This is a genomic window from Cryobacterium gelidum, from assembly GCF_004403985.1.
In the GTDB taxonomy this organism is placed as follows: Bacteria; Actinomycetota; Actinomycetes; order Actinomycetales; family Microbacteriaceae; genus Cryobacterium; species Cryobacterium gelidum.
Genome location: NZ_SOHL01000015.1, coordinates 284,077 through 341,747 on the forward strand (window position 1 = coordinate 284,077; position 57,671 = coordinate 341,747).

The window sequence follows — 57,671 nt, forward strand, 5'->3', positions numbered from 1 at the left end:
CGATCCGACCTTGTTGAAGACGATGAATGCACCAACCAGGGCGAGCGCGCCGAGCAGCAGCAGGTGGCCAGCATCCGCTCGCCGACGTTGGGCCAGGAGCATGAGCACGACGATCACCGCGATGGCGCCGAACATGACCGGCGTCATCAGGGCGGCGACCAGATCGGTGCCGGGGCCGCTCACCTCGCGAGTGGCTATCAAATAGTTTTCGTAGATGACCGTGCCGCGATGGCCGAGCGAGGCCAACCACACCCACGGGGTTGTGATGGGTGCCTCGAGCTGCAGTGCTCGGTCGGACTGTTCGGTGACGAATCCGGTGAGATAGCGAACACCGCCCAGCAGCCAAACGGATGCCGCCACCCCGGCCGAGACGACCGCTCCGGTGAGCACCACCGTACGTCGGCGGGGCGACGCGGTGACCACCGCGAGGAACACGGCGGCCGGCCAGACCTTGATCCAGGTGGCGAGGGTCAGCACGATCGCGGCGACGACTGGTCGGCGTGTTAGCAGTACGAGCCCGACGATGACGAGTGGTGCCGTGAGTCCTTCCAGCCGGAGCAGCCCGACCGGGCTCAGCAGGAATGACGCGAGCAGCCAGTACCAGGCTGACTTGTAGCCGCTGCGGCGACGTCCCCAATCGGTGAGTGCCCCCACAGCAACCGCGTTCAGCGCGGTCGTCATGAGCAACCAGAGCAGTTGGTAGAGCAGCGGGCCAGCGATCCCCGCGAGCACGATCGGAAGCAGGGCCCCGATCGGGTAGACCCAGACGGTGTCGATGCCCTGCCAGACGCCGTGCTCCAGTCCAAGCTCGGCCCAGGTGCGGTAGAGCGGAAGGTCGCCGAGCGCCCTGCCCGTGAGGATGGTCGGGAGCAGGGCGAACAGGAACAGTGCGTGCAGACCGAGAAAACCGAGCGCGAGGGTGCGTGGGCGTTGCAGCGTGAGGCGCCGAGCCGGGGTGAGCGCCCGCGCCAGGCGGCCATCGACCCGATCGAGAATGGTGGACATAGGACCGTTTCTGCAGCGTGCACGGAGGCGCCGGTGCGTGCAGTCTAGGGGTGTTACATGAAATGTCGGTGTCGCCTCAAGCAAGGAGCTCTCGGATGTCGGCGGCGGTCAGGGCGGTGCCCTGCGGTGCACCGTCGGTCATGACGCTTTCGAACAGGCGGGCCTTGGTGGCTTTGAGGGCCATGACCTTCTGTTCGATCGTGTCCTTGGACACCAGACGGTACACCATGACGTTCTTGGTTTGGCCGATCCGGTGCACGCGGTCCACGGCCTGCGCCTCGGTCGCCGGGTTCCACCAGGGGTCGAGCAGAATGACATAGTCAGCTTCGGTGAGGTTCAGGCCGAATCCGCCGGCCTTGAGGCTGATCAGAAAGACGGAACTCGAGCCCTCTTTGAAGTCGCTGATGGCCTTGGCGCGGTTGCGGGTCTTGCCGTCGAGGTAGGAATAGCTGATTCCGGCCGCATCGAGCCGGTCGCGTGCCTTGCCGAGGTACTGGGTGAACTGGCTGAAGATGAGGGTGCGGTGGCCCTCGGCGACGGTGTCTTCGAGCAGCTCCAGCAGCGCGTCGAGCTTGGTCGAGGGGATGGCGTCATACTTCTTGTCGTAGAGGCTCGCGTCCAGGCTGAGCTGGCGCAGCATGGTGAGTGAGCGAAAGATCTCGAACCGGTTTGCGTTCATGTCGTCGATCAGGCCGAGAACTTTTTGGCGTTCGCGGGCGAGGTGCATGTCGTAGACCTTGCGGTGCCGGGGGTGCAGGTCGAGTTCGAGCACCTGCTCCTGCTTCTCGGGCAGGTCGCTGGCCACCTCGGCCTTGGTACGCCGCAGCATGAAGGGACGGATGCGGCGGCGCAGCTGCGCGAGCCGGTCGGCGTCGGCATCCGTTTCAATGGGTTTTTGGTAGTAGTCCGCGAAGCGGCTGGGGCTCGGGAACAGGCCGGGCGCCGTGATGGAGAGCAGTGACCACAGTTCCATCAGGTTGTTTTCCATCGGAGTGCCGGTGATGGCGAGCTTGAACGGGGTACGCAGGCGGCGGGCGCAGACGTGCGCCTTGCTCTGGTGGTTCTTCACGAACTGGGCCTCGTCGAGCAGGAGCCCGGCCCAGGCGTGAGCGTTGTACTCCTCGAAGTCGAGGCGGAAGAGCGTGTACGAGGTGATCACGACATCCGCTTCACCCATCACGTCAGGCAGGCTGGAGCCGCGCTTGCCGGCGGTCTGGGTGATGGCGACCGTCGCCAGGGCCGGTGCGAACCGGGCACACTCCGTGGCCCAGTTGGAGACGACGCTCGTCGGGGCGACGACGAGGAACGGCTTGCGGGCCGTGCCGGGCTCGGCGCGCTGGCTGTCGCGGGCGTGGGCGATCAGGGCGATCGCCTGGAGCGTCTTACCGAGGCCCATATCGTCGGCGAGCACGCCGCCGAGCTGGTGGTCGTAGAGAAAGCTGAGCCAGTCGAATCCGGTCTGCTGGTAGGGGCGCAGGGTGGCGTGCACGGCCGGCGGGAGCGGGCGTTCGGCGAGGGGAGCGGCCTCCGCCAGACCCTGAAGGGCGGCGAGGCCCTCGACGGCGCTGCGCCAGGTGGCGGCCTGTTCGGCGACAACACCGAGCAGCTGAAGTTCGTCCCAGAGGTCGGCCTGAAAACGGCTGAGGCCGAGCGTACCGGCGTTGCTCTCCTGCAGACCGCGCGCCTCTTCGATCAGGCGTCGAAGCTGCTGCAGCTCGGGCCGGTCGAGGCTGAAATAGGTGCCGCTGTCCAGGATCATCAGGTCCTGGTCGGTGGCCAGCGCGCGGAAGAGGTCGTCGAAGGGAATGTCTTCGCCCTCGATCGTGACGGTGACGGCGAGGTCGAACCAATCGCGGGTATCGGTACTTTCGGAGGTGGCGAGACTGATCACGGGCGCTTCGTCGGCTTCGCGGTAGCTCGGGGCGTCGGCCGAGACCTGCACGACGATGCCGGCAGCTTCGAGCAGCGGCAGGGCCTGGCCGAGGAAGTTGATCATGACGGCGCCCTGCAGCTCGGAGTGCTCCAGTAGCCGGGCCTCGCTGAGCGGGGTGGCGGACTGCCAGAGCCCAGCGAACGACGCGACCTCGCGTTCGACGGTACGCAGGGTGGCGCTTTCGCGAGTCGGATCGCGAAAGCGCGTGTCGCCCGGGGCCGAACGCAGGGGGTGACGGTCGAGCACGGCGGTGGACTCGGTCTGGTCCGTGTCGGCGGGTGCGACGTACTGCCACTCCCAGGCCAGGGTGATGCGCGCATCCGTTTGGTGGGTGATCGTAAGGGCCAGCTGCGGCCGGGCCGTCTGCGGCAGCTCGAACGACGCGTCGTGGCTGGTCAGGACTAGTTTCTGCTGGAGAAAGGGGTAGAAGTCAGCGAGGAATGCGGCTTCGTCGTCGGCCGGGATATCAAAGCCGCCGGTCACGGCCAGGGCGCGGATCTCGGAGTTCACCGGTGCCTTCAACGGAGCGAGGGTGAGCTGCCGGCCGGTTGCGAGCGGGTCGGCGGGGCGGGCGAAAGTGTACCCGCCGTGCGCCGGATCGCCGATGAAACCAAATTCGGCACCGCGGTGCCGCTGCTCGTTCAGCACGAGCAGCGGGGTCAGCTGCAAGCCGTCGGCGTCGCGTCGGATGTCGACCTCGAGCGAGGCCGGCGTGGGCGAGAGGAGAACGGGATTCTGGGCATCCGTTACACAGACCAGCGGCAGACCGCTCAGCTGGGCCTCGTGCAGGAGGTCCCAGAGGGCCTTGTTCTCGAAGTTGTCGAGGTAGAGCCAGTGGTCGGTGTAGCTGTAGTAGCGCTGCCCGGTCGCCGAGAGGGCGTAGAGGGCGTTGAGAATTTTGCGGTGGCCGCGATTGTAGGTGCCCGGGGTCCAGGACAGGTTGTCCCAGGTGAGGGAACCGCGGATCCACTTGCCTTTCTTGCCCATGACCATGGGGCGGGCGCCGAGACGGCGGGGTCCCGTGCGTCGGTTGGGGCTGTAAGCGGGGTCGAGCAGGTCGAACTGCAGCGCGAGCGCCGTGCTGGTGGTCGCCTCGCCGGCGCTGGGTTTGGCGATCGGGGCCAGGGCCGCGCGCCAGGCGGGTACCGGCGGGCGGATGGGGATGACGGGCGCCGGCGTGGACGGTTGGTAGGCGGCCGGCACGAAGGTCGACTCGAACACGGGGGTGCGGCGATCGCCGATAGCGCGCACGTGGGAGGTGCCGCGCGCAGCGTCCAACTCTGCCGGGGTGCTCCGGCTGGCCAGCAGCAGCGCGGCGACGTGCTTGCAGTTGCTGCCCATGGGGCAGGTGCAGGTTCCACTGGCCCGGACCGCTTGGCCGGCGGCATTCAGTGTGAACGAGACGAGCACCGTGTACGGCTGCGGGCTACTGCCGCTGACGCGACCGGTGAGATGTGTTCCCGACGGGGCCCAGGACTGTTCGGTGACGTGCCCGTTGCGAGCGTACCGTTCACCGCGCGAGAATGACTGGCTGCCAACGATGCGGGCGATCTCATGAGTGCTGAGGGAATGGGCCATAGGTGTGGGAGCTCCGTAAGAAAATAGGACCAACCTCCATTGTCTCACGGGAGGCTGCCCGACCCCGCTCTGATCCCGGCACTCTGGGGCACGTGTCGGAGACGGTGGCACTCCTAGGCAGGGGTGCCCCGACCTCTGACGAGTGCCGCGACAACGGTGGATGAGTAGTCTCCGCTGCATGTGGCAGACGAGGTGTTCAGCCCTCGAATATTCGACGCCGAGGAGATGGCCGGGGTACTAAACTTGAGTCCACAAGGCTCAGGTTTAGAGGAGATAGCGATGCAAGCCGGTCAGCGACCACCGCAACAAAACGCTCAGACGGCCCTCGAACTGTATGGGGTGAACCTCACCGATATCGCCCGCAGCGGCAAGCTCGACCCGGTGATCGGTCGGGATGCCGAAATTCGCCGGATCAGCCAGGTGCTCACCCGACGCACCAAGAATAACCCCGTGCTCATCGGCGAACCCGGGGTGGGCAAGACCGCCGTGGTGGAGGGTTTAGCCCAGCGGATCGTGGCCGGAGACGTGGCCGACTCGCTCAAAGACAAGCAGCTGGTCTCGCTCGACCTGGCCGCACTCGTGGCCGGTGCCAAGTATCGCGGCGAGTTCGAGGAGCGGCTCAAGGCCGTGCTCAAGCAGATCAACGACGCCGATGGACAGATCATCACCTTCGTCGACGAGCTCCACACCCTGATGGGGGCGGGCGGCGGCGAAGGCTCCGTTGCAGCCAGCAACATGCTCAAGCCCATGCTCGCCCGCGGCGAACTGCGCCTGATCGGTGCCACGACCCTCAATGAGTACCGCGAATTCATCGAAAAGGATGCCGCGCTCGAGCGCCGCTTTCAGCCGGTACTCGTGGACGAACCGTCGGTGGAAGACACCGTCGCTATTTTGCGCGGGCTCAAGGAACGGTACGAGGCCCACCACAAGGTGACGATTGCCGATTCTGCCCTCGTGGCCGCAGCATCCCTCTCGAACCGCTATATCACCGCCCGCCAGCTGCCCGACAAGGCGATCGACCTCATCGACGAGGCCGCCAGCCGGCTGCGCATGGAGATCGACTCCTCACCGGTCGAGATCGACGAGTTGCGGCGCAGTGTCGACCGCCTCAAGCTCGAAGAGCTCGCGTTGAAGAAGGAGAAAGACGACGCCTCGAAGGCACGATTGGTGAGACTGCGCAGCGACCTCACGGAGCGCCAGGCCACCCTCCAGGAGTTGCAGGCGCGGTGGAACAGCGAGCGAGCCTCGCTCAACCGGGTCGGCGAGCTGCGCGAGCGGCTCGACACCGCCCGGATCGAATCCGACCGGGCACAGCGTGAGGGCAACCTGGAGAAGGCGTCGCGGCTGCTCTACGGCGACATTCCGGTGATGGAACGGGCGCTCGCCGACGCGGAAAAAGAAGAATCCGTCGGCCCGCGCATGGTCAACGACCAGGTGACGAGTGAGGACATCGCCGCTGTGGTCGCCGCTTGGACAGGCATTCCGGTCGGTCGCCTGTTGCAGGGCGAAACGGATAAATTGTTGAACCTTGAAAATGAGCTCGGCCACCGCCTGATCGGCCAGAAGCGCGCCGTGCGCGCGGTCGCTGACGCCGTGCGGCGCAGCCGGGCCGGCATCTCCGACCCCGATCGGCCGACCGGATCGTTTCTGTTCCTCGGCCCGACCGGAGTGGGTAAGACCGAGCTGGCCAAGGCGCTCGCCGAGTTTCTGTTCGACGACGAAAAAGCCATGGTGCGTATCGACATGAGCGAGTACGGCGAGAAGTTCTCGGTGTCACGCCTGGTGGGAGCGCCTCCGGGCTACGTCGGCTACGAGCAGGGCGGGCAGCTGACCGAGGCCGTGCGGCGTCGGCCCTACTCGGTGATTCTGTTCGATGAGGTGGAGAAGGCGCACCCCGAGGTATTCGACGTGCTGCTGCAGGTGCTCGACGATGGCCGGCTCACCGACGGCCAGGGCCGCACGGTGGACTTTCGCAACACCATCCTCGTGCTCACGTCGAACCTCGGGTCGCAGTTTCTGGTCGATCCGACCCTGTCAGTCGACCAGAAGGAGTCGGCCGTGCAACAGCTCGTGCGGCAAGCGTTCAAACCCGAATTCGTCAACCGGCTCGACGATATCGTCGTGTTCTCCTCGCTCACCACGGAGGAGCTCGGCGAGATCGTCGAGCTCGATGTCGACCGAATGCAGAGGCGTCTCACCGAGCGTCGGCTCGAGCTCGCCGTAACGCCGGATGCCCGCCGCTGGCTGGCCGAGCGCGGATACGACCCGATCTACGGTGCACGTCCGTTGCGGCGCCTGATGCAGCGCGAGATCGACGACCGCCTGGCGCGGGCACTGCTGGCCGGCGACATCCGGGACGGCGACACGGTGCTCGTCTCGCTCGCCGCCGACAGAGACTCGCTCACCGTCGCATCCGCTCCCGCGCTCGTGGCCGACCCCGCGGGGGACGATCTGTTGTAGGACATCAAGCGAGGGATATAAACACGGAGGGAGGATTCAGGGTTTCCGGGCTACGCTGCTCCAATGCGTGCAACTGTGATTTACGGCGAACGGGATGTCCGCCTCGAAGAAGTGCCCGACCCTGTGCTGTCGACCGGTGGCGATGCCATTGTGCGAGTGGTCGCGGCCTGCGTTTGCGGGTCGGACCTTTGGCCGTACCGCGGTGTGTCGCCAACGACGGAGCCACACCGCATTGGTCATGAGTTCGTCGGCATCGTCGAAGAAATCGGCTCTGACGTGTCCACCATCAAGGTGGGTGACTTCGTTATCGCACCCTTTTACGATTGCGACAGCACCTGCATCAACTGCCGCAACGGTGTGAGCTTCTCCTGCCTCCATGGCGGTCCGTGGGGTGAGAATGACGAAATGGGTGCTTTCGCCGACGGGGCCCAGGGTGAGCGAGTGCGTGTTCCCCACGCTGACGGTTCGCTCGTAGCGACGCCCGAAGTGCCCGATGACGCTCTGATTCCGGGACTCTTGTCCCTCTCCGATGTCATGGGAACCGGACACCACGCGGCCGTCTCTGCTGGCGTCACCCCCGGCAGTACCGTCGTCGTCGTCGGGGACGGAGCCGTCGGGCTCTGCGCCATTCTCGCGAGCAAGCGACTCGGCGCAAGCCGCATCGTTGCCATGTCCCGTCACGCGGACCGCCAAGCTGTGGCCCGTGAATTCGGTGCAACAGACATCATTGAAGAACGTGGCGATGAGGGTGTTGCCGCCGTGCAGGCCCTGTTCGACGGAATCGGCGCCGACTTCGTGCTCGAATGCGTCGGCACGAAGGAATCCATGGACCAGGCCATCCGGTCGACACGGCCCGGGGGAATGGTCGGCTATGTCGGCGTGCCCAACGGCGGTGCCGAGCTGCCGATTCGCTCGCTGTTCGCACGCAACGTCGGCGTGAACGGCGGTGTCGCATCCGTTCGGAACTATGTCGACGAGCTTCTGCCCGAAGTTCTCTCCGGTCAGATCAACCCCGGCCGGGTCTTCGACCTGGAGCTTCCTCTGTCCGAGGTAGCCGAAGCCTACGCCGCGATGGACGAACGCCGAGCGATCAAGGTCTTGCTGCGCCCCTAAACCTGCCGTGAGAGCGCCGATAGTGCCCGTTTGGCTTGTGCAAACGGGCACTTCGTGCGCTCGCGGGCGAGCAGGGTGGCACGAAACCTCGGGGAGTTGATTTTTGTGCAATCTCGCGCAACGGGCGTTCCTTGTTCGGTCAGGGGGCGCTGTGCACGGCGCCGTTTGGTTATGGCCGTTCCGATTCTGCTGGTGGTATTGACCGGCTGCAGTGCCTTCTTTCCAGAGAATGTGACCCCAACGGCATCCGTGTCGAGCCCGGAACCGGTTGCCTGCAGCCAACAGGATGCGCAACTGACCTGGCATCCAATGCAGGATGCGGAGCCGGCCGCGCTCGGCCACCGGGAACTCACCGTCACCGCTGACGCCAGTGAGTCTGCGGTGGACACCGAGCTCCCGTACAACTCCAGCCTGGTCAGCGACACTTTGCGATCACGCGACTATTTCACGCCCGACTGGATCGACTTCCTGCTGTCGGAGTTCGCACGAACCGGACAGACCGAGATGACCGACCTTGGCCATCCGCGGGCAGACTTTGAGGCGGCCAAACCGTCCGTTCCGCTGGTCGGCGTCACCATCATCGGCTTTCAAACGGGCCAGATTCAGGTCGCGTTCGATCTGCGCTGCGCTGGGGATGACGCCGGCTCTGGCCTGCTGACCACGGGTGGAAACGGATTGTACGCAACCGTGCTGTTTTGCGGCGTTCCGATCACACCGATGCCAGCCGGCGAGGGGGAGAGTCTGTACCAGACGCAGCTACGGTCCTACTGTCCCAACCACAATTAGCGGCCCTGCAACCGATTGCGCACCTCGCGGCGCAGCACCTTGCCGAGCAGGCTGCGCGGCAGGTCGTCCACCTCGACGATGCGCCGCGGCACCTTGTAGGCCGACAGCCGGGTGCGGCAGTACTCACGCACCGCGGTCACGTCGAGTTCGGCGCCGGACCGAAGCACCACGACCGCCACGACGTCTTCGCCGCCGTTCGGGCTCGGCAGCCCGACCGTGGCCGCGTCGTTGATGTCGGGGTGCGACAACAGAGTTTCTTCGACCTCGGACGGCGACACGTTGAAGCCGCCGGTGATGATGAGTTCCTTCAGGCGGTCGACGATGGTGATGAAGCCGTCGGCCGAGACCCGCACGATGTCGCCGGTGCGCAGCCAGCCACCGGGGAGCAGCACCTCGGCGCTCTCGCTCGGGCGGTCCCAGTAACCGGAGAAGACCTGCGGACCGGCTACGAGTAGCTCGCCCTCCTCGTCGAAGCCGCGCTCGATCGTGGGGTCTTCCGGGTCGACCACACGAATGTCGGTGCTTGGAAACGGCACACCGACCGTTCCGGGGCGACGGCTCGGGCCGATCGGGTTGCCGGCGACGATCGGTGACGCCTCGGTCATGCCGTAGCCCTCGACCAGCAGCCCGCCGGTGGCCTTCTCCCACCGTTCCACGATGGAAACTGGCAGGTTCATGGCGCCTGAAATAGCAAAGCGGATGCCCGCGAGGTTCACCTTTTTCTTCGTTGCGGCCGAGACCAGGCGGTCGTAGATCGGCGGTACCGCCGGCAAAAAGGTGGGCGGTGCATGCTTGGCCGCGTCAAGTACGAGCTTCTCGTCGAACTTGGGAAACAGCACGAGACGGGCGCCGATGCTCATCGCGAAGGTGAGGCAGAGGGTGAGGCCGTAGGCGTGGAACATCGGCAGCACGCCGTAGACGGTTTCATCACCGGGGCGAAGACCCGCGACCCAGGCGGAGCCCTGCGCGGCGTTGGCGCGCAGGTTGTAATGGCTCAAAATGGCGCCCTTGGGGGTGCCGGTCGTGCCGCTCGTGTACTGCAGCACTGCGGTGTCGCTGAGCAGCGGTCGTTGGTGTGAGGGGTGCAGCTTGCGGGCACCAACGATCGTCTCCCAGGTGATCGCGCCCTGTCCGGGGCCCGCGGTAAGGGAGGTGCGAGCGTCCTTGGCCTTCTTGATCGGCAGCTTGAGCGCCAGCCGTTTCGAGAACGGCATTGCGCGGGTGAGGTCGACCGTGACAACATCCGCTACCCCCATGTCTTTGGGAAAAGCGCGGACCGTCTCGTAGACCTTGTCCCAGACTATCGCGACGCGGGCGCCGTGGTCTTCGAACTGGTGGCGCAGCTCCCGGTCGGTGTAGAGCGGATTGTGCTCGACCACGATGGCGCCGAGGCGCAGCACCGCGTAGAACGCCACCACGTGCTGTGGGCAGTTCGGCAGTACGAGAGCCACCCGGTCGCCCGGGGTCACGCCGAGTTTGCGCAAGCCGTTCGCGGCCCGGGAGATCTGTTCTCCGAGCTCGGCGTAGGTAGTGCTGGAGCCGAAGAAGTCCAGTGCGACGGCCGGCGCAAACCGTTCGGCCGAGGTCTCCATCATGTCGGTGAGGGTCTCGGTGGTCTCGGCGATCGTGCCGGGAACGCCGGGGGCGTACGAGGCGAGCCACGGCCGGTTCGTGAAGGTCACGACAGCTCCCGGGTGATCGCTGCCACGAACTGATCGATGTCGTCCTCGGTGGTGTCGAAGCCGCACATCCAGCGCACCTCGTTCTTGGTGGCATCCCAGTCGTAGAACCGAAAGGAGTCGCGCAACCGGTCGGCCACGCCAGCGGGCAGGGTGGCGAAGATGGCGTTGGCCTGCGTGGCCTGGCTGAAAGCCAACCCGGTGATGGTGCCCTGGGCGATTGCACTTTCGAGCGCGTCGCGCAGCCGGGCAGCCATCGCATTGGAGTGGGAGGCGTTCCGTAACCACAGGTCCCCGTCGAGCAGCGCGATGAGCTGCGCCGAGACGAAACGCATCTTGCTGGAGAGCTGCATGTTCGACTTGCGCAGAAATTTCAGGCCGGTGGATGCTGCGGGGTTGAGTACCACGATGCACTCACCGAGCATCATGCCGTTCTTGGTGCCGCCGAAGCTGAGCACATCGACGCCGGCATCGCGGGTGAAGGCACGCAACGGAAGCCCGAGGCTGGCCGCGGCGTTGGAAATGCGGGCGCCGTCCATGTGTAGCGTCATTCCCTTGGAGTGCGCGTGATCGGCGATCGCGCGCACCTCGTCCACCGTGTAGGCGGTGCCGAGCTCGGTGGTCTGGGTAATGGCCACGACGAGCGGCTGCGCGCGGTGCTCATCGCCCCAGCCCCAGGCCTCCTGGTCGATGAGTTCGGGGGTGAGCTTGCCGTCGGGGGTGACCACCGGCAGCAGCTTGAAGCCGCCGACGTGCTCGGGGGCGCCGCCCTCGTCGTTGTGAATGTGTGCGGTGGCTGTACAGATCACGGCGCCCCAGCGCGGCAGCATCGACTGCAGGCCGGTGACGTTGGCGCCGGTGCCATTGAACACCGGAAAAGCTTCGACGCCCTCGCCGAACTGTCGGGCGAAGACCTCCTGCAGCCGGGTCGTGTAGACGTCTTCGCCGTAGGCGATCTGGTGAGCGCCGTTGGCCTGGACAATCGCCTCCAGAATTTCCGGATGAATTCCGGAGTAGTTGTCGGAGGCGAAACCGCGGTCGCGTAGATCATGGAGTGGGGTCACCCCTCCATCCTCCCGCATCCGGCTGGGCGATTCGGGCTCCAGACATTCTTTCGCGATTCGTTGCGCATCGACACCTCGAGTACGAGCAACCTCTCCGGTCCATGGCCGGTTCATCATTCGTTTGCCGGACGGACACAGAGTGCCGATAAACCGTAAAGCGATACGCCTTCGCGTAGCTTCCTCCGCTTGGAAAGAGACCCATGTTTTTCAGAGTTGCCGCTTCGGCCCTCATCGCTCTTGTCGCCGTCACCACCGTCACCGGTGCCTCCCCACGTGTGGCGGACGCACCGTCGCGGGTCGTCCTTGGCACCCCGCAGGATGCCGCCCATGCTCACAATGACTACGAGCATGACCACCCTCTCTTCGATGCCCTCGAACAAGGCTTCACCAGCGTGGAAGCGGATGTCTGGCTTGTGGACGGTGAACTACTCGTCGCCCACGATCTCGAGAATGTTCAACCGGGGGTCACCCTGGAAAGCCTCTACCTTGATCCACTGTCCGAACTCCTGCGCGGGCACGGCCGCAGCGTCTACCCCGGATGGGATGGCAGCTTCCAACTGCTGATCGATATCAAGAGCGACGGTGAGAGCAGCTACGCCGCGATCGAGAAAGAGCTGGCGGAGCACCGTTCCATCATGACCCGGTACGGCAACGGCAAGACAAAAACCGGACCGGTCATCGCCGTCGTCAGCGGCAACCGGCCCCTGAAAACCATGCAAAATCTGAACTCGCGGTTCGCCTTCTACGATGGACGCTCCACCGACCTGGCATCCGGGCTGCCGGCTGATCTTATGCCGCTGGTCAGCGAGAACTGGAACAAGCTCTTCGCCTGGCAGGGTACGGGTCCCATGCCCGAGAGCGAGAAGGTCAAGCTGCGCGACTATGTGGAGCTGGCGCACGCCGACGGTTACCGCGTGCGCTTCTGGGGAACCCTGGACGTGCCCGGCGCAGCCCGCGAGGCGATCTGGACCCAGCTGCACTCGGCCGGGGTTGACCACATCAACACCGATGATCTGGCCGCACTGGCGGGGTTCCTCGGAAGTCGAAGCTAGCGAGCCGGTACGACTCGGCCTCCCGCTAACCTTTCAGGGCCTCGCGCAGCGACACGCGGGCGCCCATGCGCAGCAGCGCGTTGGAGTAGATGCGCGACCCGATCAAAATCACCACCATTGTCGACAGTGCCAGCACGACCAGGGACAGCATGGGTTCCCACCATTCGGCCTGGCCGAGGAAAATGCGCACCGGCATCCCGACCGGCGCCGAGAACGGCACGTACGACATGATCGCCAGCACGAGTGGATTGTCGTTGAAGAAAACGACCATGAAGTAGGGGATCATGACGAGGAACAGCACCGGTGAGGTCGCTGAGCCCACGTCTTCTTGCCGGGACACCATCGACGCCGTTGCCGCGTAGAGCGCGGCGAGCAGCACGAATCCGAAGGCGAAGAACACGGCGAACCAGACGATGGCCGGGCCGACATCGGCCAGGAGCACTCGTTGCCCGGTCACCGCCAGGCCGATCGATACCAGCAGGCCGATCGATACGATCTGTCCGAACGCCATCAGGCTGTTGCCGAGCACCTTGCCGGCCAGCAGTGCCCGCACCGAGATGGTCGACATGAGAATCTCGACGATGCGGGTCTGCTTCTCTTCGACCACACTCTGGGCGATGGTGGCGCCGAAGGTGGTCGCCGACATGAGAAAGATGATGCCAAAGCCGATAGCAACGAGGTAGGCGAGAAAACCGTCTTGCGAGGCCGGCTCGAGAATTTTCACATCGGGGCTGACGCTGAGCGTGCCGAGAACATCGCGCGGCGCCGAATCCAGGGCGATCACCGTGATGCCGAGCAGGGAATCGGCACTGTCCGAGGGCACGACGGCCGCGTCGACGGTGCCGTCACGCACGAGTGCTTCGGCGCCTTTGACAGTGTCGGATTCGACGATGTCAAAGGCTTTGGTCTGTTCAACGACGCCGAGGGCCGTGCCGACTACGGCAACCTTGGTCAGGCTCGTGTTCTGGCTGACAATGCTGCCGACGATAACCGATGCCATCGAGATGAGGAGCAGAATTCCGGTGGCGATGAGGAAAGACTTGCTGCGCAGGCGTGCCGTGATCTCGCGGTTGGAAACCAACCAGACGCTCTGGGCGAAGGTGGGCGCGGTGTGGGTCTCGTTGTTCACGCGATGACCTCCCTGAAGATGGTTGCGAGGCTGGGTCTTTGCTGGCTGAAGCTGTGCACGGCGCCGAGCGCGACCGCACGGTGCAGAACGGCCTGGCTGGCAGCATCCGTTTCGGCTTCGAACACGGCGTGATCACCGTCGAAATCGATGACGGTGATGCCGGGCTGCGAGCGGATCCAGCCGGTGTCGCCCGCGGTACGTATCTCGAAGCGGGGGCTGCCGTGCTGCTCACGCAGAGCGTCGCGGGAGCCGTTCGCACGAATCTCGCCGTCGGCGATGATGACGAGGTCGTCGCAAAGCCGTTCGACGATGTCGAGTTGGTGCGAGGAGAACAGCACGGGCACGCCCTGGGCGGCATGGCCGGCGAGCACGCTCATCACGACCTCCACGGCGAGGGGGTCGAGGCCGGAGAACGGCTCGTCGAGCACGAGGAACTCGGGGTCGTGCACGAGGGCGGCGGCGATCTGGGCGCGCTGCTGGTTGCCGAGTGAGAGCGACTCGACGGTGTCGCCGGCGCGTGCGCCGAGACCGAGACGCTCGAGCAGATCGCCGGTATTGCGGCGCGCGGATGCCGGCGACAACCCATGCAGGCGCGCCAGGTAGACGAGCTGCTCGGCGACCTTCATTTTGGGGTACAGGCCGCGCTCCTCCGGCATGTAGCCGAATCGACGTCGATCGCCTGCGGTGACCGGAATGCCGCCGATGAGCACGGTGCCGGAATCGGGCGACAGTACACCGAGAATGATGCGCATCGTCGTGGTTTTACCGGCGCCGTTCGCGCCGACGAAGCCGGTGAGGCGACCGTCGCCGACGGTGAAGCTCACGTCGGTGAGTACCTTTGTGGTGCCGTAGCTCTTGGTGACTCCCCGGATGTCGAGCATGCCCGCCCTTTCGTTGTGCGTGTCCTCACGGTAGCGCGGACCAGCGGAAGTCGGGGGCTGCCGACGAGGGGCGAGCCAAGAGGTGCGACGGTGCCGGCGGGCGAGTAAGTCAGGTTTCGGGAGACTCCGGTGCCAGCACAGCCCGGCTGTTATTGACGGATGCCGCCGCCTCATCCCACAGACGCGTCACGCGGATAGCCAGCTCGGTCTCCAGCCCGCCCAACGACCGCACGACGAAAATCACCGCCGCGGCGGTGTCGCCAGCCTTCGCAAAGCCTTGACCGACCGCGCGCACCCACGTTTCGGCCGCAGATTTCGCGGCCGCATAATTCGCGCCGCCCGCCAGGGGCCGGTCGACCGACACGCTCGACACAATCGCGAGCCGCCCGGCCGAAGAAGCCAGCAGGTCGGCGTTGAATGCTCGGGTGGTGTTGCGCAGCGTGGTGACCACGTGCGCGTGCAGAAAAGCCCAGTCTTCGTCGGTCTGGCCGGCCAGACCCCCGCCGCCGCGCCAGCCGCCCACCAGATGAATCAGTCCGTCGATCGGTCCCTGCGATAAAGAAACCTGCGCTGCCAGCGCGGTCACCGCCTCAAAGCTGGTGAGATCGCACTCGTAGAGCACAGCCTCCGGTGCCACGGTCAGCACCGACTGGAGGCGTGCAAGATTGGAGCCGACGGCCACGACGCGCGCCCCGGCATCCGCTAGTGACGACGCGACGGCCAGACCGGCCGCGCTGGTCGCGCCAGCGATGAGCACGGTGCGACCAGCGACGGCCGGTCTGACAACCATTACTCGCCCGCGCTGCCGGTGATGCCGGCCGTCGACTCGATGACCGTGCGCATCTTCTTCTCGAGCGCTTCGAAGAACATCGACAGCGGGAATTCGTCGTCGAGAACCTGGTCGGTGTAGCCCTTGGGGGCTCCGGCGAGCACGTCGAGCGTCAGCCCGCGGGCCCAGGTCGACGCCGGGTTCGGCGTGAGGGTCTTCGAGATCATCTCGTAGGCCGCGAGCCAGTGAGCCTTCTTCGGCCGGTCGATCGACGCCCAGTACAGATCGTCGATCTGCGCTCCGAGCGCTATGACCACCTCGGGCACGGCGTCCCAATCAAAGGTGAGCCGGGTATCGGTCCAGTGCAGCACGCCGTGCTGGTGCATCCAGGCGAACAACAGCTGACCGCCGAGGCCGTCATAGTTGCGCACCCGGTTGCCGGTGATCGCGAACCGGAAGATACGGTCGAAGATGACCGCGTACTGCACCAGTTTTGCGTGCCGACGGGCCTCCGGGCTCACCAATCCGCTGCGCTCGATCGTGACCGACTCACGAAAAGCGGTCAGGTCGCAGCGCAGCTCCTCAAGAGAGTAGAGAAAGAATGGCATTCTCTGCTTGATCATGAAGGGGTCAAACGGTAGATCCCCGCGCATGTGCGTGCGGTCGTGGATGAGATCCCACATCACGAAGGTTTCTTCGGTGAGGTGCTGGTCATCGAGCAGCGCGGCGGCTTCGGCAGGCAGTTCGAGTCGCGTGATCTCGGCGGCCGCGCGCACCACCCGGCGAAAACGGGCGGCTTCGCGGTCGGCGAAGATCGCCCCCCAGGTGAACGTCGGAATCTCGCGCATCGCGACGGTCTCGGGAAATAGAACGGCCGAGTTGGTGTCGTAGCCCGCGGTGAAGTCGAGAAAACGAATCGGCACGAACAGTTTGTTCGTGTATTCGGCCTCGAGCTCGTCGATGAATTCCGGCCAGATGACCTCGATCAGCACGGCTTCGACCAGCCGATTGGCGCTGCCGTTCTGCGTGTACATCGGAAAAACAACGAGGTGGCGCAGGCCGTTGACGCGGTGCTGCTGCGGCTGGAAAGCCACGAGGGAATCGTAGAAGTCGGGCACGCCGAATCCACCTGACGCCCAGCGGTCGAAGTCCACGACCAGGGCCGCCAGATACGCGACATCGTGCGCAAAGTGCGGTACGAGGTCTTCGAGTGCCGCGGTGATGCGTGAAACGGATGCCGCCGCGTCCGTGTGCCGCTCGGCGTCAGCAATCGACCCGTCCTGCGACTGCACGCCCTGGAGCGCCGATGCCGCGGCCTTCAGGCTGAGCCAGGACGGATGCTGCGAGAGAGTCGAGCCGCCGTCTTCGAGAACCTCGGGCTCTCCGACCAGAGCGTTAGCTACGTGTGTTTTTTCAACAGATATCGACATGGGAACCTCCGATTCGAATGAGTGCCGCGGTTGCGACGGGCGTTCCTCTTCAGAGTATCGGGCGATGCACGGCGTTTTCTTGCGACTTTTCGCAATGAATCGTCGTTTTCCAAGCATCGCGACGCTCGAATTCACCGTGTTCTGGCGAACGGCGAGCTGAGACGCGACGGTGAGCCCTACTCGCCGATTAGGCGCAGCCCGTTGAACCAGCAGACCGCGCGCAGCCAGTCGTCGTCGAGCCGCGGCTCCCGGTCACGCAGACGTTCGAGGGACTCCAGCTGGTGCGCGTACGGATACGGAATGTTGGGAAAGTCGCTGCCCAATACCACCCGGTCTGGCAGGTCGGCCAGCCGAGGCAGCAGCGCGGGGTTGAACGGCGCGAGCTGCTCGAAGAAATCGGTGAACACCATCGTGGTGTCGAGGTGCACCCAGGGATAGCGCTCGGCGAGATCGAGGAATTCGTCGTATTCCGGGGCGCCGAGATGGGCGACCACGGCCGTCAGCAGCGGATGCCGCGCCAGCACTCCTGCAAGCTTGTCCGGCCCGGTGATTCCCGGGCTCGCCACCGGTCCGCTGCCGACATGGATGACCACCGGGATCGCCGCGTCTGCGAGCAGCCCCCAGACCGGGTCGAGCAGGGGGTCACGCAGGTCGAATGCCCCGATTTGCGCGTGAATCTTGAACACCCGCGCGCCACGATCGAGGGCGGACTGCACCTGCCCCAGCACGCCCTCTTCCGGGTAAAACGTGGCGCTGGGCACGCAGTCATCGTGTTCTGCGGCCAGAGAGAGCGAGAAATCGGTCAGAGAAGCCGCCATCCCCGGGCGATGCGCATACGACAGCGCGGTGAAACGGCGCACACCGAGCCGCCGAATCGTCGCCAGCCGCGCGGGCTCGTCGTCGCGGTAGTGAATCGGCCACTCCTGACCAATCAGCGGCTCGATCTCGTCGAAGTGCGCCCAGACGCGCCGCAGCATGCGGTCGGGCAGAAAATGGGTGTGCAGGTCGACGAGTCCGGGGAGGCCGAGTCCCCGCCACCAGGCCGGCACGTCGTTGTCGGTGAGCATCATTTGACCCAGTGTGTCAGACCGGTGTCTTGACAGGAGGTGCACCCTGGCCTATTTTCATCCGCGAGAAGAGGTAACGACATGAGCACTCTGCAGGTCACCGTTGTTCCCAATTTGCCGTTCATCGAATTTTCACGGGACTTCGACGCCCCCGTGTCTGCGGTCTACCGGGCCCACGCGGATCTCGACCTCGTGCAGCAGTGGCTCGGCCCGACGGGCTACAGCACAGAGATCGACCACTGGCATCTACGCACCGGCGGCAGTTACCGCTTCACTCATATCGACCCCGAGGGCGAGAGGTTTGAGTTTCACGGCGTTTTCCACGAGGTCCGGCCCAACGACTTCATTATTCAAACCTTTGAATATGGCGGCCACCCGGATGTTGTGAGTATCGAGACCGTGCGCTTCGTTGACCTCGGAGGGGGGTGCATGCGCCTCATCGGTCACTCCACCTATCCCAGCCAGGAGGCTCGCGACGGCATGGCCGACAACGGAATGGAGGACGGCATGGCAGAGGGGTATAACCGGCTGGACAACGTGCTCGCCGAGTTCAGGGCCGGCATAACCTCGCGCTCGAACAATTAACTGCCCGACCGGTCATAGGGGGCCTCTGGAAAGTAGTGGATCGCGTAACCGAGGCCACGCTTCTTCATCGCGGCCAAGCGTTCGACGTTCTGCTACGGCGTGCGCGGCCAGACCGCTCATCGTCGCCCACTGCGCGGCCGGTGCGATTCCGACCAGATCGTGTCGCCAGCCTTGGGGTACAAAGAGTCCAAATCGTGTGGATTCAGCCTGGACGCACGTCGGTGCGGCCCTGAACGATACGCTTTAGCCATCGGGGTAAGCGCCGCGAGCAGACGACAGACAACGGACGGCGGTGCCAGTGAACGCGCTCGACTTCATCGGCATCATCAGCGAAATTCTCACTCTCGTCGGCCTCATCATTGGAACGACCCTCTACATAGTCGGCCTCTCGGTTCGCGGTATCAGCGGTCGTTGGACGCGCACGAGCGCGGTGATTGCCGCGTCGGGGGCGGCCACGGTCATCCGCTGGTTTGATGATCTGGGCGATGTGCACGAATGCCCCGCCGACACGCACGAGACGCATCACCTGGTGCCGGGCGATGACGTGCGCGTCTGGTTCCGCAATCGCCACCCCGAGCGGTGCCGAACGCACGATCCCGACCTGGACGGCAAGGGGTTGCGCCTGATCGGCCTGGTCCTGCTCGGAATCGGAGTCGTGGCCGGTGTCGCCGGCATCGTGCTGATGTTTCTCTAACGCCGTCTACCCAGAAGCGGATGTCGCGCGCCGCTGCGCCCATCCGCTTGCCACCGCGGTCACCGCGATGGTCACGAGCGCGCCGAGCAGCAGCGCCGCAGCCTCGCCGGGGACGAGCACGTGCAGCTGGGTGCCGATCGTCGCGGCCGCGATTGGAATGCCGAGCTGGGCGGCCGACAGCAGCCCGAAGGACAGGGGGAGTCCCAGCAGGCGGGTAGTCGCGTGGGTGAGCAGGGTGGCCAGTCCGAGCACCAGGCCGAGCGCGATCATTTGCGGGTGCTCGGCGAGGTCACGCAGCGCGAGCGAGGCACCGAGCCAGACGAAGAAGAGCGGTCCGAAGAATCCGTCGGCGAGGGCGAACAGCTGGCGGGCGAGACGGCGCGGTTCGCCGACCGCAGCAACGGCGAGGCCGAACGCAAAGCCGGCGAGCATGACCGACACATGGCTGAACACGGCGACCGCCGACAGGGCGAACAGAATGGCCAGCTGGATGCGCAGCTCGAGCGCAAACTTGCGGTTTGCGGAAAGCTTGTGCAGCCGGACGCGCAAGCCGTTTCGTTCCAGCCAGGCCAGCACACCGTAGAGCGCCACTGCCAGCACCGCGACCAGGGCAGCCCCGAGGGCGGCACGGCCCGCATTCGGCGGGTCGATGGCGAGCGGCAGGGCCACGATGGCCGCGATATCGGCGATCGCCACCTGCGCGGTGAGCTCCAGCATAGATCGGCCGCGCAGCCCCAGCGGGCGGATGAGGGGCAGCACGAGCGCGGCCGACGAGGAGGCGAGCAAGACTATATATAGGAGTGCATGATTCGAGCCGAAGATCAACGCGATCGCCACGCCGAGGGCGATCGCCGAGACGGTCACCAGAATTGTCCGCACCAGGCCGGCCGACAGCGCCGCACGAATCGCGCCGGAACGTACGGGCACGTGCGTGCCGGCCACGAACATGATCAACGCGAATCCGACATCCGCCAAGAGGGTGAGCGTAGGGTCAGCGGCGTCGATAAGGCCGAAGCCGGTGCGGCCGACGATCACGCCAGCGGCGAGCTGTCCTATGACGACGGGAATATTCCAGCGACGCGGTGTTGCCAGCACGGGGCCGAGCAAAGCGATCACGGAGATGATCGCGAGGGCCTGAAAGTCCATGTGCGCCTCCCCGATTCTGCGGCTAGCTCGAGCGTAGACCCGCAAGAGAACGCTCAGGCGGCATGATGGGGGTATGAGTCGAACCGTCGCCGGAGCCCGCGTGCTGATTACCGGAGCCGCCAGGGGAATGGGCCGCTTGTATGCCGAACGCTGTGTCGCCGAGGGGGCGAAAACCGTCATCCTGTGGGACCGCGACGGTGCCGCGCTCGCCGCGACCACCGCCATCCTGACTGAACGTTCCCACGGGCGCACGCAGGTTGCCCCCTACGTTGTCGATATCGCCGACCTGGGCGCCATCGCGCAGACCGCGCAACGGGTACGTACCGAAATCGGCGACCCCGATGTGGTCATCAACAACGCTGGAATCGTGCGTGGCAAGTATTTCTGGGAGCACGACAACGGCGCCGACACCCGCCCGACCATGCAGATCAACGCGCTTGCCCCGATGTACATCACCCGCGAGTTTCTGCCGGCGATGATCGCGAGCGGATACCGGGAGTCACGCATCGTCAATATCGCGTCGGCTGCCGGTACCCTCAGCAACCCGCGCATGAGCGTCTATGCCGCCTCGAAAGCGGCGCTGATCGGCTGGAGCGATTCGCTGCGGCTCGAACTCGTGCAGCAGGGGTACGGCCAGGTCAAGGTGACCACGGTGTGCCCGAGCTACATCGACACCGGCATGTTCGCCGGGGCCCGCGGGCCGCTGCTCACCCCACTGATGACCCCGGAATACGTGGTGGACCGGGTCTGGCGGGCGATGCTCGCCGGCAAACCGCAACTGCTGTTGCCCTGGACGGTGAACCTGTCGAAGGTGCTTCGGGGCGTGCTGCCGTTGGCGGCCTGGGACGCCGTGGCCGGTCGCGTTTTCGGTGTCTACCGGTCAATGGACCGCTGGGTCGGTCGCGGGTAACTGCCCGGTGCGAGTCGGCCTGCGGTTGCCTCCGCCGACGGTCGGGCCCGTCGGTGCCCCGTCAACCAGTGCGAACATGTGCGGCGGGTGCTCGACTAGCTCGACTCCGTGCCCCAGCCAGCCCGGGCCGAGCTGGAGTCGGTGTTACTGCCGTACGCCCGCGAGCTCACTCCGGCGCAGTTCGACGGGAAGGCCCGTAAACTGCGTGAACGATTCCACCCCGACAGCATCACCGTCCGCCGCACGAAGTGCCTGGCCGACCGCAAGGTCATGTTCTTTCCGGTCAAAGACGGCATGGCCACGCTCTGGCTGCGCGCCGCCGGTGAAGACCTCCACGGCATCTACACCCGCGTCACCGACGACGCCATCAGCCTGCAGGGCCCCGACGAGCCCCGCACGCTCAGCCAACTCCGCGCCGATGTCGCCGTCGACCTGCTCGCCCAAGGGGTCACCAGCACCGGGCTCGGCGCTGGCCTGACGGCCAACGTCAATATCACTGTGCCGATCCTCGCCCTGATGGGGAAGAGCGAGGAGCCGGGCGAACTCGAAGGGTACGGACCGATCGACCCGGAGGTCGGCCGTCGGTTGGCGGGAACCGCGATGAGTTTTCTGCGCATCCTCACGCACCCGCACCCGCACCCGCACCCGCACCCGCACCCGCACCCGCACACCGGCATCGTGCTCGACGTCAGCGCAGAACCAGTCCGGCTGGCAGGCACTACGCCACCGATCCCGCCACCCGCATCAGCCCACCGCGACAACAGGCCGACACGTCACCCCCGCGGCGTTCGCCCGCGGCCGAACTGACCCCTCCGGACCCGTGGGCCTCGGCTTGGGATATCGTGGACCCCGACCCGCAGCAGTTCTACGTGCAGGGCCCGTAGACCCGCGCCCGTTTGGAAGACCGGTCCGGTCGTGACCCACGCGCTGTGCGCAACCGTTCGGCACCGTGCAGCATCGCATCGCACGGCACGGCACCGCACCGCGCAGCAACGCCCGGCTACCGCAGCGCACTGATGCGCAGGGCAACCGACTTGAGGTTCGCGATGCGCTGTTCGTAGCGTGCAGCGAGAACGATGAGCAGGATGCCGCCGCCACCGAGCCAGAGGAACCACGGAACCACGCTGTAGGCGAGAGCGATCCACGGCCAGAGCTGGGCGACACCGTGGATGAGCAGCACGGCAGCACCGATGACGAACGGCGCTTGCTGTCGCCGCGTGCTGCCGATCGCGATAACAATAATCGCCACAACACCGAGGCTGACGATGCGCCACAGGTCGTTGTAGGTGAGATCGAGGAGCAGCGACGGCACCAGGAGCAACACCAGTCCGGGACCAAACCAGGGCCAGCTCCGCGCTCGTGGATCGCCCTGCAGGCGCAGCCAACCCGACCCGATCAGCGCGAGGGCCACCGGAACGGTGACGAGTTCGAACGGGTCGACCACGCTAGAGCTGGCCACCGTGATAGCGGCTAGGGCAGCCAGAGCGAGCACGCTCCAGGCGGTGATTCCCCCGAGGGGCGCTCTTGGTCGACAGAGGGCGATCACGTGCACCGCCGAGAGCACGAGCACGAGCAGGACGGCTCGGGGTGCCGACAGCCCACCATCGGCGGGCGAAGTGACCACGGCAAGTTCAATCCAGGTCAGAACGCATGCCCACACCAGCACGAGCAGGATGCCGGCGCCGTTTCGGAGCGCCGTGGTTTCGGCATCCGCTTGGCGAACCAGCAAAACCGCGGTCGTGACCGCCGCCACGGCAGGAAGTAACAGCCAGAGCTCGAGTCGCCCGTCGGGGGCGCCGGGCGCGCCGAGTACACGCTGCGTCTGTTCGAAGGCTGTGACGACGAGGGCGATCGCGCCGGCCAAACCGGCCGCAGCCAGATAGGTTGACGACGGCGGAGCCCATCGCAGCAGTGCCGCGCCGATCATGAGGGCCACAGACACGAGGGCCAGCACGATGGGGCGCACCAGCGACCCCGACTCTGCTGACACGGCGAGCGGCACCAGGGCAATGAGCAGCCCGGCGAAAGTCAGCAGGCCGGCTACCGGACTTGCTTCGCTCAATCGATCGGTTGTGCCATAGCGGCGAATCAGTGAGGCCGTGGTGAACATGATGCCGGCGACCGGTAGCACATACGGTTCGAGCGCCACCGTACCTGCCCGGTCCAGGCCGAGCCAGAGGCCGGCTGTGCTGAACAACAGGGCAAGCCAGCCGAAGTGGCGGCGATTCGACCGGGTGCCGAAGAGCCCGTCGGGCGCGATCGCCAGGATGAGCGTCACGATACCGGCGAACACGAGCACGAGCCAGCCGAGGGAGCGCAACGTGACCACCGCGGTGAACACAGCGGGCACGAGAACAATCGCGGCGCCGATTTCCAGCGCAGCACGGTCGCGGCGGGCGAACAGGCCGGGGCTGAGCGTGCCGCACAGCAGCCCGAGCGAGCAGACCACGAGGGCCACGGCCGGTGCGGCGAGTGTGAAAACGGATGTCACGGCATCCGTTGCGAACAGCACCTCGCGCACCAGCAAAAACATTGCCGGGGCCAGCGCGACGGCGGCGATGGCACGTTCCCACCGCAGGACGCCGCGGTTGGCGTGCACGAACACCCACACCGCGCAGGCGGCGACGAGCACGCATGCCCGCAGGATCGAGCCGAGCGGTTCGGGCTGTAGGAGCGATTCTTCATCGGCTAGCGACCAATATCGCACGGGCAGGGCGAAGGCGAACAGGGTTGGAACGAGGAGGGTGAAGAATGCCCAGCGCCGTTCGAGAAGAGACAGCGCCGTCGGCCGAAGCGCTGCCGCAGCGACGAGCATATGCAAGAGGGCCGTTGCGAGGGCGATCGCTGCCGTGATGTTGGCCAGGTTGATCGCATCAGACCAGCGCTGTTCCGGCGCGAGGGCCAGCGGAACGTGACCAACCCCGACCAGCACGATCACGATCGCGGCGGCCAACAGCGCTCCACGAGTGTGAGCGCGGGAATCGCCGGCGAGCACGGGGTCGGCGAGCACGGGGCTGGCGACCCTGTGCGTGACCAACAGTCGGGCAAACCAAAGCGCGACTACGAGCGATACCGTGCCGAACCACCAGGTCGTGGGGTGCGCCCAGCTGATGAGATAACTCAGCGTCTCCGCGGCGATCAGAAGCACGATGACGGCCGGCGCCAGAAAGCCGAGCGAGAACCGACCGGTGTCATTGACTTTGGCCGGCACCGAAGTTGGCTCCGACGACCGAGCGAGGAGCAGGCTGATGAGTGCCCCGGCGCCCAGCAGCAGGTAGAACGCGACGATAATCCCGATGGACGGGGCGAAGGGCACGGCGAGAATGACGACGGCCAGGGCGAGCGCGGTCACAATCTGGCGCCGGGCGCGGAGCAGACCGCCCAGGGTCCATCCGATAACCAGTAGTGCGCCGACCCCGACCAGTGCGAGCAAAGCCCAGACGTTGTCGGCGTTGGAAAGGTCCGGGACGACCTCACGGCCGCGTAGTCCGTTTGCTGTGGCTTGCATGAGTGGCCAGGCGGCATACCCGGCAGTGAGGAGCAACGGAATGGCCGCGACCGTGATGGCCGAACCAGCCGCCACCAGAGCGGCCGTGCGTCCGGCTGAGGACGCGGCGAACTGACGACCGAACAGTTCAAGTGCCACGGCCAAGGCGGCAGCGACCAGCAGGGGCACGGTTAGGGAGAACGGCAGGCTGTCGTAGCGACTAGCAACGACCGGCGCGATGCCGGCCGCCGCGAACGCGGCCAGAGACGCCGATAGATAGGCGAAAGTTCGGTATTCACCCAGCAACCGTGCGGGCCGGGGTGCGCGCAGCACGAGCACGACGTGTGCCGCGGCGACGACCGCGACCGCGCCGAGGCACCAGGCCGGGGCGACGATGCTGTCGGGTTCGACGAAGATCGCGATGATGGCCGCCATGACGAGGGACAGCGCACCCAGTGTGAGCAGCAGCATCCGCTCGGGGAGGCGGTCGATGGCCGGCCACCGTCGCACGATCAGTGCGGGCCGCGGTAACGTCAGGCGGTGCAGCAGGGCGCCGACAGCGACACCGAGAAAACCGACGAAAATACGGGTGAGGGTGTCCTGGTCCTGAAAAACACCGGCTGCGAGAAGTCCCAGTCCGAGAACCGCAACGACGAAACCGGCGACGCTGCCCACCCGCAGGTTCGACCATGCGTGCCAGCCGAGGAACAGTGCCGCACAGACCACGAGGGCGAGGCCCCAGTACAAGGCGCCGTCGCCGGCGGCCAACCCGAACAGGTTGTTTTGGCGCATGCCCCAGACATCGAGCAGTACGAGCACGATGGCAAAGCTCCCGATGCCCTCGGCGGTAGACGTGAGCCGCGAGCGACGCAGGCGGGCTGCGACCACGAGGGCCGCCACGGTCAGCAGTGCGACGACAACCGACCGAAATCCCAGTCCGGCGACGATCCAGGCGACGGTGAGAAAGAAGATTGCGGCAACCGAGACCAACAGCACGCCGACGAAGAGCAGCACGACCTGCACACTCGAACGCTGGGGCCGGCTGGGCAGGGCCGGTGCAGCATCGGCTTCCGGGCGGGATATCGATGGTGCGTGCCTGGGTACGACTGCCGGCCGAACCGGCGGCATCACGGACTGGGCCGGTGCTGCCTTCGTTGCACTGGGCGAAGCAGCACCGGTGGAAGCAGCGCTGGTCGAATCAGCACCGGTCGAATTCGCGCGAACGGATATGACAACGGGGAGCTCGGGCACGGTGATTCGGCCCGGTTCTGTCTCGTACCGGATGCGCCCGATCAGCTCGGCCCGTCTCTCCATGGCCGCCGCGGCCGCCGCTGAACTGGCCAGCAATTCGGTTGCGGCTGCATGCCGCAGGTTGAGCTGACACTCGGAACACACCGGAGACTTCAGTGGAGTGTGGCAGGCCGGGCAGAGCGCCCGGTCGGTGAGGTCCTGGGCATTGCGTGGCCAGACGATGCGACCGGCCTGCCGGAGATAGAAGTCCCCGGTCTGAACCGACTCATGCTCTGACATCGATCTCCCCGCGGTCGGTCACGCTCCTCACAGGCTACCGGGACGAAAAAACTCCGGGCACACCGCACTGCCGCGTGTGGATAACTGCTGGTGGGGGGAGGAGGCGGCTCGTTCAGAGGTTGTTGGTCGCAAGCCAGCTGATCAGCACGCGCTGAAACTCCAGCGGATGCTCCACGCTCGGCAAGTGGGCTGTGTCACGAAAGGTGCAGCCGCTCGCCTGCGGCAGCATCTCCAACAAGAACTCGTAGTGGGCCAGCGACGACGTCACATCGAGTTCGCCCACGGTGATCAGCGCCGGAACATCGATGTCACTGACCCGGTCGAGCGCTGGCGGCTCGAGCGGAAGCGAGATCGGGTTTTCCGTGGCGTGAATTACGTTCCGCAGGTTGAGCTCCTGTGCGAGGTTGAGGAATGCTGGGTCGACGTCGGCCGCCTTGCGGGTCGGTCCGACCGCCCAGAGTGTGACCTCGAGCCGGGCCAGCCGCGGCCACTGGCGGGCGGTGAAGGCCTCATCCAGCTTGTCGAACAGGGCGTCTTCACGCTCGGTGAGCTCCATCTCGGGAAATCCACTGGGCCCGGACCCGATCGCGACCAGTCCGGCGACCCGCTCCGGGCTCTCCACGGCGAGGTCGATCGCGATCGTACCGCCGCGGGAGCACCCGATGAGGGTGGCGCGAGCGACGCCGAGATGATCGAGCAGCGCCGTGGCATCTGCACGGTTGGAAAATTCAACGTTCTCGGTTGTCGTCTGGCCGAAACCGCGAGTGTCGAAGCGGATGACGTAGTGATGCGAGGCGAGGGCGGCGACCTGCGGATCCCACATGCGCAGGGTCGCGATACCAGCATGGATCAGCAGCAGGGCAGGCGAGTCGGGGTCCCCCTCAGTCTCGTAGTAGAGGGAAGCGCCAGGAACGTCGAGTCGGGGCATGCGTTGAGCGTAGCAACGCGGGCCGTGCGGCCGGAAGAGCCGTGCAGGCCATCGGTCGGGCAAGCCCTAGGCTCAACTAAATGGGCGGTGTTCTGGTCGGGTTTTCGATTATCGGATTTGTGATCCTGATCGGGTACTTTGTTGAGCGGTTCGGCATTGCCGGGGCGGGTGCAGGCCGGGTGCTCAACCGCATGGCCTTCTTCGTCGCAACTCCCGCGCTGCTGTTCACCGTGCTCTCCCACGCGGATGTGTCGGTGCTGTTTTCCGAGTCCCTGGTCGCCATCGTCTGCACCATCGTGGTCGGCGTGCTCATCTACATCGTCGCTTCGCGGCTGTTCTTTCGCGCGCCGTTGGCCGAGACGGTGCTCGGTGCGTCGAGCGCGACGTACGTCAACGCCAACAACATCGGGCTGCCTGTGGCCATCTACGTGCTCGGCAGCGCCCAATATGTGGCTCCCGTACTGCTGCTGCAGCTGGTGATTCTGGCACCGACCATCCTGGCCGTTCTCGACGTGGCCACCCGAGGCCGGGCTTCGTTCGTGTCGATCGTGACGCAGCCGTTTCGAAACCCGATGATTCTCGGTTCGCTCGCCGGCGTGCTCGTGGCGACCTTCGGGATCACGGTGCCGACCCCGGTGCTCGCACCGTTCGAACTGATCGGTGGAGCCGCCATTCCCCTGGTGCTGCTGTCATTTGGCATGTCGCTGCACGGCCAACAGCTGCTCAAAGCCGGGTCCGGGCGCAAGCAGGTCCTGGCCGCCACCATGATCAAGGTGGGGCTGATGCCGATCGTCGCCTACCTGTTCGGACGCTTCGTATTCGACCTCGACGGCGCCGAGCTATTCGCCGTAGTCGCCGTGTCGGCGTTGCCGACCGCGCAGAACATCTTCAATTTCGCCTCGCGTTACGATCGAGCTGTGGTCGTCACCCGGGACACCGTTTTTCTCACCACAATTCTGTCCATGCCCGCTTTACTCGTCATCGCGGCCTTGCTGGCCTGAGTCCCGAAAGGACCGCATGTCTACTTCTGGCCCGTTCACCGCACCCGAGCCCACGAGCTTGCCGATCGTCGGCTCGGCTGAGCGCTTCTACGTGCACCGGGTCTACTGCGTCGGCCGCAACTACGCCGAGCATGCCCGGGAGATGGGCAACGACCCCGACCGGGAGGCGCCGTTCTTCTTCGCGAAGCCGGCCGACGCCGTGTTCGCGGTCAACGAGGGTGTTCCAACGCACGGCATTGCCCCCCACACTGTTCCGTACCCACCGGCGACCGACAACCTGCACTTCGAGATGGAACTCGTGGTCGCGATCGGCGGCGGTGGCGCTGACATTGTCCCAGCGGATGCGCTCACCCACGTCGTCGGCTACGGCGCCGGCGTCGACCTCACCCGGCGCGACCTGCAGGATGCCGCCAAGGCCCTGCGCCGCCCGTGGGATCTCTCCAAGGGCTTCGATTTCTCCGGACCCTGCACGCCGCTCGTTTCCGCGAGCACGATCGGTCATCCCGCTTCGGCACGAATCTGGCTCAACGTCGGCGGCGAGACGCAACAGGACGCCGACCTCGCCGACCAGATCTGGCCCGTGCCCGACGTGATCGCCGCTCTGTCGCGTTTTGTCACATTGCGGCCCGGTGACCTCATCTTCACCGGCACTCCTGCCGGCGTCGGCCGGATCGAGCCCGGCAGCGCCGTCACCGCGGGTATCGACGGAGTCGGTGACCTCGCCTTTCTCGTGGTCTGAGCGCAATCTCAGCGCGCCAACAGCGCTTTGAGGGCAGTCGTGGCCTGTCCACGAGGCTCGTTGGGCAAGCGCACGCTCAGCGGAAGGCCGCGATGCCGGTGATGTGCTGACCGAGAATGAGGGTGTGCACCTCATCGGTACCCTCGTAGGTGCGCACACTCTCAAGGTTGTTGGCGTGCCGCATCGGGGAATAGTCGAGCGTAATGCCGTTGCCGCCGAGCATCGCGCGTGCCTCGCGGCAGATGGCAATGGCTTCGCGGCAGTTGTTGAGCTTGCCCAGCGAGATCTGGTGTGGGGCGAGCGTGCCGGCGTCCTTGAGCCGGCCGAGCTGCAACGCAAGCAGGGTGCCCTTATTGATTTCGAGGGCCATGTTCACCAGCTTCTGCTGGGTGAGTTGGTAGCCGGCGAGCGGCTTGCCGAACTGCATCCGCTTTTTCGAAAAGGCCAGCGCGGTGAGGTAGCTGTCGCGGGCCGCGCCCATGACGCCCCAGACGATGCCGTACCGGGCCTCGCCGAGGCACTCGAACGGTGCGCGTAGGCCGTGCGCCGCGGGCAGCATCGCCGCCTCCGGCAGACGCACCTCGGTCAGCTCAATCTCGCACTGAATGGAGGCACGCATTGACAGCTTCTGCTCGATCGGTGTGGCGACGAAGCCGGGGGTGTCGGTGGGCACGACAAAGCCGCGGATCCCGTCATCCGTCATCGCCCAAATGATCGCGACCTGCGCGACCGAGGCGAGACCGATCCAGCGCTTGGTGCCGTTGATCACCCAGTCAGTGCCGTCATGGCGCGCGAAGGTGGTCATGCTCGCCGGGTCAGAGCCAGCATCAGGCTCGGTGAGCCCGAAGCAGCCGATGACTTCCCCGGCGGCCATGCGCGGCAGCCACTCGTTCTTCTGCTCCGGTGAGCCGTGCTTGTGGATGGCGCTCATCGCGAGCGAACCCTGCACGCTCACGAAGGTGCGCAGTCCGGAGTCTCCGGCCTCCAACTCGAGGGCGGCGAGTCCATATTCGACGGCGCTGCGTCCGGGGCAGCCGTAGCCCGTCAGGTGCATGCCGAGCAGGCCGAGCTTGGCCAGCTGCGGGATGACGTCGAGCGGAAAGATTGCCTTCTCATACCACCCGGCGATATTCGGCTTGATGGTCGTGTTGACGAAGGCGCGCACCTCGTTGCGCAGGGCGATCTCGGCCGCAGTCAGCAGGGAATCAATGCCCACCAAATCGGCGGCGTCGGTCGGGTCGGTGTCGATCAAGGCTGCAGCACGCATGAGTCGGCTTTCGGTCGGTGAAGTCCGCCCTCATGCCGGTCTGGGTGGACAAATGGAGAGAAGGAAATGGTAAAAAGCCCGGATTTCTGCGAGACTGACCCCTTTAGCTTGCCCGTACTCCGGGCATTGACGTCCTGTAAGCCGGGCATCCCAACAAAGGAATCCCATTGACGGATCAAACTTTTCAGATCATCGCGATCGTCATATACCTCGCTGGCATGGTCGCCATCGGGTACTTTGCCTTTCGTCAGACCAAAGATCTTGACGATTATATGCTCGCCGGCCGTGGTCTCACACCCGGCACCGCCGCGCTGAGTGCCGGCGCTTCCGATATGTCGGGCTGGCTGCTGCTGGGTCTGCCCGGGGCCATCTACGTATCGGGTCTGGTCGAAGCCTGGATCGCTATCGGCCTCACGATCGGCGCCTGGCTGAACTGGAAATTCGTGGCCCCTCGGCTGCGCTCGTACACCGAGGTGTCGAACAACTCGATCACCATTCCGAGCTTCTTCGAGAACCGGCTCAAGGACACGACGCGCCTGTTGCGCGTCGTCTCCGGTGTCATCATCCTGGTGTTCTTCACGTTCTATGTTTCGTCCGGCATGGTGGCTGGCGGCGTGTTCTTCGAGGAGTCCTTCGGTTCCACCTTCCTCACCGGCATGCTGATCGTTGCCGGCGTCACCCTGCTCTACACGCTGTTTGGCGGTTTCCTTGGAGCCACTCTCACCGACGTCGCCCAGGGCCTGCTCATGCTCGTCGCGCTGGTTGCTGTTCCCCTGGTTGCGCTGGGCGCCACCGGCGGAATCGCCGCAACCCTCGACTCCATTCGTGCGGTCAATCCTGACCTGCTCTCCCTCACAGCGGGCGGCTCCGTGCTGGGCGTTATCTCGGCCGCAGCCTGGGGGCTCGGCTACGTCGGCCAGCCGCACATCATCGTGCGGTTCATGGCCATGCGCACCCCGCAGGACGCCAAGGCCGGTCGCCGCATCGGCGTCGGCTGGATGATTCTCACCGCTCTCGGCGCTATCGCCACGGCGCTCATCGGCATCGCGTACTTCCAGCAGAACCCCGACCTGTCGCTCGCGAACCCGGAAACGGTCTTTCTGCTGCTGTCGCAGACGCTGTTCCACCCGTTCATCGCCGGCCTCGTGCTGGCCGCGGTGCTGGCCGCCATCATGAGCACTATCTCTTCACAGCTGATCGTGTCCTCCTCGGCACTGGTCGAGGACCTGTATCGAATCGTCGGCAAGGACGCCTCCCCGAAACAGTTGGTTATGTTCGGACGCCTCGGTGTGTTGCTCGTAGCAGTCGTTGCCGGACTCATCGCGCTGCAGCAGAATTCGACCATTCTCGATCTGGTCGGCTTTGCCTGGGCCGGCTTCGGCGCTGCCTTCGGACCTGTGGTGCTGCTTTCCCTGTACTGGAAGAAGCTGTCCACAGCGGGCGCGCTGGCCTCCATGATCACCGGCGCCGTCGTCGTCTTCATCTGGGGCAACTCCGCCCTTGGCGAGATTCTGTACGAGATCGTGCCCGGCTTTGCGGCCAGCCTGATCGTTGCCGTCGTGGTTTCCCTCGCGACCTACAAGCCCAACGCTGACATCGATGCCGAATTCGCCGCCGCTGCCGGGCAGGCCCACCCGAAGTACAGCGCACCCGAAAAGGTTTCCGTCTAGACGAACTCGCACCGCGACGGCACCCGTCCTCGGCCTCTCGGCTGGGGGCGGGTGAGGCCACCATGGGCTAGTTTTCTGGCGGGCCCCCTGCGGCGATCGTGAAGTCATCCGTGAACGAGCCCGTCGCTGGCAGGAACTGGGCAGTGAGCGAGCCCGGTGTCACCGAAACGCTGAGGTTTCCGAAGCTGGGGTCGAGATTGAGTCCGGAGTAGGCGGCAAAATACGGCGACTCCGGGTCGGCGCGGAACACGTTCCGAAGCGGAGTGCCGCCGGTGCCGACGGTGGCGAACACCGTTCCGCCCCCGTGGACCAGGGCATTGCCGCCATCGGCGACGCACCCGGCTGAATATTTAGCCGGCACGATCTTTGTACACGACGCGTCCAGGGCGAGTTGCTTGCTGCGGGCATACAGGTGCTCGTGACCGCTCAAAACGAGGTCCACCCGCTTGTCGACCAACAGATTCATCAGTCCGGCCCCGTCGTCGCACTCGTACTGGCCGACCGACAGACACGGCTTGTGCATTCCCACCACCACCCAGGGAACACCATCCGACCTGGCGTCGTCGATGGCGTCGGCGGTCCATCGATAGCGTGGGCTGCCCGCGGCGTACGACCAGACTCCATCGGGGTAGGTGAGCGCGGGCGAGATCATGATGAAGCGCACGAGCGGATTGACCTGAGGAACGTCCACGTAGTACTGCCGCGCATACGTCCCGATCAGGCCTGGAAGCTGATTGGGCAGACAGGCAGCAAAATCATTGACGTTGCCGTTTTGTCCGTTGTCTTCGTGGTTTCCAGAGACGAGTTCGAACGGGAAGGCGGCTCCCACCCTCGAGGTGACGAAGTCGCACCAGGCCTGCTCGGCACCGGCCTGGCCATAGGAAAGGTCACCGAGCGAGAGGTGGAGATCCGGCTCGATGCCGGCCACCTGGTTGAGCGTCGCCGCAGCCCCCTTACTGGAAGAAATATCGCCCGAGGCGGTGAAGCGCACCGACGAGGCGGCAGCCTCGTCCCCCCGGGATGACGAGGCCAAACCCGCGAAGACAATCACAATGAGGGTTGCACCGCCAACGCCTGCAACAAATGCATTGAATGCCCGCATGAGCCTGCTCCTCGCCCACTGGGTTATGAATCGAGTCAGGGCGGTGGCGGGTTCACCTCAGACGGAGCGCGCGTCAGGCGTCTTCCGGAGCAGGCTAGACCATGTCCGTGGCCGGGACAACCCCTCGTGGCGGACGGGGAACGGTCGGTGGCCCTAGAAAATCATCGGGCGGTCGTCGTCATCGCCGCCACCGTCGAGTTCTACGACGACCGGAACGTGGTCGCTCGGGGCGTCGCCCTTGCGTTCGTTGCGGTGGATGCTGGCATCCGTCACGAGGTCGGCGAAAGCGGGCGAGCCGAGGATGAAATCGATGCGCATGCCCTCATTGCGGGGAAACCGCAGCTGCTTGTAGTCCCAGAAGGTGAAACCCTCCGGAACGATCGGGCGCACGACGTCGGTCAGCCCGGCTTGTTCGAACGCATCGAAGGCCTCACGCTCCTCCGGCGAGATGTGGGTCGACAGGCCGGGTACGAAGCTTGGGTCGCCCATGTCCTCGTCGCGGGGCGCGACGTTCCAGTCGCCCATCATGGCCAAAGCCAGCGCGGGGTGGGCGGCGAGTTCCTCGGCCGCGTGAACCCGGAGAGCGTTCAGCCAGGCCAGTTTGTAGGCGTAATGCGGGTCGTCGAGCGAGCGCCCGTTCGGTACGTAGAGGCTCCAGAGCCGCAGGTCGTTGATCGTCACGCCCAGCGCGCGTGCCTCGAGCGGCTGATCGGAGCCGACGGCACCCTTTTGGAAGCCAGGCATGTTGGTAACGGCGGTGACGACATCCGTCATGGGCTCACGACTGGCAAACGCCACACCATTCCACTGGCTCAGGCCGTGAATGGCGAGATCGTAGCCGGCGTCCTCGAACACCTGCGAGGGAAACTGCTCGGGCTTGCACTTGATCTCCTGCATGGCGAGAACGTCGATGTCTTCGCGTTCCATCCAATCGACGACTCGCCCGGATCGAGCACGAATGGAGTTCACGTTCCAGGTGGCAATGCGCATGCCTCCAGCCTATAAGGGGCCAGGCGGATGCCGCGTTCGCGGGATCGAATGCGCGCCCCCGCTCTGTTGCGATTGAATGGGTGCGGCACTGAAGAGGTGTAGCTCACCGACAGGCAGGAAGATCACAATGACGGAGTTGCAGATTGGCTACGCGGCCATGTTGGAGCAGTTCGCACCGGCCGAGGCGGTGGCGCTCTCGGCCTACGCCGAGGAGCATGGCTTCACCGGCGTGATGGCGGCCGATCACTTTCAGCCGTGGGTTCCGGCCCAAGGCCAGTCGAGCTTCGTCTGGAGCGTGCTGGCCTCGATCGCCGAGCGCACCAAGGGCGACTTCGGCCCCGGTGTGACCGCACCGACCTTTCGCTGGCATCCGGCCATGGTCGCCCAGGCCTCCGCGACCCTCGCCTCGATGTATCCCGGCCGGCACTGGCTCGGCCTCGGCAGCGGCGAGGCCCTCAATGAGCACATCGTCGGCGGTTACTGGCCCGAAGCGCCCGAGCGCATCAACCGCATGTTCGAGGCCATTGAGATCATCTCGAAGCTGTTCGCCGGTTCAATCGCCGGCAAGGACGTCAAGCATTCCGGGCAGTTCTTCAAGCTCGAGTCGACCCGGTTGTGGACCATGCCCGACGTTGCCCCCGAAATTCTGGTCGCTACCGCCGGCCCGGTCACCGCCAAGCGCGCCGGCCGGCTGGCCGACGGTCTCATCACGGTCGGCGCCCCGCTCGAGAAGATCTCGATGCTGTTCGGCAAATTCGATGACGGTGCGCGCGAGGCCGGCAAGGATCCCTCGGTCATGCCCAAGGTGCTGCAGCTGCACATGAGCTGGGCCGACACCGACGAAGAGGCCATGATCAACGCGCTGCACGAGTGGCCGAACGGCGGCATGAAGTTTCCCAAGGGCGACATCCGTTCGCCGTTTGAATTCGAGCAGATGGCCAAGCTCGTACGCCCGGAGGACTTCGAGGGCCGCATGATCATCTCGGCCGACCCGGACGAGCACCGCAAATACATTCAGAAGTTCGTCGACCTCGGCTTTGATCGCATCTACCTGCACAACGTGGGCCGCAATCAGAAGCAGTGGATCGACGTCTTTGGCGCATCCGTTCTCCCGAAGCTCGTGCGGTAGATGCCGCACGATTCGCTGCCCGATGCGGCGACTGCCGAAGTTGGCGCCATGGAACTGTTCGGCCTCAAGGTGTTCGCTCTCGGTGGTTTCGGTGAGATCGTCGCCGGCGATGACCTCGGGGAACTGATCTGCGAGGCCGCGCAGTCGCGCCTGATTGACGGTGATATTGTCGCGGTGACCAGCAAAATCGTCTCCAAGGCTGAGGGCCGCACCGTTCTGGCCGTCGACCGGGAGCAGGCGATCACCGACGAGACCGTGCGTGTCGTGGCCGCCAGGGCGCACCCGGGCGGGTTCACTCGCATCGTCGAAAATCGGCAGGGCCTGGTCATGGCGGCGGCCGGCGTCGACACGAGCAATGCGCCTGAGGGTGTGGTGCTGTTGCTGCCGGTGGATCCGGACGCGTCGGCGCGCGCCATCTGCGCGGCTCTCCGCGAGCGCACCGGGTTGCGGCTCGGCGTGCTCGTGACCGATACCGCCGGGCGCCCCTGGCGTGAGGGCCAGACCGACATCGCCATCGGCGCCGCCGGGCTGGCAGTGCTCGACGATTTGCGCGGCACGGCGGATGTCTCCGGTCGCCGTCTCGACGTCACCGTCGCGGCGGTCGCCGACGAGATTGCCGGCGCTGCCGACCTGGTCAAGGGCAAGACGAGCGGCAACCCGGTCGCGGTCGTGCGCGGACTCGGCCGGCTGGTTGCCGAGCTGGATGCCGCCGGCGCGCGCGCCTTGCAGCGGCCGAGCGCTACCGACATGTTTCGCCTCGGCACGGCGGAGGCCCACGCCGAGGGGTACACCGAAGGCTACATCGCGGGCTTCGCCGCCGGGCGTGCTGCGGCCGCGTTGGGCTAGATCGTGATCGTGATGGCCTGGCTCAGGCCGCTTTGCCGGGGCTCCTCTTGGGCCGATCAAAGGAGCGTATTCGGGTCGACGGATGTGCCCGAGTGCGGGGATAAGCTCGGTTTCGTGGAGAGCATCGAGGCGAAACGGGTATGAGCTGGGTGGTCGTGGTACCGGTCAAGGGAACTCCGGGCGCGAAGAGTCGACTCGGGGCCGTGCCAGAGCGGGAGGTGCTGGCCGAAGCGTTTGCGCTCGACACGGTGACCGCGCTCGTGGCGGTATCCGCGGTTCAGCGCGTTTTTGTGGTGACCGGTAATAGCCATCTCGGCGAACTGTTGGCCACGCTCGGTGCGGTCATCGTGCCGGAGGCAGCCTTGAAGCGCGGGGGTGTGACGGGACATGCCCGGCTGAACGCCGCGATCGAGCAGGGTGTCGCTGCCGCACGGCGCGCCTGTTTCGACTCGAATCTGGCCGTGATGACTGGGGACCTGCCCGCCCTGCGCCCGGTCGACGTCGAGGCCGCGTTCGCGCTCGCCGCTGAACACCCGCGCTCGATGGTGCCCGACACGGAAGGCGGAGGAACGACGGCCTTATTCGCCCACGCGGGCGTCAGGTTGACGCCACGATTTGGACGCGGCTCCCGCGCCGCGCATGAGGCCGATGGGCACGTTCCGCTCGACCTCTCGCCGACCTCGTCGATGCGCCGCGACGTCGATACGGCCGCCGATCTCGACGCTGCCCGGGTGCTCGGCCTCGGGCCGCACACGATCGAGCTGGCCGCGCTGTCGAAGCGCTGATCCCGCAGCGCTGGTCCCGCAGCGCTTAGCCTTCAACGGCGAGCCGCAGCGCAGCCGCGGCCATCGCGGTCGTCGTGGGCAGGTCGGTCATCCACAGCGGCACGGCCGCAGAACGGATGCCGGCAGCCGCCAGGGCGGGCAGCGCCGCGGCATCCGTTTCATCGATCAGCCACGCATCGAGCACGCCGCCTGAACGTCTCGATCCGTAGTGCAAACCCACGCCCACCGCCGATGTCGCCACCCCAATTGTCGACAGGCATGCGTCGGCCATGCCGCGCACGGCCGCGCCGCCGATGATCGGGGACACTCCGACCACCCGGGCGGCGGTGCCGCGCAGGGCGTCGCGAACGCCCGGCACGGCCAGGATCGTTCCCACCGACACGACCGGGTTCGATGGTGGCAGCACGACGAGGTCGGCGTTAGTGATGGCCGCGAGCACGCCCGGTGCAGCGACGGCCGCGGCCAGCCCGCGCTGGAGGAACCCCGTCACGGCTACCCGGGCGCGGTAGCGCACCCACCATTCCTCAAAGTGAATATAGTCACCCGCAGCATGATTATCGATATTCTCGGCGAGGCATACGTGAGTTTCCACCGGCTGGTCGCTCATCGGCAGTAGGCGCGCGCCGGGCTGCCAGCGGCGGCAGAGAAACTCGGTCACCTCCGACAGGGTCGAGCCGCTCCGCAGCAGGTCGGTGCGCACGATATGGGTGGCGAGGTCGAGGTCGCCGAGCGTGAACCAGGACCAGTCGCGGCCGTAGGCGGCAATCTCGGCCGAGGCCCGTCTGGTCTCGTTGGGGCGGCCCCAGCCCTGCTCCTCGTTGATGCCGCCGCCGAGGGTATACATGACGGTGTCAAGGTCGGGGCAGATGCGCAGGCCATCGAGCCACATGTCGTCGCCGGTGTTCACGATCACCGTCACGGTCGCCTTCGGAGCGACGACGGCGAGGTGGGCCAGGAGTCCGCGCGTAAAGCGGGCACCGCCGACGCCGCCGGCCAACACGGTGACGTGCTTCATGATGCACCTTTCGACGTAGCGGAGGAGTACACGATGACCGGGTGCCCGCCGCGCGGGTGTTGCAAAATGAAGCAGTCAACGCCGTAGACGGCGCCGATGATTTCCGGGGTCAGCACCTCGTCGGGGGTACCGGCAGCCACGAGCCGGCCCCCGTCGAGCAACAGGATCTGATCGCAATACGCTGCCGCGAGGTTGAGGTCGTGCAGCGCCATGATCGCCGTCACCCCGAGCGCACGCACCTGCCCGAGCAGCGCGAGCTGCGCGCTCACGTCGAGATGGTTGGTCGGCTCGTCGAGCAGCAATAATTTCGGTTGCTGCGCCATGGCCCGGGCGATCTGCACGCGCTGCTGCTGCCCGCCGCTCAGGGTCTGCCAGCAACGATCGGCCAGCTCCGCTGCACCGACGGCCTGGAGGGCGTCGATAGCGACGACACGATCGTCGTCACCGCCAAACGACCCCATCAGCCTGGTGCGGTGCGGAATGCGCCCCAGCAGCACGACGTCGAGCACGGTCAGCTCCACGCTCGGCGCTGCATTCTGTTCGAGCAGGGCGATGCGCCGGGCCGCTTCCTGTCGCGTCAGCGACCCGATCGAGACGCCGTCGAGGGTGACGGTGCCGGCATCCGCCCTGTCGATGCCCGCGACCAGCCGCAGCAGGGTGGACTTGCCGGCGCCGTTCGGCCCGAGCAGTCCGGTGACGCTGCCGGTGGGCAGCGACGCCGAGAAATCGCGCACAATCAGGGTGCCGTCGATGGCGAACGACAAGCCGTCGAGGTCTACGCCCACAGGTGCGACTTCTTTCTCTTGATCAGCAGGATGAAGACCGGCACACCGATGAACGCGGTGATGATGCCCACCGGCAGCTCACGCGGGTCGAACACCGTGCGGGCCAGGGTGTCGGCGATGACCAGAAACAGCGCCCCGCAGACCGAGACGAGCGGCAGCAGTCGGCGGTGCCCCGGGCCGCTGATACCGCGCACGAGGTGCGGCAGGATGAGCCCGACGAAGCCGATCGACCCGCTCACGGCCACCATCGCACCGGTCAGCAAGGCAACCGCCCCGAGCAATGCCCAGCGGGTGCGATTGACGTTGATACCAAGGCTCGCCGCCGAGGTGTCGCCGAAGGCGAAGGCGTCGAGCCGGGTCGCCGACAGAAGGATGCCGGTGCCGACGACCGCGACACCCGACGCGGCGATTGCCACGCTCTGCCAGGTGGCACCGGCTACAGAGCCGAGCAGCCAGTTGAGGATCTCCCGATAGGAGTCGCCCTTGGCCGCCCAGAAGATGATGAACGAGGTCAGGGCGCCGGCGAGCTGCGCGATGGCCAGCCCAGCGAGCACGGCTCGCACCGGCGTGATCGTGCCGCCCACTCGGGCGATGCTCAACGTCGCGACGAGGGCGAGCAGCGCGCCGAGGAAGGCTGCAACGGGCAGGGCAAACCCGATGCCGAGAATGACTACGCAGACCGCGCCGACGGATGCCCCGCTCGAGAGCCCGAGCAGGTACGGGTCGGCCAGGGGGTTGCGTGTCACGCTCTGCATGACCGCGCCGCTCAGCGCGAGGCCGGCACCGACCAACGCGGCCGTGAGCACGCGCGGCAGTCGCAGCTGCCAGACGATCGAGTCGACCAGTAGCGACACTGGAGCGTCGGTGGGAATGCCGAGGTGCCCGCCGATGCTGCCAGCCACCTGGGCCAGGCTCACCGCCGCCGGTCCGATGGTCACCGCCACCCCGCACACCAGGGCGAGGGTGACCGTGGCCATGACGAGCCACCCGAGGTAGCGAGCCCGGGTCACGAGGCCCCGCGCCGATCGGAGAAGCGGCTCACTCGTTCAGGTCGGCTAGCTGGGAGATAACGGATGACGCGGCCTCGACGTTGCGCATCCCGGCCTCGGTGGAGGCGAATGGCAAAATAATGTAGCGCTGGTTCTGCACGGCATCGAGCGCCCGGGTGGCCGGGTCGGATTCGAGGTGGGCCATCTTGGCTTCGGCGGTGTTCCAGGTCGCGTCGACGAGCACGATCACGCTCGGGTTGGCCTCGATGATCGTTTCCCAGCCCACGGAAGTCCAGGTGTCGCGCACATCTTTGAAGACGTTGGTGAGGCCGGCGGCTTCCATGATCATGGCGGGTGAACCGATACCGGCGCCCACGTAGGGGGTGGTCGTACCGCTGGAGTACCAGAGGGCGGTCGTAGTTCCACTCGGCGGCGTCAGCCCGGCGAGGTCGTCGTTCAACCTGCGCACGAGCTCCTCAGCGGCCGGTTCGGCATCGAAGATCTTGCCGGCTTCCTCGATTTCGCTGAACACCGTGTGGAAGGTGAGCGGGTTGGGCATGCTGTCGCCCTTGCACGCGGCCGGGGAGACGTAGTTGCCCACGCCGAGTGCGGTGAGAGCGTCGCGTTCGCCCACGCCGTCGACGCTGAAATTGGACTCCCAGCCGCCGTAGATGAAGTCGGGGTTCAGACCGAGAACGGCCTCCTGGCCGGGGAGAAATTCGCTGATCACGTTGAGGTCGGCGCCGGCCGCGGCGAGCGAGGATGGCAGGGGGCCGTCGAGGAAAGCGGATCCCACGATGCGCTTGCCGAGACCGAGCGCGAGCAGCAGCTCGGTCGCCGAGGACTTTATCGAGACGATGCGTTCGGGGGCCGCCGTGACGGTCAGGCTCGTGCCGCAATTGTCGACCGTGACCGGGTAGTTCGCGGTGGCAGCGGGCGTCTGGGCCGGTGCGGTGGCGGGCGTTATCGCAGCGACGCATCCGCTCAGCAGCAGAGCGCCAATCGCGACGGCTGTCAGGGCAGCCGGATGGCGCCGGATGGTTCGACGATTCATGAGGTCTCTTTCGACTCTTCGCGGGCGGTCACCCGGCCGGCTCGGCGAGCACAACGCCGAACGGACCGGTGCTAACTAGCGGAATAATGGTCGACCTCAGCCCAAATCCAGGCCAGCGGGACCGGTCAAAGCGAACCGGTGGTCAGCCTCAAGCCTAGGCCCGTCAGACACTGCGCCCAGCGATGCCCCGGCCGGGGCGCGTAGCGCGATTTCCTCGATGAGATTGTGCATAGCTCTTGTCCCTGGCTGCGTTGGACGACAGGATGATGAAACTACAACGAAGTGGAAGGCGCAGTATGAGCGTGGGCACTAACGGCACTAACGGCACTGCAAACAGTGTTCGAACGGCGATCACCCAGGCCACCTGGACCGGCGACGAAGAGTCCATGATCGCCAAGCACGAGGGCTTCGTGCGCACCGCGGCCGCGCAGGGCGTGCAGGTGATCTGCTTTCAGGAACTGTTCCACGGCCCCTATTTCGGCATCGTGCAGGACGCCAAGTACTACGACTACGCGCAGGCCGTGCCCGGCCCCATCGTCGAACGGTTTCAGAAGCTCGCCGCCGAGTTCGCGATGGTCATCGTCGTGCCGATGTACGAAGAAGAACAACCCGGTGTGCTCTACAACACCGCCGCGGTCATCGACGCCGACGGAAGCTACCTCGGCAAGTACCGCAAGCACCACATCCCCCACCTGCCGCAATTCTGGGAAAAGTTCTACTTTCGCCCCGGCAACACCGACTACCCGGTCTTCGACACCCGGTACGGCAAGATCGGCGTCTACATCTGTTATGACCGTCATTTCCCCGAGGGCTGGCGCGCGCTCGGCCTGAACGGTGCCGAGATCGTGTTCAACCCCTCGGCCACCAAGCCCGGTCTCTCCAACCGCCTGTGGGAGCTCGAGCAGCCGGCCGCCGCGGTCGCCAACCAGTACTACATCGGCGCCAACAATCGCATCGGCAACGAGGAGGCCGAGTTCGGCGCCGAGGCCGTGACGTTCTACGGCAGCTCCTACTTCGTCGACCCCAAGGGCAACTACGTGGGCGCGATCGCGTCCACTGATACCGAGGAGATCGTCGTGCGCGACCTCGATCTCGGCGTGATCCGCGAGGTGCGCAACTCCTGGCAGTTCTACCGCGATCGTCGGCCCGATTCCTACGAACCCCTCGTCGCGCCCTGACCGCTTCGGCCCTGCTGCTCGAGAACCAGCACCGCGGATGCTGCCGGCCGGCCTGCGCGACGCGGCGGCGGCATCCGCTACCCGCACACTGTCAGTGAAGAGGACGACATGAAGACTTTGATCAGGAATGGCACCGTGGTCAACGCCACGGGACGAGGGCTCGCCGATGTGCTCATTGACGGTGAGAAAATCGCCGCGGTGCTCGCGCCGGGCGCGAATCTGCTCGGCTTCGATGTGGCGGCCAATGTCGATCGCGTCATCGACGCACGCGGCAAGTACGTCATTCCGGGGGGCATCGACGCCCACACCCACATGGAGATGCCGTTTGGCGGAACCCAGGCCAGCGACACCTTCGAAACCGGCACTCGCGCGGCTGCCTGGGGCGGCACCACGAGCATCGTCGACTTCGTCGTGCAGTATGCCGGCGAGAACGTACTCGATCAGTACCAGAAATGGCAGCAGAAGGCCGCCGGCGAGTGCGCCATCGACTACGGCTTTCACCAGATTCTCTCCGACGTACAAGACACCTCGCTCACCGCGATGGACGAACTCGTCGACGAGGGTGTCTCGAGCTTCAAACTGTTCATGGCCTACAAGGGCGTGTTCCTCAGCGACGACGGCCAGATCGTCAAGGCTATGCAGCGCGCAGCGACGAACGGCAGCATGATCATGATGCACGCCGAGAACGGCAGTGTCATCGACCTGCTCGTGCAGCAGGCCGTCGCCGCTGGCAACACGAGCCCGGTGTATCACGGCGTCACTCGGCCCTGGCAGGCGGAAGAAGAGGCCACCCATCGGGCGATCATGCTCGCCAACCTGACCGGCGCTCCCCTGTATATCGTGCATGTGTCGGCCAAGCAGGCCGTGGACCAGATTGCACAGGCCCGAGACACCGGTCAGAACGTGTTCGGCGAGACGTGTCCGCAATACCTCTATCTCTCGCTCGAGGACAACCTCGGCGCTCCCGGATTTGAAGGCGCCAAGTGGGTCTGCTCGACGCCGCTGCGCGCGAAAGCTGAGGGGCACCAGCATCACATGTGGCAGAGCTTGCGAACGAACGACATTCAGATGGTGTCCACCGACCACTGCCCGTTCTGCATGAAGGGTCAGAAAGACCTGGGGCTGACCGACTTCTCCAAGATTCCCAACGGCATCGGCTCGGTCGAACACCGCATGGACCTGCTGTACCAGGGCGTCGTCGATGGCAAGATCTCGCTCGAACGCTGGGTCGAGGTGTGCTCCACCACCCCGGCGCGCATGTTCGGCATGTACGGCCAGAAGGGTGTGATCGCGCCCGGTGCCGACGGCGACGTGGTCGTGTACGACCCGAAGGGGCACACCTCGATTGGAGTGGAGCAGACGCATCACATGAACATGGACTACTCAGCCTGGGAGGGCTACGAGATCGACGGCCACGTGGACACCGTCATCTCCCGCGGCAAGGTCGTCATCGACGATTTCGCCTATCTCGGTACCAAGGGTGACGGTCGCTTCATCAAGCGCGGCCTGAGCCAGTACCTAATCTAGTGACAGTCTGATCTGAGGGGGATGACATGGATTTTGGAGCAGTGCTACAGACCAACCCGCCGTCGGCCCGCACCGTGCAACTGGCCAAACTCGCCGAGGCGCACGGGTACAGCCACGTCTGGACCTTCGACTCCCACCTGCTCTGGCAGGAGCCCTATGTGATCTTCAGCCGCATCCTGGCCGAGACCAGCAAAATCATCGTCGGCCCCATGGTCACCAACCCGGCCACCCGCGACTGGACGGTGACGGCGTCAACCTATGCGACGCTCAACGAGATGTACGGCAACCGCACCATCTGTGGCATCGGCCGCGGCGACTCCGCCGTGCGCACCACCAACGGTGCCCCGGCCACTCTGAAGACCCTGCGCGAGTCCATCCACGTCATTCGGGAACTCGCCAACTCCCGCCCAGTCCTCTACAACGGTGCCACGGTTCAGTTTCCGTGGAGCCGGGGCTCGAGCCTCGAAATGTGGGTCGCCGCGTACGGCCCGCTCGCGCTCAAGCTTGCCGGTGAGGTGGGCGACGGCTTCATTCTGCAGATGGCCGACCTCGATGTGGCCGAGTGGATGATCACGAGCGTGCGTACCGCCGCCTCCGACGCGGGCCGTGACCCGCTGTCGATCACGTTCTGTGTCGCCGCCCCCGCGTACATCGGAACGGACTGGGAACACATGCGCAACCAGTGCCGCTGGTTTGGCGGCATGGTCGGCAACCATGTGGCCGACATTGTGGCCAAGTACGGCTCCAATTCCTCCGTACCCCGGGCGCTGACCGACTACATCAAGAACCGCGCGGGCTACGACTACAACCAGCACGGCAAGGCCGGCAATGAGCACGCCGCGTTCGTGCCCGACGAGATCGTCGATCGGTTCTGCCTGCTCGGCACCGCCAAAAACCACATCGAGAAGCTCGAAGCGCTGCGGGAGCTCGGCGTCGACCAGTTCGCCAGCTATCTGCAGCACGACAACAAGGAAGAAACGATGCGCGTCTACGGCGAAACCGTGATTCCGGCCCTGACCGACTCCATCACGGCCAAGAAATAGTATTTTCATCTCCACCACCACCGACCCAGAAAGCCAGCGATATACGTGACTGACACCAGCACACACACCGTCCCTCCCGCAGCCACCGGCGAGGCGCCGGGCCTCAATGCGCGCACGAGCGAACTCGACCGGGCGCACGTCTTCCATTCCTGGTCGGCGCAGGCGGCCCTGAAACCGCTCGTCATCGCCGGCGGGTTGGGCTGCCGCGTCTGGGATCACGACGGACGAACCTATCTCGACTTCTCCAGTCAGCTGGTGAACGTGAATATCGGCCACCAGCATCCGTCTGTCGTGAAAGCCATCACCGAGCAGGCCGCGCTGCTGACGACTATCGCGCCGTCCACGGCCAACCTCACCCGCGGCGAAGCGGCCAGGCGCATCACCGACCGCGCCCCTGCCGGGTTCAACAAGGTCTTCTTCACCAACGGGGGAGCGGATGCGAATGAGAATGCCATGCGGATGGCCCGCCTCTACACCGGCCGCGACAAAGTGCTCTCGCTCTACAGGTCGTACCACGGCAACACCGGAGCGGCCATCGTCGCCACCGGCGACTGGCGCCGCATTCCCAACGAGTATTCGCGCGGCCATGTGCATTTCTTCGGCCCGTTCCTCTACCGCAGCGACTTCTGGGCCAGCAGCGAGGAGGAGGAATGCGCGCGCGCCCTGCACCATCTCGAACGCGTCATCCAAGGCGAGGGCGTGAGGTCGGTCGCGGCGATTCTGCTCGAGTCCATTCCCGGCACTGCCGGCATCATGATGCCGCCGGCTGACTACCTGCCCGGCGTGCGCGCGCTCTGCGACAAATACGGCATCATGCTCATCCTCGACGAGGTCATGTGCGGCTTCGGTCGCACCGGCCACTGGTTCGCCTTCCAGGCCTACGACGTCGTACCCGACTTGATCACCTTTGCGAAGGGCGTCAACTCCGGTTACGTGCCCACCGGCGGTGTGATCATTTCCGATGCCATCGCGGCCACCTTCGACGAGACGGTCTTTCCCGGCGGACTCACCTACAGTGGGCATCCGCTCGCCATGGCGTCGATCGTCGGTGCCCTCGACGCGATGGAGAACGAGGGCATCGTCGAAAATGCCGCCCGCATCGGCCGCGATGTCCTCGAGCCGGGGCTGAGAACGCTGCAGGCCAGGCACCCAATCATCGGCGAAGTACGCGGCGTCGGTGTGTTCTGGGCGGTTGAACTCGTCGCCGATCCCGATACCCGCGAGCCGGTGAGCGCTACCGTGATGGCCCGGGTGAAAGCCGAACTGCTCGGGCGTGGCCTGCTGCCGTTCCTGATGGAGAACCGCATCCACGTCGTACCGCCCTGTGTCGTCACCGACGCCGAGGTTGCCGAGGCGCTCGCCATCTACGACGAGGTGCTCAGCCTCGATCTTCTTTCCTAACCGCTAAGGACTCTTCACCATGACCGACCTTCCTACCATCCAGCACTACGTCAACGGGGTGGCCTCAGCCGGCACCTCCACCCGCACCGCGCCCGTGTACAACCCGGCCACCGGCACAGTCGCCAAGAACGTGCTGCTGGCCAGCACCGCCGACCTCGACGCGGCCGTCGCCGTCGCCCAGGCCGCCTACCCGGCCTGGCGCGACACGAGCCAGGCCCGCCGCCAAAGCATCATGTACAACTTTCGTGAGCTGCTCAACGCCCGCAAGGGGGACCTCGCCGAGATTCTCACCGCCGAACACGGCAAGGTCATCTCCGACGCGCTCGGCGAGATCATTCGCGGCCTCGAGGTCGTCGAATTCGCCCTCGGCATGCCGCACCTGTCCAAGGGCGAATATTCCGAGAACGTCTCGACCGGCGTCGACGTCTACACGCTGCGCCAGCCGCTCGGCGTCGTGGGCATCATCAGCCCGTTCAACTTTCCGGCGATGGTGCCGCTCTGGTATTTTCCGATCGCAATCGCGGCCGGGAACACCGTCGTGCTCAAGCCGAGCGAGAAAGACCCTAGTGCGTCGAACTGGCTCGCCGAGCTGTTCACCGAGGCCGGGCTACCCGAGGGAGTGCTCAACGTCGTGCATGGTGACAAGGAAGCCGTCGACGCGCTGCTCGTGCACCCCGACGTGCAGGCGATCTCCTTCGTCGGCTCCACCCCGATCGCCCGGTACATCTACGAGACGGCGGCCAGGCACGGCAAGCGCGTGCAGTCCCTCGGTGGCGCCAAGAACCATATGCTCGTGCTGCCAGACGCCGACCTCGACCTCACAGCGGATGCCGCCGTCAACGCCGGTTTCGGATCCGCCGGTGAGCGCTGCATGGCCATCAGTGTCATCGTCGCCGTCGAGCCCGTCGCGGATGAGCTGATCGCGAAGATCGCCCAGCGCGTCAAGGGCCTCACCGTCGGAGACGGCACGCGCGGTTGCGACATGGGCCCGCTGATCACGAAGGTGCACCGCGACAAGGTCGCCGGCTACATCGACATCGCTCAGAATGACGGCGCCGAAATCGTCATCGACGGTCGCGATATCAGCGTCGACGGTGACCCCAACGGTTTCTGGCTCGGCCCGACCCTGTTCGACAAGGTCAGCGTCGACTCGGCCGTCTACCTCGATGAGATTTTTGGACCGGTGTTGTCGATCGTGCGCGTGGCGACCTATCAGGAAGGCCTCGACCTCATCAACGCGAGCCAGTACGGCAACGGCACCGCGATCTTCACCAACGACGGCGGGGCCGCTCGCCGGTTCCAGAACGAGGTGCAGGTCGGCATGGTCGGCATCAACGTGCCCATTCCGGTGCCGGTCGCGTACCACTCTTTCGGCGGTTGGAAGAACTCCCTGTTCGGCGACGCGAAGGCCTACGGTCCCGCCGGTGTGAACTTCTACACCCGAGAAAAAGCCGTCACCAGCCGCTGGCTAGACCCCAGCCACGGAGGCATCAATTTGGGGTTCCCGCAAAACCAGTAGGGCCACCTCGCTCTCGTGGGCCTAGTGGGGCGCAGAGTGGGATTGCTGTACCTGGGCGGCTTCAGCACGAAGAAGGTTTATGACTGTGCGCACGGCGAGGCGTTCGGCGCGGTCGGGGCGCATGAGTGCCACGATCTGCCGCTCCGATTCGATGCCGCGCAGGGGCTTCAGTACGAGACGGCCGGGTTGGCCCCCGCCGGAGGTATAGCGCGGCACGAGGGCGATGCCGAGTCCGGCAATCACGAACGACTCGATCAAAGCGAGGTCGGCGAAACGCTGCGACATCGATAAGTGGGCGCCGGCTTCCTGCTCGATCGCGTGCAAAATGCGTTCGAATGGGTAGCCGTCGGTCACCCCGATCCAGGTCTCCCCAATGAGGTCGCGCGGGCCGACCCAGGCGCGATCGGCGAGCGGATGCCCCACCGGCAGTCCCACATCGAGTGGCTCGGTCATGAGCGGAACAACCGTCAGGCCCCGGCCGGCCCACGACAGCTGCCCGCTCATCGAGTGGGCCAACACAATGTCGTACTCGGCCGTGAACGCCGGAAAGTCGCTCAACTCGGGGTCTTCGTCGGCACAGTTGAGCACGAGGCCGGGCTGAAGGTTCTTGATGACACCGGGCAACAGCATTTGACCGGCCGTGGGAAAGGTGACGAGGCTTACGTCGCCGGTCGCGTTGTTGCGAAATTCGTCCCAGAGCGCGGTCGCCTTCGCGAGTGACACCGCGACATCCGTTGCGCTGCGGGCCAGGGAACGACCCGCATCGGTGAGCACGAGGCCGCGCCCCTGCCGTTGGGTGAGTGGCAAGCCGGCCTCGCGCTCGAGCACCTTGAGCTGCTGGGAGACGGCCGACGGGGTGCGGTGCGTGGCGAGGGCGACGGCCGTGACGCTGCCGCGGTCGGCGAGTTCGCGGAGAAGTTCGAGTCGCTGCACGTCCATGTAGCCAACCTACACAATGCATGCAGAACAATGCGATTGTGCTGAACGGTGGGGGGTGGTTAACTCATATAGTCATACACGAGCAGTGTCGCCTCCGTGCCGGGCCAGTCCATCTCTTTCGAAAGGCACCTCGTGTTCATCCTCATCGCCATCCTGCTCGTTTCCGTCGTATCCATCGCCGCCCTCGTCGTCGAGGTGCACCGCGACGGCTACCGCCAGATCGAGCGCCGTAACCTCGTTCGCATCTTCTAGCAGGAGGACCGGCATCGAGGACTGGTGCCCAACCAAGCCCGAAACCGCAGAGCAGCACCTCCTCAGAACTCGTTGGCCATCACAGGTTGTTCCGTGGGTCGGGGCTGAACTCCAGGCCTAGGGCGTTCCGCGCGTGGCCGAGTCATAGCCCAGGCGGCGGCTAGCCTCGATTGACGCGCTGGCCACGAGGGGGCCGAGTCGGTCAACGTCGTCGGGCGTGACGCGCTGGGTGGGAAAGCCCAGACCGATAGCCCCGGCCAGTTCGCCCATGTGTGTGAAGACGGGTGCGCTGATCGACCCCACGCCGAGGTTGCGCTCTCCGAAGGCGGCGTAGTACCCCTGCGCGCGGGCAACCTCGACCTGGGCATCGAGGGTGGCCAGATTGGTCGGGGTGGATCCCGTGAATGCCCCGAGATCTAACTGCTCGATGGCGGCACGGGCATCCGGATCGAAGGCGAGGAAAATCTTGCCGGGAGCACCGGCGTGCAGGGGCATGACCATGCCGACCATGAACGGCCGGATCACCACGTGTCGTGTCTCGGCCACCGCCACGATGGTGCGGAAGGCCCCGTCGCGAAGGTAGAAGCATGCCGTCTCGCCGGTCTCGTCACGCAGGTCCTGTAGCACCGGCTTCACGAGCTGCACCGCGTCGAGGCCGAGCGTGCCGGGGGCCGCCCAACGCACCACTGCGATTCCAATGCGGTACCGATCGCGATCGCGATCGAGGAGTCCCTCATGCACCATGTCCTGCACGAGGCGCTGGCAGGTACTCGACGGCAAGCCGGTCTTCTTGATGACCTGCTGCAGGGTGAGTTCGGGCGCATCTACCCGGAAACAGTTGAGAATCTCGGTGATTTTGTGCAGCACCAGCGTGGGTGACCGGCTGTTGACCTGCTCTGATGACACGATCGTTGCTCCTACCTCGCTGTTGTGGGCGCTCGGCCCCAGCCTAGGGCTGTGGCGAACCCCGACCGGTTCGAGGTCTTGACAGAACCCCGAAGGAACCCACATGATGGGACTATAACCTATCTGATGGGTTACGCTTCCTGGCTTGCTCAGCCCTGCACACAATGACGTGGAGACACCAATGACACTGTCCAACCTCACAACGGACGCCACGATGAATGCCAGCCAGCCTGGCTCCTCGCGAATCGGCCTCATCGTCCCGAGCTCGAACACGACCATGGAGACCGAGCTGCCGGAGCTCTTCCGACGCCAGACCGCGGCAACCGGCCACACCTACACCTTCCACTCAGCCCGCGCCGCACTGAAGAACGTGACGACGGAGGAACTGCTCGCCATGGCCGCGAAGGCTGCCGACTGCGCCACGGCCGTCTCCGACGCCGACGTGGACGTGATCGCGTATGCCTGCCTTGTGGCAGTGATGGCCCAGGGCCCCGGCGCGCACGAGCCAGCCGAGAACGTCATTCGTCAGGCTGCCCTGGACAACGGTCACCCGGCCGAGGTCACGAGCAGCGCCGGCGCCCTCGTACGCACCCTGCAGCAGCTCGGCGCTCGCCGCGTGGTGATGGTGGCCCCGTACATGGAACCGCTCACCCAAATGGTGAGCGACTACATCGAGGGAGCGGGTATCGAGGTGATCGACACCGTGAGCCTTGGCGTAAACGACAACCTCGCCGTGGGCTGTCTCGATCCGCTCAATCTGCCCGGGTTCGCGCGCAACCTGAAGCATGAGGGAGCCGACGTCATCGTGCTCTCGGCCTGCGTGCAGATGCCCTCCCTTCCCGCGGTGCAGGCGGTCGAGGACGAGCTGGGCCTGCCCGTGATCACCGCGGCAACCGCGACCACCTGGGAGATCCTCCAACTACTCGGCCACACTCCGGCGATCCCGAACGCCGGCGGGCTGCTGGCCGGCACTGTCGCCTCTCTGGTTCCTCGCATTCGCACCGACGCCTAGGGCGCGCACATGTCCATCCCGCTCGTCGCCTTCCTCGTGTTGATCGTGGCCTTCGCCATAGGCTCGTTCACCAAGATCAACGCCGGGCTGATCGCGCTCGTGGCCGCCTTCGGCGTCGGCACACTCCTGGCCGGCCTGCCCATCACAGACGTGATTAGCGAGTTCCCGTCCGGCTTGTTCTTCGTTCTCGTGGGGGCGACGCTGCTCTTTGCCATCGTGCGCATCAACGGCACGATCGACCTGCTCGCCTACTGGGCCGAATGCCTCGCGGGCCACCGCAAGCTGCTCGTACCCGTGCTCATGTTCTTACTCACGGCCGTGCTCGCCACGGCGGGCGCCTTCACCCCGGCCGCGATCGCTATCGTGGCCCCGGTAGCGCTCACCCTCGGTAGCCGCTTCGGAATCAGTACCCTGGCCATGGGACTCGTAGTGGTGCAGGGCGCAAATGCCGGCGCGTTCTCACCGGTCAATCCGTTCGGCGTGCTCGCCAACGTGATGCTCGACGATGCCGGTGCAAGCGCCGACTCACTCAAGCTGTTCGTGTATTGCTTCGTGTTCAACGCGCTTCTTGCCTTCGTTGCCTATGCGGCTGCGCAGAAGATCATGGGCGGACGGCTTCGCCGTGCGGCCGAGCAGTCGGGTGAACCGAGTAGCGAGAACGTGACGGGTGCCGGCGCCATCGGGACCGCCCCCGGAACCCGGGCGGGCGTATCCGTTCTCACGCGGCCGGTGAGGATGGCACCAGTGAAGGTGGCCGCGACGCCTATCCGGGTGCTCACCCTCGCCGGGCTCGGGGTGCTGCTCGCGCTCACGACCGTCTTCGGCATCGATGTGGGGGTGGCGTCGTTCGTGATCGCCCTCGCGCTCATCGTGGCGAACTCGAGCGTGCAGAAGTCGGCCGTGGAGAGCATGCCATGGTCGGCCATCCTGCTTGTCACCGGGATCGTCACCTACGTAGGCATGCTCGAGGCCATTGGCGCGCTCGAGGAGCTGCAGAACGGCATCGCCGGCCTCGGCAACAGCTCGCTCGCGGCCCTCGTGACGAGCTATGTCGTGGCGATTGTCTCGGCGTTCGCGTCGACCACCGGCACCCTGAGCGTGATCAGCCCGCTCGTCACGCCCATTGCACTCGACCCGCTGCTCAGCCCCATCGGCGTCATCACGGCAATCGCCATCAGCGCGTCCGTGGTGGATGTCAGTCCCATGTCCACGAGCGGCGCGCTGCTCATGGCCAGCGCTCCGCCGAAGGACGAGCGGCTGTTCTTCCGCGCGCTGCTGGTCTGGGCTGTCGTCATGATCGCCGTCGTGCCTGTGCTCGTGTGGTTCTGCTTCGTGCAGCTTGGTATCGGCTAACCAATACTCCTCCCTCGAAAGGTTTTCTCATCACTCACTCCACCGTTCTCGCGCCCACCACCCTCGCGTGGATCACCCGCCTGATCGCTTTCGACACCACCAGCCGCAATTCGAACCGGGAGTTGATCGACGTTATCGACACGGAGTTGCGGGTACAGGGGCTCGAGCCGGTGCTCGTACCCAACTCCGATGGTACGAAAGCCAACCTCGTGGTCACGATCCCGGCACACGACGGGTCGACTACGGGCGGCGTGATGCTCGCCGGCCACACCGACGTGGTTCCCGTGGACGGGCAGGCGTGGAGCAGCGATCCGTTCACCGCAGAGCTGCGCGACGACCGGCTGTATGGCCGGGGCGCCGCCGATATGAAAGCGTTCAGTGGTGTCATCCTCGCGTTGCTGCCAGAGCTTCTGTCCCGGCCGCTTGCGACACCGCTGCACCTTGCGTGGACCTACGACGAAGAGGTGGGATGCCACGGTGCCATCACCCTGCTGGCCGACCTGGCCGCGCGAGGCATCCGCCCAGACATCTGCGTGGTGGGGGAGCCGACCAGCATGCGTGCGGTGTCGGCGCACAAGAGCAGCTACCTGTACCGGGTGAGTTTCACGGGGCTGGCCTCGCACTCCTCCAACACACCCAATGGCGTCAACGCCATCGAGTACGCGGCACGGGCTATCACGTTTATCCGCTCGATCGCCGACGAGCACCGAGTGAACGGGCCTTTCGATGCAAGCTTCGAGGTACCGTACACAACCATCAACGTGGGCACGATTTCGGGCGGGGCGGCCGTCAATACGGTCGCCGAACGCTGCGATTTTGAATTTGAATTTCGCGCGATCCCGGGAGTCTCCACCTCCGCGATCTTCTCCCGCATCGAAGACTTCGTGCTCGGGGAACTGCGCCCCGCTATGCGGGCCGAACATGCAACCGCCGACGTGTCGTTCGCCCCGATCGGCGCCGTTCCCGCCCTGAGCGCGGCCGGAACCGGCGCCGCGCTGCAGCTGGCGCACGAGCTCACCGGAACAAGCTCTGAAGAGACCGTCGGGTACGGCACCGAGGGTGGCCTTTTTCAGCTGGCCGGAATCGACACCGTCGTCTGTGGCCCGGGCAGTATCCGCCAGGGTCACACCGCCAACGAGTACATCGACGTGGCGCAAATCAGTGCCTGTGAAGATTTCATGCGCGCACTCGCTGGGCACCTGGCACACCAGCACTGACCTGATCGCACCCCTTCGGCACAGAAAGAATCCCATGACCAACGCGTCAGCAGCCCCCGCCGTTTCCGGCACGACCCAAACGGATGGCCCCGCCCTGGCCGAGAGGCGGCGACAGGCCCGCAAGGCAGTCGTGGCCGCGTCGATCGGCAACGGGCTGGAATGGTTCGACGTGATCGTCTACGGCACCTTCGCCGTGACCATCGCGAAGTTGTTCTTCCCCACGGCCGACGAGACAGCGTCGCTGCTGCTCGCCTTCGCGTCGTTCGGCGTCTCGTTCATCATGCGGCCACTCGGCGGCATCCTGATCGGACGCTACGCGGACCGCGCCGGGCGCAAGGCGGGAATGCTCGTGTCCATCTCGGTGATGTTCCTGGGCACTCTCTTGATCGTGCTGGCTCCCACGGCCGCGACGATCGGCGTGGCCGCGGCAGTGATAATTCTCGTGGCCCGGTTATTGCAGGGTTTCGCCGCTGGCGGGGAGTTCGGCACCGCTACCGCGTTCCTCATCGAGTACGCACCGCACCGTAAAGCGTTCTACGGAAGCTGGCAGGTGGCCACGCAGGGTGCCGCCATGCTGCTCGCCGGGCTCTTCGGATTTTTCCTGAACAACTATTTGAGTCAGCAGAGCCTCGAAAGCTGGGGCTGGCGGATTCCGTTCATCTTCGCGCTGCTGATCGGGCCGGTGGGTTGGTACATCCGCTCGAAGATGCAGGACACCCCGGAATTTCTGGGTATGACGCCGTCGACATCGCCGCTGAAGGACACGTTCGTTGCCAACGGCGGGCGTCTTTGGACGATGGTGGGCGTCGTGGCGCTCGGGTCGGTAGGTATCTACATAGCCCTGTTCATGCCGACCTATGCCATCGTGAACCTGGGCATGCCCACCGAGGGCGCGTTCGTCTCCACGCTCGTGTTCGGCGTGGTGATGAGCGTCGGCTCGCCGTTCATCGGCAAGCTCGCCGACGCTGTGGGGCCGGCCCGAGTGATGACCTGGGCCGCCACGGGAACGCTGCTGCTCGGCGTTCCCCTCTTCATTCTGCTCAACCAGTCACCCACCCTCATGACCATGATCGGCATCGAGCTGGTGCTCGGCGTGCTGGCCACGGCGTACTTTGCGCCGCTACCGGCAATCATGTCGGCAATGTTCCCCGTGCAGATTCGCACTACGGGGTTGTCGCTCGGTTACAACATCGGCGTGACGGTGTTCGGTGGTTTCGCTCCGTTTATTCTCACGTTCCTCATCAGCACTACCGGTTCCCTGCTCGTGCCTGGGTACTATCTCGTGGCGATTGCGGCACTGTCCCTCGGTAGCATCATGGTGTCACGGCGAGTGTTCCAGCAGCGGTAGCTGGAACTTGGCCCGGTTGCGCTGTTTTCGCCCAGGCACAACGCAACACGAGAACGCTTACTAAACGGGATTGAGATTTGAGCCGTACCGTGCACTGGCGGCCGGGGCCGGGGTGGGAGGCATGCCCTAAACTGGCGAGCGTGACTGATACACGGCAGAAACTCATCGACTTCATTTCGGCCGAGGCCGTATTTCACGGAGACTTCGTTCTCACGAGCGGCAAGAAGGCCACGTACTACGTGGACCTACGCCGGGTGAGCCTCGATCATCGGGTCGCCCCCCTGATCGGGCAGGTCATGCTCGACCTCATTGGGGACGTGCCGGACGTCGTCGCTGTCGGCGGCATGACGATGGGGGCCGACCCCATTGCCGCCGCCGTCATGCACCAGGGCGCTGCCCGTGGTGCCAGCTACGACGCGTTCGTCGTGCGTAAGGAACCGAAGGACCACGGCCGTGGCCGCCAGGTCGAGGGCCCTGACCTGGCCGGTAAGCGCGTGATCGTGCTCGAAGACACCTCGACCACCGGCGGATCCCCCCTCGCGGCCATCGATGCTCTGCTCAAGGTCGGCGCCGAGATCGCCGGCGTCGCCGTTGTGGTCGACCGCAATACCGGTGCCCGCGAAGTGATCGAGGCCGCCGGTTACCCTTACTTCGCCGCGATCTCCCTTGAGGACCTGGGGCTGCAGTAGTGGCACCAGACGGCGACGAGCGCGGAATCGACTGGCTCGCGTCGCAGCCCGGCCACAGCGCCGATGACGCAGACACGACCGGTAAGGCCGAGGTCGTTGCCGGTAACGACGCCGAACTTGATGCACCTCATTCGACTACCCAGAAAACGGATGTCCCCGCGCCCGCGCCCGGGTTCAGCCGTCGAGCCGGTGCCGCCGACCCGGTTAAAGTCGAACCGGCCGTCGCCCAATCGATCGCACCGCCCGTTTCGGCTGGCCCGGCTACCCCTGCCGGGCCGGCTCCGTGGTGGACGACTCCGCTTCCGCAACGGGCCGAAGTCCAACCGGTCGAACTAGCCCAGGCGCCCGCTGCCATGCCCTCCGCCGTACGTACCGCCGCACCGAGCGCCGCCGCACCGAGCGCCGCCGCACCGAGCGCCGCCGCACCGAGCGCCGCCGTACCAAGCGCCGCCGCACCGAGCCACCACCGGTCCAGGCTCGGCGCTCCCGACTCCCGCCAGGCCGCCCTGATCTGGACGACCGTCGGGCTGCTCGCGCTCATCGTGCTCGTCGGGCTGTTCTTTCTTGGCCAGCGTCTCGTTGCGAGCCCGGTGGCTGCGCCGATCGCATCCGTTTCGCCGGCTCCGGCTCCGACGTCGACACCCACGCCAACACCGGAGGTTACGGCGACGCAGCCCGCCGGGGTGCACGAGTGGAACACCCTGTTCGGTGGCGAGTGCCTCGAACCGTACGCCTCACCGTGGGAGGAAGATTTCACGGTCGTTGATTGCGCAGCCTCCCACACCGCCCAGCTGGTCTACCGCGGCACCTTCGGCGGCAACCAGGCCACGATCTTTCCGGGCGAGGCCGCGCTGGCCGCCCAGATCAATCTGTTGTGTACGAAACCCGGCATCCTCGACGTGACCGCGGCGGGCGCCTACTCAAACCTGCAGATGCAGGGCAGCTACTCGATCACTGAAGAGCAGTGGAACACCGGATCGCGCGACTACTTCTGCTTCGTGAGCCGCGCCCCGACCGAAGCGCTCGCCGCGAGCATCGTGGGACCAGGCCCCGTCGCCTAGCAGGCGGCTGATTACTCCGCAGGATCTCCGCAGGATATCCGCAGGCTCGATCAGCGGGCGGGAAAATCCGTCAGATCGACGATTGGTCGAGGAAGCCGATCTCGTCGCTCTCGACCGGCTCCGTTGTGAGCAGTTCGTGCACGCCAGCCACGATCTCGTCGGGACGGAACGGGTAGCGATTGATTTCGACCTCGTCGCTGATGCCGGTCATCACGAGGATCGTGTGCAGCCCGGCCTCGATGCCGGCGACGATGTCGGTGTCCATGCGGTCGCCGATCATGCCGGTGTTCTCCGAGTGCGCACCGATCTTGTTCATCGCCGAGCGGAACATCATCGGGTTGGGCTTGCCGACGACATAGGGCTCCATGCCGGTGGCCTTGGTGATCAGCGCCGAAATAGCGCCGGTCGCCGGCATCGGGCCGTCCTTGCTTGGTCCTGTCGCATCCGGGTTGGTCGAGATGAACCGCGCTCCGCCGAGGATCAGCCGAATCGCCTTGGTGATCGCCTCGAACGAGTAGTTGCGCGTCTCGCCGACCACAACGTAGTCCGGGTCGGTCTCGGTCATGATGAACCCGGCCTCGTGCAGCGCGGTCGTAATGCCGACCTCGCCGATCACAAACGCCGTGCCACCGGAGACCTGAGACTTCAGAAAGTCCGCCGTCGCGAGCGCCGAGGTCCAGATGCGGTCCTCCGGCACGTTGAGACCGCTCGCGCGCAGCCGGGCGCTCAGATCCCGCGGCGTGAAAATCGAGTTATTGGTGAGCACCAAAAAAGGCGTGCCAGAGTCGGTCCACTGCTGCAGCAGCTCGGCGGCCCCCGGGAGGGCCTGGTTCTCGTGTACGAGCACACCGTCCATGTCGGTGAGCCAGCATTCGATTTCGTCGCGTCGTGCCATCAGGCGCTCCCTCTCGTCGACCCCAGCCTAGCCGCGCGAAGTTTCACAACGGTTACGCGCATCCGTCTACTCAGTGGAGCCGCGCTCACTCGAAATCTCCGCGGCTCAGGCGGTAACCCAGATCGACGCGGCCGCCGCCGGCGTGACCAGCCGACTTTGGCCATCCGCTAACACGATGGTCAGCGCCGCCGCCAGAGTGAACTCGGTGCCTGGCCCGATCAGATCGGCGGCGAGCTCGCGCAGCACAGCCGGGTCGCGATCGCTGACGCGCAGCACGCTTCCCGCATGCCCGACTGTGGCCTCCGCCAGCAGCACCGCCGGCGGTCGAAGCACGGTGCCATCGGCGGCCGGAATCGGATCGCCGTGCGGATCGTGCGCCGGAAACCCGAGGCGGGTATTGATCGCCTCGAGCAGCCGGTCCGAGATGGCGTGCTCGAGAATCTCAGCTTCGTCGTGCACCTGATCCCAGTCGTAGCCCATTTCGCCGACCAGCCAGGTCTCGATCAGGCGATGCCGGCGCACGACGGCGGTCGCGCGCAGCCGGCCAGCGTCGGTCAGCGCGAGCGGCCCGTAGGGAACGTGGGTAATGAGTCCGCTCGCGGCGAGCTTCTTGACCATTTCGGTCACGGATGACGGTGCCACCCCAAGCCGCACGGCCAGCGCCGACGGGCTGATGAGGTCGCTCTGCCACTCGGTATGGGTGTAGATGGTCTTGAGGTAGTCTTCGGCTGCG

Annotated in this window: 48 protein-coding genes (2 of these 48 only partly in view); 25 read left to right on the forward strand and 23 right to left on the reverse strand. The window is 65.6% G+C overall.

Translation table 11 applies throughout. The features are described 5' to 3' along the window. Together E3T50_RS09835 and E3T50_RS09840 are read right to left on the reverse strand one after the other, a co-directional pair. On the reverse strand, positions 1-1,005 hold the 5' portion of the coding sequence (locus tag E3T50_RS09835) for a glycosyltransferase 87 family protein (protein WP_134551661.1). The gene continues 318 nt to the left of window position 1, outside the view; only the first 1,005 of its 1,323 coding nucleotides appear in the window; it begins with the start codon at positions 1,003-1,005; the stop codon falls past the left edge of the window. A 76-nt stretch (positions 1,006-1,081) separates the two neighbouring features. Next, positions 1,082-4,516 (reverse strand): DEAD/DEAH box helicase, encoded by a 3,435-nt coding sequence (locus E3T50_RS09840; protein WP_134551662.1) that lies wholly within the window; start codon positions 4,514-4,516, stop codon positions 1,082-1,084. 279 nt (positions 4,517-4,795) lie between these two features. On the opposite strand from E3T50_RS09840, the gene E3T50_RS09845 reads away from it, so the two are divergent. From E3T50_RS09845 to E3T50_RS09855, 3 genes are all read left to right on the forward strand, one after another. Next, positions 4,796-6,976 (forward strand): ATP-dependent Clp protease ATP-binding subunit, encoded by a 2,181-nt coding sequence (locus E3T50_RS09845; RefSeq protein WP_134551663.1) that lies wholly within the window; start codon positions 4,796-4,798, stop codon positions 6,974-6,976. A 63-nt stretch (positions 6,977-7,039) separates the two neighbouring features. Further along, on the forward strand, positions 7,040-8,089 hold the full coding sequence (locus E3T50_RS09850) for a zinc-dependent alcohol dehydrogenase family protein (protein ID WP_134551664.1): 1,050 nt from the start codon (positions 7,040-7,042) through the stop codon (positions 8,087-8,089). 171 nt (positions 8,090-8,260) lie between these two features. Further along, the gene (locus tag E3T50_RS09855; protein ID WP_134551665.1) at positions 8,261-8,875 is read left to right on the forward strand and encodes a hypothetical protein; all 615 of its coding nucleotides are present in this window, start codon (positions 8,261-8,263) and stop codon (positions 8,873-8,875) included. Here E3T50_RS09855 and E3T50_RS09860 read toward each other — a convergent pair. Beyond that, positions 8,872-10,557, reverse strand: coding sequence for a long-chain-fatty-acid--CoA ligase (locus E3T50_RS09860; protein ID WP_134551666.1), 1,686 nt, complete (start codon positions 10,555-10,557; stop codon positions 8,872-8,874). The two genes, E3T50_RS09855 and E3T50_RS09860, sit on opposite strands and share 4 nt — an antisense overlap. Next, positions 10,554-11,636, reverse strand: a complete 1,083-nt coding sequence (locus E3T50_RS09865; RefSeq protein WP_134551667.1) for a threonine aldolase family protein — start codon at positions 11,634-11,636, stop codon at positions 10,554-10,556. Before E3T50_RS09865 ends, E3T50_RS09860 begins: the two co-directional genes overlap by 4 nt. A 182-nt stretch (positions 11,637-11,818) precedes the next feature. On the opposite strand from E3T50_RS09865, the gene E3T50_RS09870 reads away from it, so the two are divergent. Further along, entirely contained in the window at positions 11,819-12,670 is an 852-nt protein-coding gene (locus tag E3T50_RS09870; protein ID WP_134551668.1) for a phosphatidylinositol-specific phospholipase C/glycerophosphodiester phosphodiesterase family protein, read from the forward strand. Positions 12,671-12,695: 25 nt separating this feature from the next. Here the strand turns inward: E3T50_RS09870 and E3T50_RS09875 are convergent, their stop codons facing one another. The 5 genes from E3T50_RS09875 to E3T50_RS09895 all read right to left on the reverse strand — a co-directional run bounded on the left by E3T50_RS09875 (position 12,696) and on the right by E3T50_RS09895 (position 17,949). Beyond that, the gene (locus E3T50_RS09875; RefSeq protein WP_134551669.1) at positions 12,696-13,799 is read right to left on the reverse strand and encodes an ABC transporter permease; all 1,104 of its coding nucleotides are present in this window, start codon (positions 13,797-13,799) and stop codon (positions 12,696-12,698) included. Further along, positions 13,796-14,680: an ABC transporter ATP-binding protein gene (locus E3T50_RS09880; RefSeq protein WP_134551670.1), complete on the reverse strand. Its 885-nt coding sequence runs from the start codon at positions 14,678-14,680 to the stop codon at positions 13,796-13,798. Before E3T50_RS09880 ends, E3T50_RS09875 begins: the two co-directional genes overlap by 4 nt. A 109-nt stretch (positions 14,681-14,789) precedes the next feature. Further along, positions 14,790-15,470, reverse strand: coding sequence for an SDR family NAD(P)-dependent oxidoreductase (locus E3T50_RS09885; protein ID WP_134551671.1), 681 nt, complete (start codon positions 15,468-15,470; stop codon positions 14,790-14,792). After that, a complete protein-coding gene (locus E3T50_RS09890) occupies positions 15,470-16,879 on the reverse strand; it encodes a DUF6421 family protein (protein ID WP_134551672.1) in 1,410 nt (469 codons plus the stop codon). Before E3T50_RS09890 ends, E3T50_RS09885 begins: the two co-directional genes overlap by 1 nt. Positions 16,880-17,055: 176 nt before the next feature. Then, complete coding sequence (locus E3T50_RS09895; RefSeq protein ID WP_338145354.1) at positions 17,056-17,949, reverse strand: amidohydrolase family protein; 894 nt, start codon at positions 17,947-17,949, stop codon at positions 17,056-17,058. 78 nt (positions 17,950-18,027) lie between these two features. On the opposite strand from E3T50_RS09895, the gene E3T50_RS09900 reads away from it, so the two are divergent. After that, positions 18,028-18,531, forward strand: a complete 504-nt coding sequence (locus E3T50_RS09900) for an SRPBCC family protein (RefSeq protein ID WP_134551673.1) — start codon at positions 18,028-18,030, stop codon at positions 18,529-18,531. A gap of 292 nt (positions 18,532-18,823) precedes the next feature. Further along, the gene (locus E3T50_RS09910) at positions 18,824-19,225 is read left to right on the forward strand and encodes a DUF3592 domain-containing protein (RefSeq protein ID WP_241990852.1); all 402 of its coding nucleotides are present in this window, start codon (positions 18,824-18,826) and stop codon (positions 19,223-19,225) included. A 6-nt stretch (positions 19,226-19,231) separates the two neighbouring features. Here E3T50_RS09910 and E3T50_RS09915 read toward each other — a convergent pair whose 3' ends face one another. Next, positions 19,232-20,371 carry a cation:proton antiporter gene (locus E3T50_RS09915; RefSeq protein ID WP_134551674.1) on the reverse strand — a complete coding sequence of 380 codons (1,140 nt, stop codon included), beginning with the start codon at positions 20,369-20,371 and terminating at the stop codon, positions 19,232-19,234. A 73-nt stretch (positions 20,372-20,444) separates the two neighbouring features. Here E3T50_RS09915 and E3T50_RS09920 point away from each other — a divergent pair, with 73 nt between their 5' ends. Together E3T50_RS09920 and E3T50_RS09925 are read left to right on the forward strand one after the other, a co-directional pair. After that, complete coding sequence (locus E3T50_RS09920; RefSeq protein WP_134551675.1) at positions 20,445-21,281, forward strand: SDR family NAD(P)-dependent oxidoreductase; 837 nt, start codon at positions 20,445-20,447, stop codon at positions 21,279-21,281. 108 nt (positions 21,282-21,389) lie between these two features. Beyond that, entirely contained in the window at positions 21,390-22,088 is a 699-nt protein-coding gene (locus E3T50_RS09925) for a DUF222 domain-containing protein (protein WP_134551676.1), read from the forward strand. Positions 22,089-22,281: 193 nt separating this feature from the next. Here E3T50_RS09925 and E3T50_RS09930 read toward each other — a convergent pair whose 3' ends face one another. Together E3T50_RS09930 and E3T50_RS09935 are read right to left on the reverse strand one after the other, a co-directional pair. Then, entirely contained in the window at positions 22,282-26,298 is a 4,017-nt protein-coding gene (locus E3T50_RS09930; RefSeq protein ID WP_134551677.1) for an SCO7613 C-terminal domain-containing membrane protein, read from the reverse strand. A gap of 112 nt (positions 26,299-26,410) precedes the next feature. Further along, positions 26,411-27,226: an alpha/beta fold hydrolase gene (locus E3T50_RS09935; protein ID WP_134551678.1), complete on the reverse strand. Its 816-nt coding sequence runs from the start codon at positions 27,224-27,226 to the stop codon at positions 26,411-26,413. Positions 27,227-27,306: 80 nt separating this feature from the next. On the opposite strand from E3T50_RS09935, the gene E3T50_RS09940 reads away from it, so the two are divergent. Both E3T50_RS09940 and E3T50_RS09945 read left to right on the forward strand, forming a co-directional pair. Then, the gene (locus E3T50_RS09940) at positions 27,307-28,227 is read left to right on the forward strand and encodes an AEC family transporter (RefSeq protein ID WP_134551679.1); all 921 of its coding nucleotides are present in this window, start codon (positions 27,307-27,309) and stop codon (positions 28,225-28,227) included. Between the two features lie 16 nt (positions 28,228-28,243). Beyond that, complete coding sequence (locus E3T50_RS09945; protein WP_134551680.1) at positions 28,244-28,966, forward strand: fumarylacetoacetate hydrolase family protein; 723 nt, start codon at positions 28,244-28,246, stop codon at positions 28,964-28,966. Between the two features lie 76 nt (positions 28,967-29,042). Here E3T50_RS09945 and E3T50_RS09950 read toward each other — a convergent pair whose 3' ends face one another. Next, positions 29,043-30,233, reverse strand: coding sequence for an acyl-CoA dehydrogenase family protein (locus E3T50_RS09950; protein ID WP_134551681.1), 1,191 nt, complete (start codon positions 30,231-30,233; stop codon positions 29,043-29,045). 167 nt (positions 30,234-30,400) lie between these two features. Between E3T50_RS09950 and putP the strand changes: the two genes are divergently transcribed. Then, positions 30,401-31,903 carry a sodium/proline symporter PutP gene (gene putP, locus E3T50_RS09955; RefSeq protein WP_134551682.1) on the forward strand — a complete coding sequence of 501 codons (1,503 nt, stop codon included), beginning with the start codon at positions 30,401-30,403 and terminating at the stop codon, positions 31,901-31,903. 67 nt (positions 31,904-31,970) lie between these two features. On the opposite strand, the gene E3T50_RS09960 is transcribed toward putP, so the two are convergent. Together E3T50_RS09960 and E3T50_RS09965 are read right to left on the reverse strand one after the other, a co-directional pair. Further along, positions 31,971-33,005 carry a metallophosphoesterase gene (locus E3T50_RS09960; RefSeq protein WP_134551683.1) on the reverse strand — a complete coding sequence of 345 codons (1,035 nt, stop codon included), beginning with the start codon at positions 33,003-33,005 and terminating at the stop codon, positions 31,971-31,973. Between the two features lie 153 nt (positions 33,006-33,158). Further along, positions 33,159-33,995 (reverse strand): exodeoxyribonuclease III, encoded by an 837-nt coding sequence (locus E3T50_RS09965; protein WP_134551684.1) that lies wholly within the window; start codon positions 33,993-33,995, stop codon positions 33,159-33,161. A gap of 127 nt (positions 33,996-34,122) precedes the next feature. Between E3T50_RS09965 and E3T50_RS09970 the strand changes: the two genes are divergently transcribed. The 3 genes from E3T50_RS09970 (at position 34,123) to cofC (ending at position 36,755) form a co-directional block, all read left to right on the forward strand. Next, entirely contained in the window at positions 34,123-35,124 is a 1,002-nt protein-coding gene (locus E3T50_RS09970) for a TIGR03557 family F420-dependent LLM class oxidoreductase (protein ID WP_134551685.1), read from the forward strand. Between the two features lie 48 nt (positions 35,125-35,172). Beyond that, the gene (gene cofE, locus E3T50_RS09975) at positions 35,173-35,970 is read left to right on the forward strand and encodes a coenzyme F420-0:L-glutamate ligase (RefSeq protein ID WP_134551748.1); all 798 of its coding nucleotides are present in this window, start codon (positions 35,173-35,175) and stop codon (positions 35,968-35,970) included. A 140-nt stretch (positions 35,971-36,110) separates the two neighbouring features. Next, entirely contained in the window at positions 36,111-36,755 is a 645-nt protein-coding gene (cofC, locus tag E3T50_RS09980; protein ID WP_134551686.1) for a 2-phospho-L-lactate guanylyltransferase, read from the forward strand. Between the two features lie 25 nt (positions 36,756-36,780). Here the strand turns inward: cofC and cofD are convergent, their stop codons facing one another. The 4 genes from cofD to E3T50_RS10000 all read right to left on the reverse strand — a co-directional run bounded on the left by cofD (position 36,781) and on the right by E3T50_RS10000 (position 40,598). Further along, complete coding sequence (gene cofD / locus E3T50_RS09985; protein ID WP_134551687.1) at positions 36,781-37,770, reverse strand: 2-phospho-L-lactate transferase; 990 nt, start codon at positions 37,768-37,770, stop codon at positions 36,781-36,783. After that, the gene (locus tag E3T50_RS09990; RefSeq protein WP_134551688.1) at positions 37,767-38,555 is read right to left on the reverse strand and encodes an ABC transporter ATP-binding protein; all 789 of its coding nucleotides are present in this window, start codon (positions 38,553-38,555) and stop codon (positions 37,767-37,769) included. The genes cofD and E3T50_RS09990 overlap by 4 nt, the downstream gene beginning before the upstream one ends. After that, on the reverse strand, positions 38,546-39,532 hold the full coding sequence (locus E3T50_RS09995) for a putative F420-0 ABC transporter permease subunit (RefSeq protein ID WP_134551749.1): 987 nt from the start codon (positions 39,530-39,532) through the stop codon (positions 38,546-38,548). Before E3T50_RS09995 ends, E3T50_RS09990 begins: the two co-directional genes overlap by 10 nt. 61 nt (positions 39,533-39,593) lie before the next feature. Further along, the gene (locus tag E3T50_RS10000; RefSeq protein WP_134551689.1) at positions 39,594-40,598 is read right to left on the reverse strand and encodes a putative F420-0 ABC transporter substrate-binding protein; all 1,005 of its coding nucleotides are present in this window, start codon (positions 40,596-40,598) and stop codon (positions 39,594-39,596) included. A 296-nt stretch (positions 40,599-40,894) separates the two neighbouring features. Between E3T50_RS10000 and E3T50_RS10005 the strand changes: the two genes are divergently transcribed. The 5 genes from E3T50_RS10005 (at position 40,895) to E3T50_RS10025 (ending at position 47,266) form a co-directional block, all read left to right on the forward strand. Beyond that, entirely contained in the window at positions 40,895-41,776 is an 882-nt protein-coding gene (locus E3T50_RS10005) for a nitrilase-related carbon-nitrogen hydrolase (RefSeq protein WP_134551690.1), read from the forward strand. Positions 41,777-41,884: 108 nt separating this feature from the next. Further along, on the forward strand, positions 41,885-43,303 hold the full coding sequence (hydA, locus tag E3T50_RS10010) for a dihydropyrimidinase (protein ID WP_134551691.1): 1,419 nt from the start codon (positions 41,885-41,887) through the stop codon (positions 43,301-43,303). Between the two features lie 26 nt (positions 43,304-43,329). Next, complete coding sequence (locus E3T50_RS10015; protein ID WP_134551692.1) at positions 43,330-44,346, forward strand: TIGR03842 family LLM class F420-dependent oxidoreductase; 1,017 nt, start codon at positions 43,330-43,332, stop codon at positions 44,344-44,346. A gap of 45 nt (positions 44,347-44,391) precedes the next feature. Next, positions 44,392-45,747 (forward strand): aspartate aminotransferase family protein, encoded by a 1,356-nt coding sequence (locus E3T50_RS10020; protein WP_134551693.1) that lies wholly within the window; start codon positions 44,392-44,394, stop codon positions 45,745-45,747. Between the two features lie 19 nt (positions 45,748-45,766). Continuing rightward, positions 45,767-47,266: a CoA-acylating methylmalonate-semialdehyde dehydrogenase gene (locus E3T50_RS10025; RefSeq protein ID WP_134458455.1), complete on the forward strand. Its 1,500-nt coding sequence runs from the start codon at positions 45,767-45,769 to the stop codon at positions 47,264-47,266. A gap of 21 nt (positions 47,267-47,287) precedes the next feature. Here E3T50_RS10025 and E3T50_RS10030 read toward each other — a convergent pair whose 3' ends face one another. Together E3T50_RS10030 and E3T50_RS10035 are read right to left on the reverse strand one after the other, a co-directional pair. Then, entirely contained in the window at positions 47,288-48,205 is a 918-nt protein-coding gene (locus E3T50_RS10030; protein ID WP_134551694.1) for a LysR family transcriptional regulator, read from the reverse strand. A 369-nt stretch (positions 48,206-48,574) separates the two neighbouring features. After that, a complete protein-coding gene (locus E3T50_RS10035) occupies positions 48,575-49,363 on the reverse strand; it encodes an IclR family transcriptional regulator (protein WP_166783816.1) in 789 nt (262 codons plus the stop codon). Between the two features lie 181 nt (positions 49,364-49,544). Here E3T50_RS10035 and E3T50_RS10040 point away from each other — a divergent pair, with 181 nt between their 5' ends. The 6 genes from E3T50_RS10040 to E3T50_RS16235 all read left to right on the forward strand — a co-directional run bounded on the left by E3T50_RS10040 (position 49,545) and on the right by E3T50_RS16235 (position 56,043). After that, entirely contained in the window at positions 49,545-50,375 is an 831-nt protein-coding gene (locus E3T50_RS10040; RefSeq protein WP_134551696.1) for a maleate cis-trans isomerase family protein, read from the forward strand. Positions 50,376-50,384: 9 nt separating this feature from the next. After that, positions 50,385-51,728, forward strand: a complete 1,344-nt coding sequence (locus E3T50_RS10045) for an SLC13 family permease (RefSeq protein WP_134551697.1) — start codon at positions 50,385-50,387, stop codon at positions 51,726-51,728. Next, positions 51,695-52,945 carry an acetylornithine deacetylase gene (gene argE, locus E3T50_RS10050; RefSeq protein ID WP_241990853.1) on the forward strand — a complete coding sequence of 417 codons (1,251 nt, stop codon included), beginning with the start codon at positions 51,695-51,697 and terminating at the stop codon, positions 52,943-52,945. The genes E3T50_RS10045 and argE overlap by 34 nt, the downstream gene beginning before the upstream one ends. 34 nt (positions 52,946-52,979) lie before the next feature. Further along, a complete protein-coding gene (locus E3T50_RS10055; protein ID WP_134551698.1) occupies positions 52,980-54,293 on the forward strand; it encodes an MFS transporter in 1,314 nt (437 codons plus the stop codon). Positions 54,294-54,433: 140 nt separating this feature from the next. Continuing rightward, positions 54,434-54,982, forward strand: coding sequence for an orotate phosphoribosyltransferase (gene pyrE / locus E3T50_RS10060; RefSeq protein WP_134458443.1), 549 nt, complete (start codon positions 54,434-54,436; stop codon positions 54,980-54,982). Beyond that, complete coding sequence (locus E3T50_RS16235) at positions 54,982-56,043, forward strand: hypothetical protein (RefSeq protein WP_166784267.1); 1,062 nt, start codon at positions 54,982-54,984, stop codon at positions 56,041-56,043. The genes pyrE and E3T50_RS16235 overlap by 1 nt, the downstream gene beginning before the upstream one ends. A gap of 70 nt (positions 56,044-56,113) precedes the next feature. Here E3T50_RS16235 and E3T50_RS10075 read toward each other — a convergent pair whose 3' ends face one another. After that, positions 56,114-56,938 (reverse strand): HAD-IIA family hydrolase, encoded by an 825-nt coding sequence (locus E3T50_RS10075; protein ID WP_134551700.1) that lies wholly within the window; start codon positions 56,936-56,938, stop codon positions 56,114-56,116. A 105-nt stretch (positions 56,939-57,043) separates the two neighbouring features. Then, a protein-coding gene (locus E3T50_RS10080) for a metal-dependent transcriptional regulator (protein WP_134551701.1) crosses the window boundary here: on the reverse strand, positions 57,044-57,671 show its 3' portion. 17 nt of this gene lie beyond the right edge of the window; the window shows 628 of its 645 coding nt (coding positions 18-645); the start codon falls outside the window, past its right edge — the gene reads right to left on this strand; it ends in the stop codon at positions 57,044-57,046.

Coding starts and splice junctions, on each gene's coding strand:
- E3T50_RS09840 (WP_134551662.1), bottom strand. CDS start 4,516: ATGGCCCATTCCCTCAGCACTCATGAGATCGCCCGCATCGTTGGCAGC.
- E3T50_RS09845 (WP_134551663.1), top strand. CDS start 4,796: ATGCAAGCCGGTCAGCGACCACCGCAACAAAACGCTCAGACGGCCCTC.
- E3T50_RS09850 (WP_134551664.1), top strand. CDS start 7,040: ATGCGTGCAACTGTGATTTACGGCGAACGGGATGTCCGCCTCGAAGAA.
- E3T50_RS09855 (WP_134551665.1), top strand. CDS start 8,261: ATGGCCGTTCCGATTCTGCTGGTGGTATTGACCGGCTGCAGTGCCTTC.
- E3T50_RS09865 (WP_134551667.1), bottom strand. CDS start 11,636: ATGCGGGAGGATGGAGGGGTGACCCCACTCCATGATCTACGCGACCGC.
- E3T50_RS09870 (WP_134551668.1), top strand. CDS start 11,819: ATGTTTTTCAGAGTTGCCGCTTCGGCCCTCATCGCTCTTGTCGCCGTC.
- E3T50_RS09880 (WP_134551670.1), bottom strand. CDS start 14,680: ATGCTCGACATCCGGGGAGTCACCAAGAGCTACGGCACCACAAAGGTA.
- E3T50_RS09885 (WP_134551671.1), bottom strand. CDS start 15,470: ATGGTTGTCAGACCGGCCGTCGCTGGTCGCACCGTGCTCATCGCTGGC.
- E3T50_RS09890 (WP_134551672.1), bottom strand. CDS start 16,879: ATGTCGATATCTGTTGAAAAAACACACGTAGCTAACGCTCTGGTCGGA.
- E3T50_RS09895 (WP_338145354.1), bottom strand. CDS start 17,949: ATGATGCTCACCGACAACGACGTGCCGGCCTGGTGGCGGGGACTCGGC.
- E3T50_RS09900 (WP_134551673.1), top strand. CDS start 18,028: ATGAGCACTCTGCAGGTCACCGTTGTTCCCAATTTGCCGTTCATCGAA.
- E3T50_RS09915 (WP_134551674.1), bottom strand. CDS start 20,371: ATGGACTTTCAGGCCCTCGCGATCATCTCCGTGATCGCTTTGCTCGGC.
- E3T50_RS09920 (WP_134551675.1), top strand. CDS start 20,445: ATGAGTCGAACCGTCGCCGGAGCCCGCGTGCTGATTACCGGAGCCGCC.
- E3T50_RS09930 (WP_134551677.1), bottom strand. CDS start 26,298: ATGTCAGAGCATGAGTCGGTTCAGACCGGGGACTTCTATCTCCGGCAG.
- E3T50_RS09935 (WP_134551678.1), bottom strand. CDS start 27,226: ATGCCCCGACTCGACGTTCCTGGCGCTTCCCTCTACTACGAGACTGAG.
- E3T50_RS09940 (WP_134551679.1), top strand. CDS start 27,307: ATGGGCGGTGTTCTGGTCGGGTTTTCGATTATCGGATTTGTGATCCTG.
- E3T50_RS09945 (WP_134551680.1), top strand. CDS start 28,244: ATGTCTACTTCTGGCCCGTTCACCGCACCCGAGCCCACGAGCTTGCCG.
- E3T50_RS09950 (WP_134551681.1), bottom strand. CDS start 30,233: ATGCGTGCTGCAGCCTTGATCGACACCGACCCGACCGACGCCGCCGAT.
- E3T50_RS09960 (WP_134551683.1), bottom strand. CDS start 33,005: ATGCGGGCATTCAATGCATTTGTTGCAGGCGTTGGCGGTGCAACCCTC.
- E3T50_RS09965 (WP_134551684.1), bottom strand. CDS start 33,995: ATGCGCATTGCCACCTGGAACGTGAACTCCATTCGTGCTCGATCCGGG.
- E3T50_RS09970 (WP_134551685.1), top strand. CDS start 34,123: ATGACGGAGTTGCAGATTGGCTACGCGGCCATGTTGGAGCAGTTCGCA.
- cofE (WP_134551748.1), top strand. CDS start 35,173: ATGGAACTGTTCGGCCTCAAGGTGTTCGCTCTCGGTGGTTTCGGTGAG.
- cofC (WP_134551686.1), top strand. CDS start 36,111: ATGAGCTGGGTGGTCGTGGTACCGGTCAAGGGAACTCCGGGCGCGAAG.
- cofD (WP_134551687.1), bottom strand. CDS start 37,770: ATGAAGCACGTCACCGTGTTGGCCGGCGGCGTCGGCGGTGCCCGCTTT.
- E3T50_RS09995 (WP_134551749.1), bottom strand. CDS start 39,532: ATGGCCACGGTCACCCTCGCCCTGGTGTGCGGGGTGGCGGTGACCATC.
- E3T50_RS10000 (WP_134551689.1), bottom strand. CDS start 40,598: ATGAATCGTCGAACCATCCGGCGCCATCCGGCTGCCCTGACAGCCGTC.
- E3T50_RS10005 (WP_134551690.1), top strand. CDS start 40,895: ATGAGCGTGGGCACTAACGGCACTAACGGCACTGCAAACAGTGTTCGA.
- hydA (WP_134551691.1), top strand. CDS start 41,885: ATGAAGACTTTGATCAGGAATGGCACCGTGGTCAACGCCACGGGACGA.
- E3T50_RS10015 (WP_134551692.1), top strand. CDS start 43,330: ATGGATTTTGGAGCAGTGCTACAGACCAACCCGCCGTCGGCCCGCACC.
- E3T50_RS10025 (WP_134458455.1), top strand. CDS start 45,767: ATGACCGACCTTCCTACCATCCAGCACTACGTCAACGGGGTGGCCTCA.
- E3T50_RS10030 (WP_134551694.1), bottom strand. CDS start 48,205: ATGGACGTGCAGCGACTCGAACTTCTCCGCGAACTCGCCGACCGCGGC.
- E3T50_RS10040 (WP_134551696.1), top strand. CDS start 49,545: ATGACACTGTCCAACCTCACAACGGACGCCACGATGAATGCCAGCCAG.
- E3T50_RS10045 (WP_134551697.1), top strand. CDS start 50,385: ATGTCCATCCCGCTCGTCGCCTTCCTCGTGTTGATCGTGGCCTTCGCC.
- E3T50_RS10055 (WP_134551698.1), top strand. CDS start 52,980: ATGACCAACGCGTCAGCAGCCCCCGCCGTTTCCGGCACGACCCAAACG.
- E3T50_RS10075 (WP_134551700.1), bottom strand. CDS start 56,938: ATGGCACGACGCGACGAAATCGAATGCTGGCTCACCGACATGGACGGT.